The following is a 57671-nucleotide window of genomic DNA, read 5'->3' as shown; positions in this document are numbered from 1 at the left end:
CTGCCGGTTATGTTTGCAGCTTCATCCGCTTTATCCGTAATTTGCAAAAAAGCTTTGCGCGTTGCGTCTGCAGCTTTTTGCACCCGTGCCATATCCCATGCTGGACCGGATACGGTATTTCCGGCACTAAAACTTTTTGCACCGCTTTTTCCCCGTATTTTGCGCGCTGCATATTCCCATTCGGCTTCGCTGGGAAGCCGGTAGCCGTCGGCATTCCAATCGCATTCACACAAATCCACAGCTGCGGCATTTGCCGCGTCGCGCAAAACGTTTCCTTTATACGTATAGCAGGGCTTGCGTCCTTCCAGTTCGCTGAATGCGTTGCACCACACGAGAGCATCGCGCCAACTTATGCCGGTAACGGGTTGGTATGCGCCGTCTTCAGCCGGTTTTTTACCGCGCCGTCCGGCAGCGCCTTCTTGTCCCGGATTTTGGAAAGTATAGTTTAGTTCGGTTTCGGCTCTGGTGCGCACCGAATACCACAGTGCATAAGAAGTTTCGTATGCGTTTAAGTAAAAAGGTAAAACCGTACGTTCGGCTGTTACCGATTGAACATTTTCTCCTATAGTATAGGTGTCGCCGTTTGCGGCAAGTGTAATTAAAAATACGCCGTCCATAGCTTCGCGTACACGGTCGTGTGCGCTGTCCGGTGTTTGAGCCGGCGCATAAAAATTTGTGAGTACAAAAAAAACGGCACTCAATACAAAAAGATTATGTTTTTTCATTGCGGATTCCTTTGCTTTTTTTTACGGGCGTAGCGTTTTAACTGCCCCGATTGTTCATTTCTATCCGAAAGCGCCAGTTTTACAATAAAACCGGTTAACAAACAAAGACCGCTGACAATAATTACACCGAGCCAGCCGGCATGAGCAAAAGGCAGCGGAACGTTCATTCCGAAAAAACTGACAATAAAAGTCGGTACCATTAAAATAAGCGAAAGCACGGTAAGACGTTTCATTACGATATTAAGGTTATTTGAAATAACCGATGCAAACGCATCCATCATACCCGAAAGAATATTGCTGTATGTGTCTGCCATTTCTATAGCTTGGCGGTTGTCTATGGCAACGTCTTCGAGCCAGTCTTTATCTTCTTCGTCCAAATGCATGATGCGGGTTTTGCTTAATTTTTCAAGTAAAATTTGATTACTTTTAAGGGACGTAGTAAAAAAAACGAGGGACTTTTCAAGGTTAAGCAATAAAATCAGTTCATTGTTTTTTATGGAGCGTTCCAGTTCGTTTTGGGCTGCGGTGGAACGGCGGTTTATTTCTTTTAAGTAGCGCAAAAAAGTACTATCGGCGCGGCTTAAAATACGCATTACAAAAGCCGGAAAATCTGCAAGCGTTAAATCGCGTATGCGGTTTTCGGTAATATCTTTTAAAACTTCGCAGTCGGTCCAGCAAATGGTAATGACGGTTCCCGGATACAGCACAATTCCCAAAGGAACGGTAAAGTAGCTGATGTCGTTGTCGGGGCTGAATACCGGAAGACGCAAAATGATAAGCGTGTATTCGTCTTCGCGTTCGATGCGGGAAAGTTCGTCTTGGTCAAGGATGTCGAGGATGTGTTCGCGCTGAACGCCGTAATCTTCTTCGAGTATGCGGATATCTTCGCGTGTTACCGAACGTGCGTCGATCCATTTGTTAGCACCGCTTTGAATTTCGGTTTCACTTCGCTGAACGAGTTTTCCTTTTTCTTGCTGCCAAAACGTTATCATAAGCCTGTTCTCCTTTGTACACAGAAAAATAAATGCGCTTACTGCCAGGGTCGGAATCCATAGCTTGCCTCCATGTACAAGGGTTTCAGGTGACAGCACAACGTGCGGTTTCGGTTGCATTGTAGCGTTGTGCCGAAAAAAAATCAATGTATTTTTAAATCTTTTTTTGCGTTTTTGCCGATTTGTTGCCTGTGCGGGCGCGTGGGAAACGACCGGTTCAAAATAAAAATGCCTACGGTTGTGTGTATTAAAAGAAACGGATTTTTTACGGCAAACGCATATACGGATGGAGACAAATGTATAAAAAATATTGTTTGAAAAACATATTTTTCTTGCGTTTTATCAAAAATATGATATACTATTATTGTCTATGAATTTGTGGGAGTATGCATAATAGGTTTTCATGAGTTATACCGAGATCATTGCACACATTACTGAAGACGGAAAAAGTCAAACGTTATTGGAGCATGCGAAGGCTGTTGCCGAATTGGCGTCAGGTTTTGCAGCGGAATTTAATAATGCTGATTGGGCGGCTGCGGCGGCTATGTGGCATGATTTAGGAAAAGCCGATCCTTCGTGGCAAAACTATATACGCGGAAAGGGATCGAGAACGGTGAACCATGCTGAGGCGGGCGCGCAGTATGCGTATTGTAACATGCAAACGAGAAAACCGCTTGAAAAAACGATTTCATATTTGATTGCCGGCCATCATGCAGGCTTGCCCGATTGGTACGCTGGTTCCGGTAAGAGCCTTAAATCGATTTTCGATCGTAATGATTATGAAGAGATTATAAAAATATCCGAAATAAAAGATATTTGTGATTTTAAGCTCCCTTCATCGGTGCCCTTCGGTCTTAATAAACCGTCTCCGGATTTATTCGAACATCTGCATTTGTGGGTGCGTATGCTCTATTCATGTCTTGTTGATGCGGATTTTCTCGATACTGAACGGTTTATGACGCCGGATACATTTAAACTTCGCGGTAAGTTTGTCGACTTAACTGAATTAAAAAAAAGATTCGACGTTTATATGAACGAAAAAACCGCACACACACAGGCAACAAGACTGAATGAAATTCGCGTAGGAGTTTTAGCCTCATGCAGAAAAAAAGCTCGATGCAAACCCGGCTTTTTTTCGCTGAATGTTCCTACCGGAGGCGGAAAAACGCTTTCTTCTATGGCCTTCGCATTGGAACACGCGCTTGTACACAATAGGCGGAGAATTATCGTTGCGATTCCATATACCAGTATTATTGAACAAACGGCAAAGGTGTATAAGTACGGTACCGATGTTGATGCGCTTATTGAAGAATATAAAAAGCAAGATAAATATCTTTTCGGCGAAGAGAATGTGCTCGAACACCATTCGAATTTCGATTTTGATAAAAAGAATGAAGCTGACATTTTGCAGCGGCAAAAACTTGCAACTGAAAATTGGGATGCTCCGGTTATTGTAACGACGAATGTGCAGTTATTTGAGTCGCTGTTCAACGCGCATAGTGCGCATTGTCGTAAATTGCATAACATAGTCAATTCGATAATTATACTGGACGAAGTTCAAATGCTTCCCCCGGACTATTTAAAATCGATTTTATCCGTTCTGCGAAGATTGGTAGAATATTTCGGTGTAACGATTGTACTTTGTACCGCAACACAACCGGCTTTTGAAGGAACAATAGGTTCCGATGCAGCACGCTTTGACGGAATTCCCCGTGATTTAATAACTTCGATTATCGATAACCCTGCCGAATTAACAAAAGAATTGAAACGCATAAAAATCAACACCGATTACGTACGTGAAAAAATACCCGACTGGAAAAGTCTTGCCGATAAATTGTGTGATTTCGAACAGGTTTTATGTATTGTGTCGACCAGAAAGGACTGTCGGGATTTGCATGCGCTTATGCCGGTAGGAACGATACACCTTTCTGCGCTTATGTGTCCGGAGGAGCGCTCCGAAATTATTTCAGATATAAAAAATAAATTGCGAAATGGTGAACCCGTCCGTGTCATCAGAACACAGCTTGTGGAATGCGGCGTCGATATGGATTTTCCCGTAGTATTTAGAGCTTTGGCGGGGATGGATTCTATCGCTCAAGCTGCCGGAAGGTGCAACCGTGAAGGCAATATAAAAGATTTAGGAGTTGTCTATGTATTTTCTCCACCGTCGCGTATTCCTTTCGGATTGCTTAGGAAGGGGGCTGATGCAACAAAGTCCATTCTTGAAAAGTACGATTATAAAATTGAACTTACACCGGAACTCTATAAAGAATATTTTAAACTTTATTTTGATTCCGTAAATGATTTTGATAAAGCGGATTTTGAGTCTGCCATGAAAAAAGAATCGAAACACGAAAACTTTCAGTTCAGAACTTTGTCGGATACTTACCATCTGATAGACAGTAGTTATCAAAGTTCGGTTATAATACGGTATACATCGCCGAAGACGGGGAAAAGCAATACCGCGCTCATAGACAAGTTGATTGCCGACGGACCGGATAGAACTGTAATGCGTAAATTAGGCAGATATTCGGTAAATTTACCTTTAAAAGAAATAACGCAGCTGTTGCAAAAAGGGCGCTTAATTCAACCTTTCGACGATATAGCCGTTTATGTCCAAAATCAAACCGACCGGAATTTATATCAACCGGGGCTCGGACTTGTTGCCGATTCGCTCGAGTCGTTCGGTACTTATATATTCTAGCAAAAGGAGTAAGAGATGCAGGAATATTTTGACAAAACATTTTGCCTTGAAGTATGGGGTGATTACGCATGCTTTACCCGGCCGGAGATGAAGGTCGAGCGTGTAAGCTACGACGTTATAACTCCTTCCGCTGCACGAGCCGTATTTGAAGCCATTTTTTGGAAACCTGCTTTTTATTGGAAAATAAAAAAGATTGAAGTATTGAATGAAATAAAATGGATAAATCTGCGAAGAAACGAAGTCGGTGCCGTTGCAAGCGATAAAAGCGACGGTATCTATATAGATGAATTGGATAATCAAGGAAAATTAAAATATCGGCAGCAGCGTGCAGGTCTTTTTTTAAAAGATGTAAAATATCGTATATATGCGGATCTGGTTTTTATTCCGCCCAAAAAGAGAAAAGAAACTGCTAATCATTTACCCGAATATCTTATAGACGCTGATGAAAAAGAGCAACTTCTTTCACGTGCGCTGACGGAGGAGCATGTTCACGAAAACCCTGCAAAATACAATGCAATGTTTGAGCGCCGCGCAAAAAAAGGACAATGTTTTTTTCAGCCGTATTTGGGTTGCAGGGAATTTTCCTGCTTTTTCAAATTGATCGACTTTGAGCACGATACGGCAACCCCTATAGATGAAACGAGAGATTTAGGCTTTATGCTGTACGATATGGATTATTCCGATTGCGAAAATATCAAGCCTGCTTTTTTTCGTGCAAAGCTTGAACACGGAACCGTTATCGTTCCCGATTGGAACAGTGAGGAGGTGCATAAATGATTTTGCAGGCATTGTATGAATATGCAAAGCGCAAAGGAGATGCACTTCCCGAAGACGGTTTTGAGTGGATTGAAATAAAATATCTGATTAAAATCCGTGAAGACGGATCCTTTGTAGATTTGGTTTCAACTATAGAAGATAAAAAAGGAAAAAACTATTTGCTCCCCCAACGAGTTGGTCGTTCGGGATCGGATGCGTGCAAAAAATCATGTCTTTTGTGGGATAACATCGGCTTTGTATTACGGGAGCCAAAAGAAATAAAAGATGATGAAAAAAAACAAAAAGAAGCCAATGCATATGCAGAAAATCAAAATAATGCGTTTATAAAAAAAATAGAATCGCTGCCGGAAGATGTAAAGGAAGACAGGGGCGTTGCTGCCGTACTGAAATTCTACACTTCAAATAAAGCGAACGGTTTTGATAAAGTTCGCTCGTCGGAATATTGGGAAGAATGCAAAAAATCTAACGGAAATTTTTCTTTTATTTTGAATGCGGAAACGGACTTAGTAGCGCAGACCCCCGCAGTTAAGGAGTACCAACGAAATCGCATGCTGCAAAACGAAAACACGGAAGACTCGGAAAAAGAGCAAGAAAATATTTCCGGAATATGTTTGCTAACGGGAGAAAAAGGGCTTATTGCGCGGCTTCATACAGCTACTCCTATTTCAGGGGCAAAAAGTAACGCAAAATTTGTAGGTTTCCAAAAAAACTGCGGATACGATTCATTCGGGAAAGAACAAGCTTATAATGCGCCTGTTTCTCAAAAGGCGGAAGCTGCTTATACCAAAGCTTTAAATTATCTTATAAAATCGGATAAAAATCACTTTACTCTTGGTAAGGATACGATTGTGTTTTGGGCGGAAAAAGAAAATAAAGAATACGATTTTGAAGGAGTGTTTTCCGTTTTCTTTTCAAAAGATTTTGATTCGGACGATCCTGATAAATCCGTAAAGGAAGTTAAGAATTTATTTGCGGCGATTTATACCGGAAAAGTCGAACGTATCGATTCGAACTTTTATGTTCTCTGTCTTTCTCCGAACGCGGCTCGTATTTCCGTTCGCTTTTGGGAAACGGGTAAAGTAAAAAATTTTGCCAAGCGTATTCAGCAGCATTTTATCGATTTTGATATCATCCGTGCGCCTGATGCTCCCGAATATTTAAATCTATATCAAATACTTTCTGCAACTGCACTGGAACATAAAATGGATAATGTTGCGCCGAACCTTATCGGTCCGGTTGTACAGTCGATTTTAAAAGGTACACCGTATCCCGTTTCTTTACTGCAGCAATGTATTAGACGGATCAGAGCGGAACAAAAAGTCACTCGTGAACGGACTGCAATATTAAAAGCGTATATCAATCGGTATAATAGATTTCATAGTATGAATGAGGAGGTTACTGTGGCTTTAGACAGAAATTGTAAAAACAAAGGCTATCTTGTCGGGCGGCTTTTTGCCGTCCTTGAAAAGGTTCAGCAGGATACTCATCCGGGGCTGAATGCAACGATTACCGATCGTTATTACGGTGCGGCATCGACAAATCCGGTTACGGTTTTTCCACAATTGCTTAAATTGAATCAACATCATTTAAGTAATTATGCGAATAAAAAAACAAAAAGTGATAGAGAAAACGAACTTAGTGAGATTATAAACGCTCTGGATGCTTTTCCTGCACACCTTACTTTGGAAGAGCAGGCTCGATTTGCAATAGGCTATTATCACGAAAAACAAAGTTTTTTTGAAAAAAATAATAAATCAGAAGGAGAAACTCATGAGTAAGCTTGAAAAACGCTATGATTTTGTATTGTATTTTGATGTAAAAGACGGGAACCCTAACGGTGATCCCGATGCGGGAAATCTTCCTCGTATCGATGCGGAAACAGGGAACGGTATTGTTACGGACGTGTGTTTAAAACGTAAGGTAAGAAATTATGTTCAAACGGTAAAAGACGGCGAGGCAGGCTATGATATTTTTGTAAAAGAAAAAGCCGTTCTTAACGATGCAATCAATAAAACCTATAAAGAACTGGGGATCGATGCAAACGAGAAAAATAAGGCAAAGGGCGATGATATAGAAAAAGGGCGGGCCGGTATGTGCAAAAAGTTTTTCGATATACGAACATTCGGCGCCGTTTTAACTACCGGAGCGAATGCGGGACAAGTGCGAGGGCCGGTACAGTTTACGTTTGCGCGCTCCGTAGAACCGATCGTATCTTTCGAACACAGTATAACGAGAATGGCCGTGACGAAAGAAGAAGACATTGACAAAGAGCGGACCATGGGGCGTAAGTATACCGTTCCGTACGGATTATACCGAGCGTACGGTTTTATCTCCCCTCAGTTTGCTTCAACTACGGGATTTTCACAAGAAGATTTGGAATTTTTGTGGCAGGCGCTTGAAAAAATGTTTGAATATGATCGTTCTGCAGCACGTGGACTTATGACAACAAGGCGGCTTATTATTTTTGAACACGCTTCTGCACTCGGTTCAAAACCTGCCGATGAGTTGTTTAATCGGATAAAAACGGAACATACGGGAAATACTCCCGCGCGCGATTTCAGCGATTATACGATTACGCTCGACGGCAAACCTTTAAGTGAAGTTGTTACCAAAGTAACGCTCTAATGTACCCTGAATCCGACTACCTGCTGCTCAGCGGGCTTCAGCATTTACGCTTTTGTCCGCGGCAGTGCGCGCTTATACACATTGAACAGCAATGGAGCGAAAACTTTTTTACGGCGGCAGGCCGGGTTCAGCACGAAAAAGTTCATGGCGCTACGGCGGAGTCGCGTAAAACTGTAAAGATGGAGCGCAATTTAAAAATCGCGTCAGCTCTTCTCGGCGTTACCGGCTGTACCGATGCTGTGGAATTTTATTCCGACGGAAAAATCATTCCGATAGAATACAAGCACGGGAAACCGAAAGAAAACACAAGCGATGAGGTACAACTGTGTGCTCAAGTTATTTGCCTTGAAGAAATGCTCGACCGCACGATAACGGAAGGCGCACTCTTTTATTTTAAAATCCGCCGGCGCATTCCCGTGCCCATCACCGATGAGCTGAGAAAAGAAACGATCGAACTTGCCGAGTGCTTTCATCGCTTCGTTGCGGACGGAAAAACGCCTGCAGCCGTCTATTCTAAAAAATGCGAAAGCTGTTCGTTTATCGACGAGTGCTTTCCCGAATCCGCCGGCAAAAACAAATCGGCAGTCGATTATATCAGGCGACGCTTGCAGCAGGATGTTGCTACGATTGACGAATAAAATGCGGAGGATGTATGCAGCGCTTTCTTAACACGCTTTATATTACTACACAAAAAACTTATCTTCATAAAAAAGGGGAAGCGGTGGAAGTCGTTGCCGACCACAAAGTGCTTGCGCTCATTCCTTTTATAACGCTCGACAGTATTATTTGTTTCGGAAATGTATTTGTCAGTCCGTTTTTGTTGGGCGCTGCGCCGAAGTATAATATTACGATAAGTTTTTTAACGCAAACGGGAAAATTCCTTGCACGCGTGCAGGGGCCTGTTGCGGGAAATGTTTTGCTTCGAAAAGAGCAGTATCGAATTTCAGATGATAAAGAAAAGTCTGCTGCGCTTGCAAAATATTTTATTATCGGAAAACTGGCAAATCAAAAAACCGTGCTGCAGCGCTCAGTGCGCGATCACGGTGAAAAAATCGATGCCAAGAGAATTCAAGATGCCGTTGCGCTTTTGGGTTCAAATATCGATAAGGCGGAAAAAGAATGCGACTTGGATGTGCTTCGAGGAATTGAAGGCGATGCGTCGAAAGCATATTTTTCCGTCTTTGATGAATTGATTGTTTCTCAAAAAGACGGATTCAAATTTGAAGGACGTAACCGACGGCCTCCGCTCGACGCGGTAAATGCAATGCTTTCGTATGTGTACACGCTTTTGTATCACGATATGATAAGTGCTCTGGAATGCGTCGGCCTCGACCCTGCCGTCGGCTTTATGCACCGCGACAGACCCGGTCGTTTAAGTCTAGCCCTTGATCTTGCTGAAGAGTTCCGTTCTTTTTTTGCCGACCGATTGGTTCTTTCGCTTATCAACCGAAATGAAGTTACCCCAGAACAATTTGAAAAAACCGCAAGCGGCGCCGTCAACATGGATGAAGCGGCTCGCAAAACAGTAATTACCGCGTATCAAAAAAAGAAAGAAACCGTTATACAGCATCCGTATGTGGAAAAAAGAATGCATCTTGCAATTCTGTTCCATACCCAAGCGCGGCTTTTGGCCCGGCATATACGCGGCGATATTGACGGCTACCCGGTATATCTTTGGAAGTAAAAAAGGGGGCGCGCGATGATGATGCTGGTAAGTTATGATGTGGCAAAAGATGAAAAAGGGGAAAAGCGGCTTCGGCATGTGGCAAAGATTCTTGAAAATTACGGACAGCGCGTTCAGTATTCCGTATTTGAATGCTTGGTCGATCCGGCGCAATGGGTTGCACTGAAAAGTAAATTGCTCACTGAAATAAATCCGAATTACGACAGTATTCGTTTTTACGCGCTCGGTGCAAATTGGGAACGTAAAGTCGAACACGTAGGGCAAAAAAAGCCGATCAATCCGCAAGGCGTTTTGATTTTATAATCGGATTTCCTGCCGCGAACGGGAAGTACACATTGATTATTCATTCCGCTTGAATTTTATAACCTGTTATATTATAGTGAATTAGATATTGACATTATAGTGTTCGAACTAAGTTCGCGGAAATTATAGTGTAAATATCAATATTACAAAAAAATAACTGCTATACCGTCGCTCCCTCACGGGAGCGTGAATTGAAACGCTCGACTTAGCTGTCCACGTGTTACCGTCATCAGGTCGCTCCCTCACGGGAGCGTGAATTGAAACTGTTGCAGCTCCTTAGTCCAAGCCATTTGCTCATTAGTCGCTCCCTCACGGGAGCGTGAATTGAAACCTACGCTGATAATAAACTTGTCGTTAAGTCAGGTCGCTCCCTCACGGGAGCGTGAATTGAAACTGAGGGTACCAATATTACCGGTATGTACCGGGAAGTCGCTCCCTCACGGGAGCGTGAATTGAAACTGTTTAACCGTCGCTAGCGGTCAAACAGTTTGTGTCGCTCCCTCACGGGAGCGTGAATTGAAACTGCGAGTGCAGCTGGGAAAGCTATCGGCTTAAGTCGCTCCCTCACGGGAGCGTGGATTGAAACGGATAAACTCTTTTTTGGACATCCGAACCCTTCCGAGTCGCTCCCTCAGGGAGTGTGAATTGAAACATCTGCGGGCGTTGCCGAAACAACGACACCGAATTTCAACCCCTTATCTGCGCTTGAGTCGACAATTCCGCCGATTTTGAGGTAACCTTCCTGCAAAGGTACAGCCTGCGCAGTAAGATTAAGGTCGCCTCGAAAACCGATTGCTAATTTCATGTTTTTATCCATTTGTTACCTTCCTTTTGCCATTTCAAAAAGCGCGCCCAAACTGCCTTCTGTCGGCTTAACCGCCCCGCCGAGCGTTACCGGAATCTTAGGCGCGCCGTCCGTTGTTATTTCGTCTTTATTGTCATTTGCATTATCATCGGAACCCGCTTCTTCTTGTGCCCGTTTTTTTACATATTGGTAAATTTCTTCTAATGTCGGACTTTTTTTAGGTTCTTCATCTTCGACTTTTTTTTCATCATCCGGTGCTTTGGTTTCATCTACGACTTTTTTTGTAGAATCATCATCTGCATCGCTCGTCGAAGTGTCCTTTTTAATCTCGTCTTCACCCGCCGTACTGTCAGCATCCGCTTTAACCTCGGGCGCATCCTGCAATGCTTCGCTATACAGTTTTTCAAACTGTTCGGCAACCGCACCAGCGGCTTCCGCAGCAACAGCAGCATCTTGGCTTTTGACCTCTCGAAAATCTTCAAGATAGCGTAAAAGCTGTGATTTTCCGTCGCTTTCCGGCAGTTCATCTGCAAGCTTTTTCAGCTCATCAACTCGAGTTCCGATATCTTCTGCTGATAAACTATCTTTTTTTTCGATAAGCTCATCAAGCTTTGATTTAAAGGAATCGGAGTTGCTGTCGGTTGTCATAAGCCGCCTTTTTGCAGCCATAAACAAACCCGTTAATAATTTCATAATTACCTCCACCTATATAGTCATTTCTACGGCGCGTACAAATCAAATATCGTGCCTTGTACACGCTCAAAAATTGTCTTGCGTTTTTCCACGGATTGTGTTATAGTATTTGTAGGGCTTCCCGTGACAGTGGCTTGATAGACGACTTTTCCGTCTGTCGTAGGCTGCCACCTTTTGGAAGCCTTATTTATTTCATCAAGCTCCAACGAATATATTCTATGTCCATTTTCATATGATTCTTTTACGGTTATAAGCGCATCAATCGGTTTATCACTTTTAAGTTTATCTTGTGAAATAAAACGTTTTATATTTACATTAGGGTCACCATGTTTCTCATCTGGATGAGCAACAACAAGTCTTGCTTTTTTATATAATTCTACAATTCTTCCGACTGCTTCAAAGTGTTCCGCAGACGAGAAACCGTTATCAAAAGACTTTTGAATTGCTTTTCCACTCATCATCTTATTCAAACCTTCTGATGAAATGCTTGCGGCAATTCCTGTTGCATCGTTAGGCAAGTCTTTTCCCATAGAGCTTTTTAATTTTTCTTTTATCTCTTTCCTGTACTCGTCGTTGCGCTTCTTTTCGCTCTGACCATCTCCTTTTTCGCCGCCCTCTCCCTTGCTTACAAACCGCCCGTTGCTTGGCGAGTGCTCATTTCCGTTTGCATCCTGCTCATCTTTTGTCATGCGTACGATGTCAAATATCGTTTGCCGCTCTGGTTCTTTATCGAGCACTACGGCGTCCTCACCGCCGCGCCCGGACGGAAGTAACGCAAGGTGGTTTACATCGCAGATTTCTTTCATCACAATGTCATAGCTCTCGCCGTGAGGGCTTTTTCCCTGCTGCCATTCAAAGGTTGCAATGTACCCCGGACTTAACTGTTTTTCACCTCGCTCGTATGCGCCCTGTGCCTCATCGTCATACAGCAGCACGTTACTTCGGATACCTATTTCGTCCTTATCATCAAGGTAGTCGATAAACGGGTTTTCTCCCGTGTAGCCAATGGTAAGGTCACGAAAATTACGGCTATCAACCAAAGCTGATGGGTGATGATGCGTCAATGGCAACAACTTAAACTTACTGCACGCAGCCGCTAAAACATTTGCCGGTCGATACACCTTGTATATGTCTTTTTTCTGTGCCCATTCGGGAGCACCGTCTTGATGCGGAAACGGGAGCCGGAAAGTCTGTCGATTTGCCGTACTTGACTTATAAGACAATCTTTTCTATTATAACGATGAGGTATACTTACCATTATGAAGAAAGTTGTTTCCGGCGCATTGTTTTTGTTTTTAACCGCTTCTTTTGCGGTATGTCAGTCGTCTATATTGACGGTAAGCGCTTTTTTTAAAACGGTATCGGAAAAATACGGAACGATACAGGATTACGAAGCAGATATGAGCATAACGGCAAATAAAAACGTTATGCATGCACGGGTGTCGTTTAAACGGCCGAATTTACTGCGCATAGATTTTTCCAATCCGGAAACACAGGTTATCGTTTTTAACGGTGAACAGTTAACCGTGTATTTACCCGGTCCCCGAGCTATATTGAGTCAGTCAATTGAAAGCGGCGGATCCTCTTCGGGTGCTCATTTGGCAACTCCTCAGGGTCTGACTTTGATGAACCGTTACTATTCGGTTGCTTACGAAACAGGGCAAGAAGCTACAGCACTCGATCCCGATACGGCGGGTACTGCCGCAGAAGAAAAAGTGGTAAAATTGCTTTTGTCCCGAAAAAACGCATCCGAGGGCTTCCGTACTATAAAGCTTGCAATTAATCCCAATACCTTACTTATACGGCGGGTGGAAGCTGTTTCCGCATCGACCGGAGAAGTATTTAAATTTGATTTTTCCAATTATGCACTCAATCAAAACATTCCCGATACGCGCTTTTTATATGACGCTCCGTCGTCGGCAAACACATATAACAACTTTCTTTTTATGGAATAAGGTAATAAATTTGTATGGAAAATTTCGGTGCTATTTTACGCAAAAAACGAGAAGAAAAAAATATTACGCTTGAAACCGCATCCCGCGATACGGTTATATCAAAACAGTATTTAACTGCGTTGGAAAACGAAAACATCGATGTGTTTCCCGGTCATACTTACGTTACCGGTTTTTTGCGCAATTATAGTGATTATTTGGGTACGGATACCGAATATTTACTAAAACTGTTTCACGGAAAAGTTATTCAAGAAGCACCGATTCCCGAGGAATTGATTATTAAACGCCATTTGAGCCGCACATGGTGGATAGTTATTATTTCGGCAAGCGCAACAGTTTTTGCGCTCCTTACTTTTTTAATTGTTTACTTTACCGTCATAAAACCCAAATCGCAGCAGCTTTCTTCCGCCGATTTAGGTAAAGAAAAAAAACAATCTTACACCCTTTCTTCCATACCGTTTCAGCGGCGCTTATACAAAGGCGATTTTATTAAAGTTCCGTCTGCCGACGGTCCGGTAACGCTTACGGTTGCGCAAACGGTAAATGCGCTTGCATTTGATACTCCCATCGGTACGCAGTTTGTAGAATTGGGCGAAGAGCTTGAAATGGATGTTGACGGTAAAGGCGGCTCCGATATCGTGGTGTTTTTGTCCGATATTTCAAAAGCGGATGAAAATTTAGGTGCAGAAGTACGGATGTTTGCCAAAGCCGGAAAAGCCGCTTCCGCCGATGAAAACGTAGTTAGTGCCGGTTCGGTTTCTTTGGAATCGGGTGAAGTATTAAAAGAAGGTACAAAACAAGTTGTTATTTTACAAGACAACCGCGCTTATCCTTTTGCGGTAAATGCCAGCTTTAGGGGCGTATGTTTGTACCGTTATAAAAGCGACAGAAACGATGCGGCTGAAAACTTTTTTATTTCAGGCGATACTTTAAAAATGCAAGCGCAAAACACTTTGCGTTTGTGGATTTCGAATGCCAATACCGTAAAAATGCAGTTAATCGCTGACGGTAAATCCTACGATTTGGAAATGGGACATCCCGGACAGGTTTCTGTTCAAGACATACGCTGGATAAAAGAAGCAAACGGTGTGTATAAACTGACGGTAGCGGAAGTTGACTAAAGTTATGCACGGCTGCGCAAAACGGTTTTTTCTTGATGAACACGGCTGTGCTAAAAATCAAGTAGATGCGGAACTGATTATAAACCGCTTGAAAAAAAAAGGCTGGCAGCAAACGGAAAGTCCGGAAAATGCGCAGCTTATTGTCGTTAATTCTTGCGGTTTTATAGAAAGTGCAAAAAAAGAATCACTAGATGCCGTGTTGACGGCGCGCCGAGCTTATCCGGATGCTAAGATACTGTTAGCCGGCTGTCTTTCGCAGCGTTATGCCGGTGTTTTTAAAACGGAACTTCCCGAAGCCGACGGCATATTCGGTAACGGCGATTTAAGTTTATTGGATGATGTTGTTGTCGACATTGAAAACGGAAAGCGTCCGGTTGTTACCGCTGAGCAAAAAGGCGTATGCATCGGAGAACGCAATACGCTTTTGAGTTTTCCCGCATCGGTGTATGTTAAAATAACGGAGGGTTGTAACAACCGTTGTTCATTTTGCGCTATTCCGCTGATACGCGGTGTTTTGCGCAGCCGAAGCGCCGATGATATTGTTTCGGAAATAAAAACGCTTTACGATCGCGGCATATTTGAATTTAATTTAATCGGACAGGATTTGGCAGCTTACGGATGTGACGATGCGCCTGCGGGCAATTCGGCTGCCGCAGAGTATGCAAAAAGCCCCAGTCCTTTAAGTCTTTTGTTAAAGAAGATTTCCGAGTTGGAAGGTGCTTTTTGGCTGCGCCTTTTGTACATTCATCCCGATCATTTTCCGCGTGATATTTTGCCCGTGTTGCAAAACGACAAGCGTATTTTGCCTTATTTTGACATTCCCTTTCAGTCGGGAAGTACAGCTGTACTCAATGCTATGAACCGTTCGGGAAATGCCGAAAAATATGTGCATCTGGTACAAGATATCCGTAAAGCTTTGCCGGATGCAGTGCTCAGAACAACTTTTTTATGCGGCTTTCCCGGAGAAACGGATGAAGATGCGCAGCATACGCTTAACTTTTTAAAAACTGTACAGCCGCACTGGTCGGGCTGTTTTGCATACAGCAGGGAAGAAGATACACCCGCTGCATCGCTGAAAAAAAGCATTCCGGATAAAACGGTACAAGAACGGATACGGAAACTGCAAAAAGCTCAGCAAAAAATAACCGAAGAACTTTTAGAATCTTATATCGGGCGCACATACGAAGTGCTTGTTGAAGAAGTTGTCGGTGTGCAACTTGTTTCGGATAAAAAAAATGATGATAGCAAAAAAAGTGCCGGCATGCTTACCGGTAGCGCCAAAGCGCTTGAAGGCAAAGCATTTGACGGCAAAAAGGCGCCGGATTTTCCGAACGCTACTGAGGATCAAGACAGCGCTTTTGCTTTGGCGCGTTGTCCTTTTCAAGCGCCTGAAGTAGACGGCTCATGCGTTATTCTTTTAGATGCTTCAAACGAACGCGAAACAAATGCCGTTTTTCCCGGAGCGCGGGTAATTGTTACCGTTGTAGGGGTGCGCGGGGTTGATGTGGTGGGGAGATTGTGCTTATGAATGCGGACGAGTATTTAAGTGTTTTAAATCCTGAACAGCGTGAAGCTGTTGTGCACGAAGGTTCGCCGCTTTTAATACTTGCCGGAGCCGGTTCGGGCAAAACGCGGGTGATTACCACTAAAATAGCCTATCTTATCGGCGAAAAGGGTATAGATCCGCGCTCCATTTTAGCGGTAACGTTTACTAAAAAAGCTGCCAATGAAATGGCAGAGCGTGCCCGTCTTTTGCATGAGCAAGCAGTGCATACCCCCATCCGCACTTTTCACTCATTCGGTGCGTGGTTTTTGCGTATGTTTGCAGAACAAGCCGGCATAGCCCCGAACTTTACCGTATATGACGACAACGACACGGTAACGCTTTTGACAAAGGCGGTACCGTCTTTGTCCGGCAGGCAAGCATCTCACTTGGCACATAAAATCGCTTTGGCAAAGGATTATTGCCTTTTACCCGATTCACCCGATTTAGTGCACATAGAAAGCGATCCGGATTTTCCCGAAATATACGATACGTATCAAAAACGCTTAAGAGAAACGGGAAATACCGATTTCGGCGACCTTATTATGCTTCCCGTGCTTACGCTCAGTACAGACGAAAACATCCGTTCCCGTATGCACTACCGCTTTAAAGTCGTTATGGTTGACGAATATCAAGATTCGAATACCGCACAGTTTTTGCTGCTTCAACAGCTTGCAGGACCTTCCACCTATGTATGCGTAGTAGGCGATGACGACCAATCGATTTATAAATTCCGCGGTGCGGAAGTAAAAAATATTTTAACTTTTCAAGAACGCTTTCCCGGCACATCGGTTATCCGCTTGGAGCGTAACTACCGCTCCGTTGAACCGATTTTGCACACGGCAGATGCCGTAGTACGCAATAACAGCGAACGTTTGGGAAAAACATTGTATTCGCAGCGGGGAAAAGGTAAGCGCCCCGTTTTAACTTTTTTGCCCGCACAGGATGCGGAAACCGCTTTTTGCGCCGAACTGATTCAAAAAGCCCGCGATGCCGGCTGCCCGTATGCCGATTGGGCAGTGCTTTACCGTACCAACGCTCAGTCTTTAGGATTTGAAACCGAATTTTTACACCGTAAAATTCCGTATACGGTAGTAGGCTCGCTTAAATTTTACGAGCGTGAGGAAATAAAGGATATTTTGTCGTTTTTGGCTTTTATTGCAAACCCCAAAGACGAAGTCGCTTTTAGGCGCATTGTTAACAAACCTGCGCGCGGGGTAGGATCCGTTACCCAAGATAAAATAGTTGATGTTTCACGCTCTTCTTCGCTTAATTTTTTGGAAGGCTGCCGTTTGGCTGTAGAATCTCTTTCGAAAAAAGCTGCAGCTTCGGTACACAATTTTATTGCGCTTATGGAAAGTTTTGAAAACGAAATCGGGTACGGACAAAACTCCGCTCAAAATGCCGGTACTGAGCCGCCGGACAATGTCCAGCCGGACAATGCGCCGTTAAACGGCAATGAACTCGGTATAAATACCGCACAAAGCGGCTCGGCAGCATTTGCAGCTTATACAGGCGAGCGCTTATCTTCTTTTATTGAACGGGTAGTTGAAAAATCTTTGCTCGGCGAACACTACAGCGCTCAAGATGAAATTGCCGGAACACAGCGTACGGCGAACATGCAGGAATTGGCAAACAGTGCCGTTTTATACCCTAAAACCCGCGCGGGACTTTTGGATTTTTTAGACCACATAGAACTCGACCGCACCCTTGAAAATTCAGATGAAAACGATGCACAGCGCGATGCGGTTACCCTTATTACTTTGCACAATACAAAGGGGTTGGAATTTCCGCGCGTTATTATTACCGGTCTTGAAAAGGGGATATTCCCCCGTGAAGGCAAAGACAGTGAAGAAACGGAAGAAGAGCGCCGCCTGTTTTACGTGGGAATTACCCGCGCAAAAGATGAACTGTATATGACTTGCTGTGCGATGCGCCGTTTGTACGGGCGCACCGAATACATGGAGCCCAGTCCTTTTTTATATGAATTGGATGAACAAAATATTGAAGTTTTAGGAAAAACTCCTTACGGCTTTTTTTTGCATAATGCAGGGACAAACGGAACCGGCAGACGTACTACGGCTGAAAAAAACGGCGCGCACGGAAAAGACGGCGCAAAAGGAAACACAAGTGCGCAAAGTCCTTTGGAGCGGCGCTGGGCAAAAGGGGTGCGGTTGTTTCACGACGAATGGGGCTACGGTTCCATCACATCCGTTGCAGGCGGCGCCTCTGAAGGCGGAACCGACGACGAATACGTTATTACCGTCCGCTTTGAAACCGGTGCGGAAAAACGTTTTATGCCGAAATTTCAAGCACACAGTTTGTTGATTGTAAAAGATTAAACGCTCAATTAATCCGCCGTGCGGCGTTTTAATCTTTTAATCTATGCGTTTAATCTATACCGAATATGGAAGCAAAAACTTTAAGAGCTCCGTCCGATTGACTTGCAAGCACTTTTTTAGTCAGCAATTTTCCTAATTGAACGCCTTCTTGGTCAAAACTATTTATATTCCATAAAAAACCTTGGAACATAACTTTATTTTCGTAATGAGCTAAAAGTGCTCCCAAAGAAGCCGGGTTAAGCGTTTTGCCGTATATAAGACTGGACGGGCGCTCTCCGGTAAATACTTTTGCCGGGTTTTCATCGTCTTTGCCGAATGCAAAAGCCGCTATTTGTGCTGCAAGATTTGCACACAATTTTTTTTGACCGCTAGAGCCTTCCACTTGTATGTCCTTTTTGCTTTGACTTTCCGTAAAGCCGATAAACTGCAGGGGAACGATGTCCGTTCCCTGATGGAGTAATTGATAAAACGAATGTTGACCGTTTGTGCCCGGCTCTCCGAAAATTACCGGACCTGTTGCGTAATTAAGCGGCTGTCCGTTTCGGTTTACCCGTTTACCGTTTGATTCCATATCCAATTGCTGTAAGTGGGCGGGAAAGCGGCTTAACGCTTGGCTGTACGGAAGAATCGCCGTAACCGGATAGCCTTGTACATTGCGTTCGTACACACCGATTAACGCATCGAGTAAAGCGGCGTTTTTTGTGATTTTTTTTTCGCACGCTTTTTTGTCTTGCTCGTGCGCACCGTTTAAAAATTCTTCAAAGGTTTGCGCGCCGAATGCAAGCGAAAGTACTGCGCCGCCGACGGCAGATGATACCGAATAACGGCCGCCGATAAAATCATCGATATAAAACGAAGCAAGGTAGTTCGGGTTGTTTGCAAGGGGGCTGGTTTCCGACGTAACGGCAATCATGTGCTTGGCACAGTTTAAACCGGCTTGTTCAAGAAAGCTTTTAACAAACAATTCGTTTGCAAGCGTTTCTTGCGTAACTCCCGATTTGGATACCAAAATAAAAAGCGTGTGAGCCAAATCAACCGAAGTACACACACGGCTTGCGTCATCAGGGTCTACATTTGAAATAAAATGGGCGTTCATTTTTAGTGTGCCGTGCGCTTTTGCCCATTCTTCCAAAGCAAGGTATACGGCGCGCGGTCCTAAATCGGAACCGCCTATGCCGATTTGTACTACTGTTGTAAAGCGCTCACCTTTTTCGTTGCATACGGCTGCGCTGTGCACTTTTTGTGTAAAATCGGTAATTGCGCGCTGTTGGCTTAGGTAAAATTCGCGTGCGTTTTTTGTGCTTTTCGTATCGTAATAAACGTCGCTTCCTAATTGACCGCGCAGCAAATGATGCAGTACTTTACGGTGCTCTCCGGTATTGATAACTTCTCCTTCGTATAAAGCTTTGAACTTTTGTACCAGCTGCGCTTCATCGGCAAGTTCTTGCATAACGGATAAGATTTGCTCATTTACTTGTTTTGCCGCATAGTTATAAGTTAAACCGCCTGCTTGTGCTATCGAATAGCGCTCAGCTCTGCTTTCATCCAGCTCTTTTTTTAAGGATACCGCTCCTTTTAGCGATAACAGTTTTTTAAACGATAGCAATGTATCAAGATTTTGCCAATGTAATTCCATAATGAGCCTCTTTTAGTGTTTTACGATTGTGTTTTATTTTACTATAGTTCACCTATCTAATCAACAATCCGCTTTAGTAAATTTTTTTCAGTGTTTTGCCCAAAAGAGTAACCATTTTAAACTTGTGTTTTTTATTAATTAGCGAAATTATTTATCAGGGAGTTTGTTGATGAAAAACAAAAAATTAAATGTACGTTTTACCATGTGGTTGGCATTTTGTACGTTATTTTTTACGGTGAGCTGTTCTTTATTTTCTTTCGGTGCAAAAGAAAACAAAATGTACGATGAAATGAAAATGGTAACCGTAAGCGGTGAAAAAGTTGCAGTGCAAGATCGGCACGACGTATACACCGATCGCAGCTTGGGCTACGGGTTTATAATACCGGAAAAAGTAAATCCTTTGGTTGAACAAGGTATTATGGAAATTTATTCCTATGCGGATTGTGTAACGTTTTTGGATTTTTATTCGGCAAAACGCCAAAAGCTGTTGGAAAAGCTCAATCCGGAAACGGTAACCGACGAGCAATGGGCAGCTTTTACTGCCGAAGCGATAAAATATTCGTTTCCTCTCGCGTGTGTAATCCGCGTTCCCGCAAATGCGGATGCTATGTCGGAAAGCGCTCAAATATACGAACATGTAAAAAACATGTATAAAAACGTCGAAAAAATTGCAGAAACGAAAGAGAATACCTATTATGTTGCATACAATACCGATTATTCGAAAATCGATCTTTCCGACGAAGAAAAAGCAAAAGCCGATGAGATTTTAGCCGGTATAGCGGACTTTAAAAAGAATGTTTTTGTGTTTCCCCCCGTTTCACAAATGGCTGCAAGCGGCGCTATGGGTATGGCAGACGGACAAATGAGCGGTCTTTTCGGTTCTTTTTCCGCACAAACGCTCGATGGTCGTACGGTAACGCAGGATATTTTTAAAGATTACAAAGTAACGATGATAAACCTGTGGGCTACGTGGTGCGGTCCGTGCGTGCGCGAAATGCCTGAATTGGCAAAGCTGCATAAAGAAATGCTGCCGGAAGGGACTAATATGATATCGGTGTGTTTAAACGCTTCGGACGACACTGCTGCGGCAAAAGAAATAGTTGATACCGTGTCGGCTTCGTTTACAACGATTATTCCGAATGCAACTTTATTGAAAACTTTAAACCGTATTTCGGCAATTCCGACAACGCTGTTTGTTGATTCTGAAGGTAAAGAAATCGGAAAGCGTATAACCGGTGTTCCCGGACGGGACGCTGCAAGCGCGTATGCAAAAGCTTTGCAGGAAATTGCAGCTCAGCAAAGTATGTAATCGGGACGGATGCGATTATGTTCGTGTATAAATATAAACGGCGTTTGGGCTTTACACTGCTTGCAATCGGATTGGCTTTTGCCGCTTTCGGTTTTGCTCGCGGCGAAAACGATACGGTTTTAAAAAAAGCGGTTAATATTTGTCTTGAATGTATCGGTATCGGATAACGAATGATGTTTAAAAAGAAAATACAAAAAGGCGCCGTAAAGCGGCGCCTTATACAGATTTCATCTTTTGCGGCAACGGACGGCTACGTTGCGGGTTTTATCCGCGGCGATATTTTTAAAGGCGCTTCAAAACAAATGTGCGTGCCCGGCTTAAATTGTTATTCGTGTCCGGGTGCCGTCGGAGCTTGTCCGATCGGGGCGCTGCAAGCGGTTGCCGGCAGCAAAAAACACGGTTTTAGCTTTTATGTTACCGGTTTGCTTATGGTGTTTGCCGCCGTTTTCGGCCGCTTTGTGTGCGGTTTTTTATGCCCGTTCGGCTTTTTTCAGGATTTATTGCATAAAATTCCGCTTCCCGGTTTAAAACATCCGTTAACGAAAAAAAACCGCATTAAAGTACCGACTCGTTTGGATAAAATTCTGCGCTACGGAAAGTACATTGCTTTGTTTATTCCCGTGTTTGTGCTGCCGGCATTGTTAAAAAACCGCTTCGGCATAGGCGATCCGTATTTTTGTAAATGGGTGTGTCCTGCCGGTATTTTGGAAGGTGCTTTTCCGCTGATGATAAAAAACGAAAGCATACGCCAAGCGGCGGGCTTTTTGTTCGGATGGAAAACTTTGCTGCTTACGGTAGCGGTAACGCTTTCGCTGCTTATTTATCGTCCCTTTTGCAAATACCTGTGTCCGCTGGGCGCTTTTTATGCGCTGTTTAATAAAATCAGTTTGTACCACATGGATGTGGACACGGCAAAGTGTACAAGGTGCGGAGCATGCGAAAAAGTGTGCCGGATGGACGTAAAAGTAATAGAGGCATTAAGAAAAGGTACTTTTTCGGGACCGTTTTTGGCAATCGATTCTGCCGAGTGTATTCGCTGTCACGATTGTAAAAATGCATGTCCGCACGGTGCGATCAGTTCCGGATGGAAAAAATTAAAACCGATGTCCGCTCCTGCATGCTCCGCGTGTCACGGCTGCAGTTCAAACGGATAAAGCTTCGCAAGCGCTAAGCTGGGGATGCCGCTTCGGCAAGGTTCGTTCGGTTCGCTAAGATTCGGCAAAGGCACAAAGCTTACCGGCGCTACCGTAACTGAATGTTTTCGATAGTGTATGTGCCGTTATCTACGTGCAACACGTGGCACATACCGAACTGCCCGAGCGCTTTAACGACGTGTTCTTGGAAAGGACCGTAATCGTAAAAAGCGCCCGCGTGGTAGTGTCCGGAACAGTACAGCTTAACGTTTGTGCGCGCAAAAAGCGAAATCAATTCTGCCCGTTCGCGCGGATTGGAAAGGCAAAAGTAAAAGATTCCGCCGCCGTACAGCGGGTAGTGGGTAAATACCAATTTCGGTTTTGACGATTGGGCTAACTTGTCTTTTAAGTCGTAAAATTGCGGGCGCCCCAGTGTTCCGCTTGCCGTATCCAAAAAATACCAAATAAAGTCTTCGGTTTCAAAATAGTACGTACTCGTATGCGGCGGGCATGTTTTTTTCCATAAATCCCAACCGGAATTGTACACGTCGTGGTTGCCGACTACATTGTATACGGGAATACCTGTCATTTTCAATTTTATTCTTTGTTGAAAAGCGGCAAATTGATCGTATTCGTTTGCCGTTGCGTGGTCTACTACATCGCCGAGCATAATGCACAGTTTGGGAAGTCCCTTTGTGTTTATGTAATTATCTAACCATGCAAAAAAAGCCTCTTCGGGTACGCTGTAATTGTCGTTTCCGAAGTGGGTGTCGGCAATAAGCAAGCAGTCGTACTTTTTGGGTTTTGGCGTGGGCGGCACAGGATTGAGCGTGTCCGGAGGAGCAATTTGTTGAAACGACGTACTGCGCTGGTCTACCGGATTATTGCGCCACAAGATTTCCTGAAAGCCGAATTTGCATGCGCTTGCGGTGAGTGGGATTAATATAGCGAGTGCGGCAAATAAGAGTGATGTAAAGCTTTTGCGGCGCGCTGCACTGCCGCACGGTACGGTACTGCATTTTATATTATTCATAGTAACTTTTTACCTCTTTAGAATTCTATGCCCCAAACGGAACGCACGACAAAATTTTCAGGGTAGCCTGAAATCGTAAACATATCCGAATATCTGAGCGAACATGCAAGTCCTGCAAACATTCCTTTCGGCAGCAGCTTCCCGTTTGATTTATACGTGATGCCTGCGTTTATCGAAGGGTTTGCAAATATCGGGTAACGGAATGTTTCGTACGAACTCATTCCAAAATCGATGAACCACTGTTTTGCCGCTATGAGCGTAAATTGGAATGCCATAGTTATCGTGGAATGATCCGTTACAATAGGCTTAATGCCGCTTACGGGAATAACGAGCTTTTTAAACAAATACCCGCTTTGCAAATACAGCATAAAAATATCCGGTAAGCGGAACGTGTATTCAACTGCGGCGTTTAAATCGTGCTCGGTTCCCACGTTGTACATATTGCTTATGTGGTAGCTTAAAGCCGGCCCTGCGCGGTGATGGGTAAAGTTAAGCGGCGTATACAGCGCTTTAAATGCCAAGTCGGTATTCGCCGACGTACACTGCAAGCCCGTGTCGATTTGTACGTAGGGGGTTTTAAACTGATAAAATCCGTCAAAATACAAAACGTTCGGTTCAATTCCTTTGCGGATATTCGACGAAAGTGATGCACTTATCGTGTGCGTATGCTTTTTGTCTTCGCCGTACAGTTGCAGCGTAAAAAAAGAAAACACATAAACGGTTAAAAACGAAAGTACAAAAAGCGCAGGACGTATACATTTATAATTCATAATACGCGCGTATTATAACGGCAACGAAAAAAAAGGTCAAACGCTCGCGGCGTCTTGTGTAACAGCTCTGTGTGCGCCGTGCACCAGCCATTTATTGCTGCGGTAGTAAATCGTAAACATAAGTGATGTGATAATCCATGTAATCGGATAGCTTGCCGCTACGGTTAAAAGCCCGGGTTTTATCGGAACGGCAATTGCAATCCACACAACACGCAGTAAACAAATACCGCTTGCCGAAATAAGGGTAGGGATGAGCGATTTTCCCGCGCCCCGTATAGTACCTGCATATATTTCAATAGGAACAAAGCTGATAAACGTCGGCGCTAAAAATCTTAAAACAGCTAAGCCCTGCGCAATTACCGCAGTGTCCGAAGTAAAAAGAAGGTATAAGTGTTTGCCGCATACACGGAAAAAAACGGCTAACAATACGCTTGCTGCGCCAGCCATTGCCATGCACTGCCGGCTTCCTGTTTTTATGCGCTCGTAGTTTCCCGCCCCGTAATTTTGCCCTGCAAAAGTGGTCATGGCAATGCCGAATGCGCTTACGGTCATCCAATATAAACTGTCTATTTTTCCGTATGCAGCCCATGCGGCTGCCGTGTTTGTGCCTAAAGCATTTATGCTGGTTTGAATGAGTATGTTGGATACGGTATACAAAATGGATTGAATGCCGGTGGGAAAACCGATACGGAGCATGGCTTTAAGTATGGAAAAAGTAAAGCGAATATGCGTAATATACAGCCGATAACTTTTGCGCGTTTTACTCAGCGAAAATGTTACCATTAACATGCTTGCACACTGCGACAGTACGGTAGCCCATGCCGCTCCTGCAATGCCCCAGCCGAAAACACCGATAAACAGCAAGTCGAACACAATGTTTGCCGCCGTCGAAACGATTAAAAAGTACATCGGGCGCCGCGAATCGCCTATAGCACGGAAAATGCCCGCCCCCATATTGTACGCCGTTAAAGGAATTGAACCGATAAAATAAATGCGGATATACACGAGTGCGTGGGGGAAAATCTCTTGGGGCGTGTTCATAAACGCAAGTGCAGCAGGCGAAAACACATAGCCCACTACGGTAATGATAATGCCGCTGCATACGGCAACTGCAAAAGCCGTGTGTACGGCACTGCGCGTTTCTCTGTGTTTGCCTGCACCGTAAAATTGCGAAATAATAACCGCGGCGCCCGATGAAACGCCTACAAAAAAACCTACCAGCAAGTTGATCAGCGTACCTGTTCCGCCTCCAACGGCGGCAAGCGCTTCTTTACCTAAAAAACGTCCGACAATAATTGCGTCTGCAGTGTTATACAGCTGTTGAAAAAAAGTGCCCAGCAAAATGGGAAAAAACAAAGATAAAAGCTGTTTCCAAATTACTCCGCCGGTAATATCGGTTTTCATAATTCATCAATATTTCATTAAATAATGGTCGGTTTCCCATTGGCTGACGCGCATTTTATATTCAGCCCACTCTAATTTTTTTGCTTCTATGTATTTTTCGCTTACGTGTGAGCCGAGTACGTCCAAAATAAAGCGGTCTTTTTCCAATTCCGCAATAGCTTCTTCCAAAGAAGAAGGCAGACTTTCTACTTTGCGCCGTTTTCTTTCCCGTTCGGACATTTCGTATATATTACCGTTTACCGGTTCGCTCGGCACAAGTCCTTTTTTTATTCCCTCAAGTCCTGCGGCAAGGATAACGGCAAGAGCTAAGTACGGGTTTGCCGAAGGGTCGGGGGAACGTAATTCTATGCGTGTGGATTTTCCTCGCGCAGTGGGAATGCGGATAAGCGGGCTGCGGTTTTTTGCCGACCATGCGATATGCACGGGAGCTTCTTGACCGGGTACCAAACGTTTGTACGAATTGACCAAGGGGTTGAGCACCGCAGTCATTCCCTTTATGTGTGCCGTAATTCCTGCAATAAAAGCATAAGCTTGTTTGCTCAAACCGTTGACGTCTTTTTCGTCGCAAAAAATATTGGAACCGTTTTGTGTTATCGAAAGGTTTACGTGCATGCCGCTTCCCGCTATGCCGAAAACGGGTTTGGGCATAAAGGTTGCATGCAGTCCGTGTTTGTGGGCAATCGTTTTTACGGCAAGTTTAAATGTCATAACTCTATCCGCCGTTTCCAAAGCGCCGCCGTATTTAAAATCGATTTCGTGCTGACCGGGGGCGCATTCGTGGTGTGCCGCTTCGATTTCAAAGCCCATTTGTTCAAGGTTTAATACAATATCGCGGCGCACGTCCTCGCCCGGATCTACCGGTCCCATATCGAAATATCCGGCATCGTCGAACGTGGTAAGTGTGGGTTTGCCTTTGTCGTCGGTGCAAAATAAAAAGAATTCGCATTCCGGTCCGACATTAAACGTGTAGCCCATCTGCTGCGCTTCGTCCAACACACGGCGCAATACGCGGCGAGGACATCCTTCAAACGGCTTCCCGTCGACATTGTATACATCGCATACCATGCGGGCAACGCCTTCGGGAGCAGCTCTCCAGGGGAAGGGTACATAGCTTGTTATATCGGGGCGCAAATACATGTCGGACTCTTCAATGCGGACAAAGCCCTCTATCGAAGAACCGTCAAACATACATTGATTGTTCAGCGCTTTTTCAAGTTGACTGACGGTAATCGCCACATTTTTAAGCGAGCCGAGAATGTCGGTAAATTGGAGCCGGATAAAACGGATATTTTGCTCTTTTGCAAGCTGAATGATTTTTTGCGGGGTAAAAGACATTGCGCTACGTTCCTCGTATTGCGCGATTATATCAAAAGAAAACCCGAGTGTCTATAAAACGCTTGTCTTTTGCTTTGCATTGTGCTGGCAGCATACACTTGTCGGGCGTGCAGCAGGAAAATGCAGAGAGAATAGTCCGTTGAAAAGAGCTCATCTTCTTTGTATAATAAAAAAATGGATGAAAAAACGGATGAGTATATACTGCCGAGAGTATTTTTAAACAAAGGAGAAGAAACGGAAATCCGGCAAGGTTTTCCGTGGGTGTTCGACAATGAAATCGCCTTTATAAAAGAAAACGGTAAAAATGTGGAAAAAACGCCGCTTTCAAAGACGACGCTTACGGACGGGTGTGCGGTAAATGTATTTTCCTTTTCGGGCTGCTACGAAGGAACAGGTATTTTTAATAAAACATCGAAGATTACCGTGCGCTTTTTGGTAAAAGACAGCGCGTTTGAACATCATTGCAGTACCGAGCCGTTCGGTTATGAATTTTTTTTACAAAAAGTACGTGATGCTTTGGCGCTGCGTGAACCTTTTTACGCTCCGGACGACTCGTACCGTTTAGTGTTCGGCGAAGCCGATTTTTTGCCGGGTTTTATTGCCGAGCGCTATGCCGATGTTAACGGCTCGGTGTATTTGGTTGTGCAGTTTTTGGCATTGTGTACCGACGTGTACCGCGATTATATTGTACGCGCATTAAGCGAATGCTGTGCTCCCTGCTTTATTTACGAGCGGAGTGACGCTCCCATCCGTCAAAAAGAAGGATTGCCTCTTCGTTCCGGTTGGATAGGAAAAGCCGCTGACGAATCGGTTACAATAAAAGAAAACGGCGTTTTATTAAAAGTAAATATCGCTTCGGGGCAAAAAACCGGATATTTTTTAGATCAAAAAGAAAATCGCAAGCGGGTTGCCTTATTGGCAAAAGATAAAGAAGTGCTCGACGCTTTTACTCATACCGGAGCTTTCGGGTTAAATGCTGTTTTAGGTGGAGCAAAGCAAGTAACGGCGGTCGATATATCCGAAGACGCTGTCCGGCAAACCGAAAAAAATATAGAGTTAAACGGCGCGCAAAAGCGCATGATGGTTGTGCAAGCCGATGTATTTGATCTTTTAAAACGCTGTGAAAACGAAGAGCGGCGCTTTGATATGATTATTTTGGATCCGCCGGCGTTTGCAAAAAATGCTCAAGCTTTGGATAAAGCATACGGCGGTTATAAAGAAATAAATTTGCGCGCTCTTAAACTGCTGCGCCGAGGCGGAATACTGGTCAGTTGTTCCTGCTCTCAGTTTATGGAACCTCCCGTTTTTTATTTTATGCTTTCTCATGCCGCCCGCGACGCCAAAAAACAAATACAGATTATGGAAAAGCGCGGTGCCGGTCCGGACCATCCGGTACCTTTAGGTTATGCAAAAGCCGAATATCTTAAATGCGCCGTGTGCCGGGTGCTGTAGCGGTGAATACTTTAAAAAAAACTGCACTTGGTTTGCCTGAAAATGTAAATTGCCTTGTCGTATTGGGACCGACTGCTGTAGGCAAAACAGCCCTTGCAGTCCGCCTTGCCGAACATTTTGGCGGTGAAATTTTATCTTGCGATTCGCGCCAAGTATACCGCGGTTTGGATATAGGTTCGGGAAAGGATTTATGCGAATATACCGTTCCCTATCATTTAATAGATATAACCGACCTTTCAAAAGAGTATTCCGTTTTTGATTATCAAAAAGATTTTTACCGCGCTTTTACCGATGTAATTTCACGGGGGAAATTGCCCATTATAGCAGGCGGCACGGGGTTGTACATCGATTCGGTTGTACGATCGTACCATATGCAGTGCGTACCTGAAAATACCGAATTAAGAAAACGTTTGGCATACCTTTCCGATGAAAAATTGATTGTACTTTTGCGCGATTTAAAGCGTTTTGCCGGAAGCGATTTACACAACAGCACTGATATTACTCAAAGAAAACGTTTGATACGGGCTATAGAAATAGAAACCTATAACGCCGAATCCGGCGAAGCAAAAACGCAGACAAACTGTGTCGGCAACACGGAAGCTAAAAAGCAATCTAACATCACGAGATCGTCAAATAAAAGCGGCATTCCCGAAGTGCGCCCCTTTATTTTAGGAACTTCGTTTCCGCGCGATATACTGCGCCATTTTATCCGCCGCCGTTTAAAAGAGCGCATGCAAAACGGTTTGATAGAAGAAGTTGAAAACTTGCACCGAAGCGCACCGGGGATGGCAGACGGCGTGAGTTGGGAACGCTTTGACCGTTTGGGACTTGAATACCGTTTTGTGTCGCAATTCCTTCAAAAGGGAGACTTTTCAAAACAAGCAAAAGAGGAATTGGAAACACGTTTAGGTATTGCGATCGGACAATTTGCCAAACGGCAGGAAACATGGTTTAGAGGGATGGAAAAAAAAGGCGTTGTAATACATCATTTGGCGCACGACGGAAGCGAAAAAGATTGTTCGGTTGAACGGCGTTTTGCATATGCTCTTGTTTTATTAGAAAAAGCTGCGCAAGAGCATTCCAGGCGTTTGCAATAAATGCGTAATAAAACGGTAAAACATGAAAGATGTTGTTTTTTTGTACAATAAAAAACGCTCTTTATTTTGCGGCGCAAAAAAATCCGATACGGTACCGGATTCGATATCCGAGCCGTTTGTAATACCGCAAACAGCCGAAGCGCAGTTTCCTTTAGCGCCTGTTGCCGTCGTAATTCCCGCTTGCAGCGAATATCCCGGAATCTTAAAAACCTTTGAAAGTATAAAAGAGTCTGCCGTCTATGCTTATAATAAGATCGGGCGGAGCAAAAGCTTTAGTTCAAAAAAAAATGCCGACAGCGAAAACGGAAGCGATGCTGGCGGCGGAAACGGCAACGGCGCTATGCATCAAACTTTGTGTACCCTTGTGTGCGTGGTAAACAATCGCTGCGATTCTCCTGACAAAATAAAAGAAAACAACCGGCTTTTGCTGAACTGGGCTGAAAACAACGCCGTATCTTTTTGTTCCGCTTCAAGTGCAGGTTTTGCACTCGGCGCTATAGGCACTGCCGAAAAACAGAAAACGCTTTCTTTAGTATTTTTAGACTGCGCAAGTAAAGGACACGAAATGCCCTGCGGGAACGGGGTAGGCTGGGCGCGCCGTTACGGTATGGATTGGGCTGTGCTGAACGGCGCCCGTGTGATTGCTTGTATGGACGCGGACACAACGGTAAGCCGCTCGTATGTGCGTGCGTTGCAGGACTTTTTGCTGCAAGTTACCGGCGCCGAACAAAATGCTCATGCGCCGCCTGCAGGTGCAATCACTGAATTTTTTCATCGAAAAACAAAAGAGCCTGTGCTGCAAAAAGCAATAAACGCGTACGAGTTTTTTATAAAAGAGCACAGCCGGCGTTTATACAAAGCCGGTACACCCTTTTATCCGTATGCGCTCGGACCGTCGATTGTGTGTTCCGCATGGGGCTATGCTTCGTGCGGCGGTATGAACATGCGTTTATCGGGTGAAGATTTTTATTTTTTGCAATCGCTTATTAAACTGCACATTCAGCAAAGTGCGCGCTTACATGCGTGCGAATACTCTTCGGCTTCAGCAGCGCTCTCTTTTTGCGATTTCCCGCTTCTTAACTGCGCCGTATATCCTGCAGCCCGTCTTTCGCAAAGAACGCTGTTCGGCACCGGGCAAAAACTCTATGAGCTTACGCAAAACAAAAACGCTGAAATTCCGTCTTTGCTGTATCCGGATGAAGTGTATAAAAAAATAAAAAAATTGATGAATTTTGTACATGTATATATGCGCAATAACGATAGCCGTGTTTTTTATCTAAAAGTGAAAAAAGAACTTCCCGATGTTTATAAGTTTTTTGAAAAAGAAAAATTCTTTGAAGTGTGGGAAAAAATACAAAAACAAAACCGCAAAAATACAAGCAAACGGGAAGCTGCTTTTTATATTTGGTTTGATGCTTTAAAAATTTTGCGGCTTATCCATTATCTTATGCGCTGACGGCTGCAGCCATCGGTGCTTCTATTTTAGTTAAATAACCCGTTCTGATACAACTGTCGAACAATACTTTACTTATAAAATCCGTAGTTACTTCTTCATAACCGTCTTTGTCACGGACAATCCTAATTACAAATCCGTCCTCAAGTTCTTTTTCAATACTCATGTAGTCATTGCAATTGTGGCTTTTCAGCGCATAGTAATTTGTCATACTTCCTCCCGATTGTGTATAATCGATTAATTCGACATTATTATTTTCGGGTTTTTAGAGCAAGGATATTAGCTTTTTTTATTTGATTGTGTTACAGTGCAGTATGCTGTTTGCCGATGCGCATATACACATTACCGATCTTAAGCGCTGGCAGCCGTTCACGTACGGCGCCGATATGTCTCCCGTGTGCTCGTGTGCGCATTCAAAAAACGAATGGAATGAGCTTTTGCGTGTATCTCGTTTATATCCGGATTTTGTTGTATGTGCTGCAGGTATTCATCCGCAAAATCCGGATGAAAAGCTTATCGATTTTTTAACCGAAGCGCTGGAAAGAGGAGAGGCTGCTGCAATAGGGGAGGCGGGATTCGATTTTTTTACGCCGGAGTATAAAGCGCGCGAAACGGAACAAGAGCTTATATGGGAAGTGCAGCTTGAATTGGCGCAGCGCTTTCAAAAACCGCTTGTTATACATTGCCGCCGCGCGCTCGACCGCTTGTTCCGCGACAGCAAAAAACTTTCGCGGCTTTGCTCGGTTATATTCCATTCGTTTCCCGGTTCTCCTATGGAAGCATTGTCGTTTATTAAGCGCGGCGTAAACGCCCGTTTTTCTTTCGGCAAACCGCTTCTAAATGGAAATAAACGCGCTTTATTATGTGCGGCACAGCTGCCTTTGGATATGCTGCTTGGGGAGACCGATGCGCCGTGGCAGCGTTTAAAAAACGAAAGCGCGACACTGCCGTCCGATATACAAAAAGTATACGAAAAAGTAGCTGAGCTTCGCGGTTTGCCGATTGAAAACTTGTGTGCTCATCTGTACGCCAATTTTAAAGATTCGTTCGGATTGCATTAAGCGCAGCGTTTGTTTTGCGGTATAACATATCCATTTGTTCGCACGCTTTTGCAATATCGCCTTGTGTTTTTTCTTTTAAAATATTTTCCAATTCTTGAGCTGCTTTAAATAAAGCTTGTGCCCCTAAAGCACCTGCAGCCCCTTTCATACGGTGTACGTAAGAAGCTGCGCTTATTTTACCGTCTTTGGCTATCAGTTTTTCCAAAACGGTTTTATCGAACTGTTTTTCTTCAAACCAGCAATCGAGCAGGGTTTTGTATAAATCTTTATCGCCGTCCAAGCCGGCAAGCGCTTGAGAAAACTCAATCGATATATTTTCTTCCATATCTCTTCCTTTGGCGGTTATTGTAGTATATATTTTTTTTTTTTGCTATACTGAACGCATGAACAAGAAATTGATTACTTTAAATTATGCGGAATTGGCATTATGTGCCGTTTTTACCTGTTTTCATATTTCCGTGCAAGCCGATATTTCGCTTGCAGCTTTTTTTGTGTGTGCTCTTTTTACATTTTTTTTAGCGCGGGAAAGCAGCCTTGCTTTAGCTTTGTTTCACCGTAAATTACAAGTAAAACATATTCCCGTTTTGTATAAACTCTATCAATACGTTCCCTTTGTTTTGCTTGCCGGCTTTATTTTGCGCCGGTCAGGTTCATACACGGTTCCCCATTGGTATAATATTGTGTGCGTGTTGTTGTGGCTTGCAGCAACGGTTGTTTCTTTATGCGCTGCATATTATTTGAATCCGAAACGCGCTGCAAATAAAAATCCGGTTTTACTGGATTTGCAAAAGCAGGATGTAAAACATGAAGGCGGAGCGCCGGTTAAACGCTGCGGTTTGTGTAAAATACTGTTTGAAATGCTCGATTGGGCGGATGCCATTGTGCAAGCGGTGTGTACGGTTGTTTTAATAAATATTTTTATTTTTCAGCTTTATATTATTCCGTCGGAATCGATGGTGAGCGAATTTTTAATCGGAGACCGCGTTATCGGTTTTAAAACGCTTTCGGCTCCGCGCTTTCCTATTTCGGATGCCGGTTTACCGCCCTTGAGGTCTTATAAACGCGGCGATATCGTTATTTTCCGAAATCCGCACTACGAACAAAACAATAAAGCCGAAGTAAAATCTTTTATATCGCAATTGATATTGATGTTTACGCTGACAAAGGTGAATTTGAATGTTGATGAAACCGGAGCAGTAAAAGCCGACCCTTTGGTAAAACGTGTTACCGGCATGCCCGGAGAACAACTCGTTATGCAAGACGGTGTGCTGTACAGCCGCACAAAAGAGCAAACCGAATTCCAAGTTGTTACGGACGATCAGCTATGGGCGGAATGGAACGTCGCAGGGCTTCCGGAAAAAATAAAACAAAAAATTATAACTGTTCCGTTAAGCCAAGAAGAATATAATTTTATGCTCGAAACGGAGCAAAACAGACGCAATATAAATTATGCGGATGCTTTGGAAGAAGCGCGCTCGTTGTCCCGCCGGTTTGCGGTGCAAAAAAAACGTTTTACCGCAAAAATGTCGTCGCAAGCTTCCGCTGCTGCAGCGCTTGCAGCAAAAAATACCGCTTCGGATGTGCTTTCATCACTTGTTCCGCAAACTATGCTGCATGTGTACACGTTTTTTTCGCAAAGCGATACCATTATTCGGAAACTGCTCGTTACAAACGGCGGGGAAGTATGGTTTGAGCATTTTGTAACCGATTGGGCACAAGCTGTTGAGGATGCTGCCGAAAAAAAAGGCTCCGCCGATATTTCCGTCTCTTTTTTGGTCGGCGGCGATATCTATGCCGATGCTATGTTCCGTCAAAACCTTGCATTAAAGTTGGCTTTTGCACGCCTTGCCGTGCGCACGACAGAGCTTTTAAATGAAGGCGTTTCCGCGACGGAACAAAACCGCGACAGTGAACGTTTACGTTATGTTCTTGAAGTGCAAGGTTTAATTTTTTATCTTCTTTCCATTAATGATATGCGCAATATGCCGGTTTTTCCTGCAAACGCCGCCGACGGAACTGCAGAATATATTCCTGCCGGCAATTATTTTATGATGGGAGATAACCGTTTTAATTCGCTGGATATGCGCCATTCGTACCAAAAAAAGCGTGTACCGGTTACCGCCTTTGACACATGGACTTTATATTACGATTCGAATATGGAACCGCAGTATGTTCCGCAAAAAAATATTTTGGGAACTCCGGTATTGCGTTTTTTTCCGCCGAACCGTTTCGGTGTTCCCGGGTTAACCGCACAAAAGTCGTCGATGTGAACTTGATGTAAAATCATATAATTGCTGTTATAACGCCGGCGAAAAAAAGGGTATTGAAAACTCCTTTGTTTTCAATACCCTTTAGTAATGGAAAACTTCCGACAAACTTCAGTTTTTAGAAGACTCCGGCTGGATACAGCCGTTTATTCTTCGTCTATTTTACCTTCCTGTACGCCGGATGTTTTAAGTTTTTCTTTTAAACCGCTTCCTGATTTTACTTTGAACCGAGCGGTACAGTTTTGGAACGCTCGGGCGCCGATTGTGGAAAGAACGGTACAATTGCGAAGATCGATTTCCGTTATGCTTTTACAATTGTCAAAGGCAAATGCACCGATTTCCGTAAGGCTTGCCGGAAAAACCAATGTTCCCGTTATGTTTTCACATTGATTAAAAGCGTAGTCTACAATTTTTTCCAGATTTGTACTTTCGGAAAAGTCTACCGTTTGCAGCTTTTTACACGTATCAAAAGCGGATTCTCCGATTTCGATAAGCTTTTTTGAGAATTTTACTTCGGTTAACGCTTGGTTGTTGATAAAAGCGTTCATTTCGATGTGAGTAAGGTTTTCGGGCATTGCAACGGCTTTCGTAACGGCTGGTGCGCCGAAAAGCAGCTTTGTTTTTTCTTTATTGTAGACGATATCGTTTTCGGCACATAACGCGGAGTTTGCCGGATCTATGGAAAGATGCGCAAGTTTTGTACAGCCGGTAAAAATATTTCCGACACTGGTAAGGCTTGCAGGCAGTTTTGCATGCGTTAAAGCGGTACATTGATTAAATGCCTTTTGGTCTATTTTGGTGAGCTTTGTGCAGGCAGTAAAATCGATTTCTGTTATATTTTTGCATTTTAAAAATGCGCTTTTTCCGATTTTCGTAAGATTTGCAGGAAAACTCACTTTTCCCGTTATATTTTCGCAACCGTCAAAAGCGCTGTCTCCGATTCTTGTAACACTTGCGGGTAAGTTCAATTGTCCTTCTATATTTGCGCAGCCGCGGAACGCGTTGTCTTCAATCAAGTCAAGCTTTGTGCTTTTGGAAAAATCCAGCGTTTTTAAACCCGTGCAGCCGTTAAAGGCTCTGTCTTCAAGCCTTTTAAGGCTTTGGGGAAAGTGCAGTTCCCGTATACCTGTACAAGCGTTAAAAGCTTCCGCGTCTATTCTTTCAAGGGTTGAAGAAAAGCGTACTTCCGATATGCCGGCACAACCAGAAAAAGCTTCCGGACCGATTACGGTAATACCTTCGGGTACGGTTAAAACGCCCGAGGGCTGAGCGCCTTTATAGCCTTTAAGCGTGCTGCCTTTAATTTTTAAACCGGGGTCTCCGCCTTTTTTTTCACAATTGATTTGTGTTCCGCCCATACCGTAAATAGTAATGAGAGCGGTAAAGGGGTCTTCGTTTGTATCGATGAGTACATCGACATCCGCTTTGCCCGGAGCGGGCGTTACATCATCTTTGTAACAGGTAATGAGCCATTTTTCGTCCGCTTTTTTTTCAAAGGTGATATTGGTATACTTTTTCGGCATTACCGAATTTTGAAAATCGGCAAGCGTTGCGCTCAATACCAACGCTACCGGCTGTCCGTTAAATTTTCCTTCATATTTACCGTATATGAGTGCTTTCGGATCGGGTGTTGACGGCGGTGTCGGCGTTGATGGTACCGCCGGTGTTTCAGGGGATTGCGCAATATTGTTACACGCACTAAAAGTAAGTGCTCCGACAAACAGTACCGTACACATACATACATACATACATACGTGCAAAATCTTTTTGTTCATAAAACCTCCGTTATAGTTAACTATAACTAATAAAATTAGTAGATACTAACTTTAAACTCAGGTTTTGTCAATAAGCTTCGTTTTTTTGTATTTTTTCGGCAGCGTTTTTAAGCGCTTCTTTTGAAGGAAGCCACATGTATTTGTTGCGCAATGTTTCAATCCCGGCGGGAATGCCGTATGTTTCAAAAGCTTGTAAAACATCTTTTTTTAAAAAAGCGCTGTCTACAGCTATATCGGTACTTTCGCCGTTAATCGCTGTTATCAGCCAGCGGTTTTTAAAAAAGGTAAGCGTAAGAGTGTCCGTATATGCTGTGACTTGATACTGTTCGGGTGCACTGTTCGTTACAATAAAAAACTGCGCTTTTATGTGTGCTTCGGTTGGCGAAACGTCCAGTTCTTCTATAAAAAGCTGCGTTAAACCGAACACCCAAAAACGGAACGGATTGGAAACATTCAGCCACTGTTCCGGTGTTAAAAAAGACGGTATGTTTTCGTATGCTTGGCGCATTTTTCCTGTAACGAAAAGAGCTGCGGCCATATTCGAATACGCTTTAGTTGCGCCGCGTTTACCGCAACTGTCCAGCGTAAGCGTGTCTAAAGTATGCAGCGCCGTATAAAAGGTGTGCACCACTTCTGCCGGGTTCATACCTTTGGTGGTCGGTCGCTCTTTGTGTGCTTTAACGATACCGGCTGCGCTAAACGCGGCAATCAGAATTACTAGCGCTGCAACTGTAAGTATACCGCTTTTTTTGCGCAAAAATCGGCTGTGTTTTACACTTTTTTGCTGTTTTGTATAAAAAACGGCGCGTTCCGTTTGCAGTTTTTCTTTGTGCTCATAAAAGGCTTGGGGAAAGTCATTTTTATATGCATGCACTGCGTCAAACGTGCACTGTAATTCATCTGCGCTTAAAAAAGAACTGTGAAGTGTATCGGCTGTTTTTGCGTAAGCGCCGCCTTTTTTGCCTTTGAGTGTGTGAACGCTTGCGGCAAGGTTGTCGTCGACGGCACGGATAGTACGGCGGACGGCATTCAGCGTAATTTCGTTTTGAGTACCGTTTGTGCCGTCTTCCGGTACGGGGACAAAAAACCGAAGCGGTACAAAAGCAAGGTCGCGGCAATCTTCGTTTCGCGTTTCATCGTTTGTGTTTGCAAAGGGAATTGTTCCGGCTAAAAGCGTATATGCGTATGAGGCTAAGCTGAAATTCCATCCGTCTGTTTTGCCGAGTGCTTTGTTTATCCAACAACCGTATAAAAATGCACGCTCGCGTTCGTTTTTTGAAAGCATGCTGCGTTCACACAGAGACGGCGGTAAAAATAATACGGAACCGTCCGCGCCGTATACAATGCCTGCAGGTCCGCAGTTGACTATATCGGTATTGATAGCCGCTTCTGCTGTATGTCCGGCACAATTGCTTGCTCCGGTTAAACAATACTGCAGCGCATCACACACGGCACACAACGCACGGCACAGTTTTTTTTGCGCCTTTATATCCTCTATATCCGGCTCTTCGGCGTTTGTATCGGTTTTACTGTATTTTGCTTCCGGCATTGTATGCTCGTTAAAGTTCAGCGCAGTTTCGAGTAAGCTTATAAAAGACGTTCCGTTAAAAGCCGGAGCGCATATATGCACCGTTTTACTTTTGCCGTCCAAACGTGTTCCTGTAAAGCGGAATTCTTGCGTGCGCCAACAACGCGTGCCGTTTTCGGTTTCCGGAATGCACAGCACACCCGCTTCGCTCATATATTGGGCTAAACGCGCGTGGGCAAATTCCCGTTCGGTTAAGCCGCTGTCCAATTCCATGCAGTCTTTTTGTATGTATAAAACTTCCGGCATTTTCATACGATATCAGCGTCCTGAAGGTGCATACAAGTATTTAAAATAGTTCATATTTGTGCTAAACGCGGCGTCAAATCCGGGCAGCGTGTTTTTATACGATTCCATACTTTTCCAAAATGCATAGAATTCCGGATCTTTTGCATAAGAGCGTGCATAAATTTGGGCGGCTTGGGCATCGGCTTGTCCCATAATTTCTTCTGCTCTGCGGTATGCTTCGGATTCTATGCTTTTTTTGTCTTTTTCCAAACGTCCCAGCCAATCAGCTTTTTCGCCTTCGCCCCACGAGCGGTATGCTTGGGCAACTTGTTTGCGGTCGGTTACCATGCGGTTGTATACGCTTTCGGTCATTTCATCCGAATATTTTATTTGCCGCGGTACAATGTCTATCAATTCAATGCCGTATTCGCCTACCAATTTGCGCGCTTCTTTTGCCATTTCTATGCTTAACTGCCGGCGCCCTTTGGTTACTTGTTCTACCAATTTATTCGCATTTACCAGTGCGTCGATTTTTGCAATGGAATTGTCCGTTTCTCCGTTTGCGGCTATTCTTCCGGCGTTTATTTTGTCATTTATTTGATTTGACGTGCGCACCACTTCACTGAGGGGATTTTGGGTAATAATCGTGCGGGTTGCCGAATCAATTACATCGCTTAATTTGGTGTATGCGGCGTTTAATGTTTTAAACGATTGATAAAACCGCTTGGGGTCCACTATGCGCCAGCGGCTGGTAGTATCTACGATAATAAATTGATTTTCTTTTGTAGGAATGCGCTGCGCATCTCCATCTAAAGATAAAATCAATTTGGGGTATACGGTTACCGCGTCTATAAACGGCATTTTTACGTATAAGCCGGCATTTGTTTTAGTGTCGATTATTTTTCCGAAACGGGTAATCACAACTTGCGTCCCTTCGTTTACGATGTACAGCGGACCGAGCATTAAAAAGACGGCTATAACGACTGCAGCCGCAATAAAAATCGAGTATAGATTTTTTTGTTTCATTGTTCCGCTCCTTTTTTTTCGGTTAAGTTTTTTATAGGCAGCATATTGGTGATTTTATCGTCGATAAGGACGGCGTTATCGCTTGACCCGAACACTTGTTCCATCGTTTCCAAATATAAGCGCTGTTTGGTTACACCGGGTGCTTTGCGGTATTCTTCGTATACGGCATTAAAGCGTGCAACATCGCCTTTTGCTTGGTTAATGCGTTCAATCGCATAACCTTCGGCAACTTTCAGTTTTTGGTCGGCTTTTCCTTGTGCAAGCGGGATTTCTTTATTATAAGCTTCTTTTCCTTCATTTATGTAGCGTTCGGCATCTTGGTTTGCACGGTTTACATCTTCAAATGCATCTTGAACGCCTACCGGCGGTACAATATTTTGCAAGCGCACGGTTATAATTTTTATACCCAAGCCCAGCTGTTCAAAGTTTTCGTTCATAACGTCTTTTGCCGTTTCTTCGATAGGAGAGCGTTCGGCACTCATAACATCTAAAATGGCGCGGTCTCCTACCAGCGTGTTCACCACGGACTGTGAAATATCACGAATCGTTTGCACGCGCTCTTGCACGTTAAACAACCATGCGGCAGGGTCTACAATGCGGTATTGAATAATCCATTCAACGTCTACAATGTTTAAGTCTCCGGTAAGCATTGTGGATTCGGCAGTTATGCCGTTTTTATATTTGCTTGATTGTCCGGATTTTAAAGTGGTAAAGCCGAACTGTTCGGTTTGTACGACTTCAACCGGCACATTGTAGTTTTTATCTATGCCGAACGGAATTTTAAATTGTAATCCCGGTTCAAAGGTTTTATAGTATTTACCGAAGCGCGTAACAACTGCCCGTTCGGTTCCGTCTACGACATAAAATCCGGTTGCCGCAACAATAAGCACTAAAACGATACATAAAATCGTTAAAATGCTTGCAGAATTCAGTTTTAATTTGCGATTCTTAAACGGTGTTCCCTTGGTATCCATAGCCGCTCCTGTTTGCGCGTATTATATCATTGTTTGTATAAAACGGCTATCAGTTTTGTTTGTGTTTTTCAATCCAATCTTTTATTTGAGGTTTAAGGATTTTTCCTGCGGCAATCCCTAAGCCTAAGTCAATCAATTCAGTTTGAGTATATGTAATGATTTTATTATTCAATTCAAGAAAAATAAGCATTAAATGAATTCCTATTCTTTTATTTCCGTCAACAAAAGGGTGGTTTTCAATTATCGAATAACAAAGTTGAGCTGCTTTATCGGTTATGTCCGAATATAAGTCCTTGTTATCAAAAGTTTGAAAGGGAGATTGCAGTGCCGAATCTAAAAGTTTTTCATCCCTGACGCCGTCGATTCCACCGGTTTTATTAATAAGCGTTTTGTGTATTGCCTTTACTTGCTCCTTTGTAAAGACAATCATTTTGCAAGTTCCTTATACGCTTTTTTGTTTTTACTTATAAGCGTATTTGAAAGTTTAAAGAGTTTTTCGTCTGAAACGTTTTGACTGCTTAAATCAATATTCTCATCAAGCACGGTAATAATTACTTTTCTGCCGTTATATTGTTTAAGTGTATAATCACTTGTTTTGACGGTGTTTTCTTCTATGTACCCGCTTGTTGAAAACATCTAAAGCCTCCGAATATAAAACTTACATACTGCATTATATCATTGTTTGTATAAAACGGCTATCGGCTGTTTTATAAGTTTTTTGCGTTTTCTTGCACAGCGTATTTTTTTTTGTTATACTTATATTATGCCGCATATATACAACAATATTATAGATTTAACCGGACATACGCCGCTTGCAGCTCTCAAACGGATAGGTTTATGCCGCCGTTTTTCGGCGCATGTGTACGCAAAGCTGGAATATGCCAATCCCAGCGGCAGCGTAAAAGACAGAGCCGCTCTTTTTATGCTAAACGAAGCCGAAAAAAGCGGTGCAATCCGCGAAGGAAGCGTTTTAATAGAACCTACCAGCGGCAACACGGGAATAGGGCTTGCCGCTTTTGCAGCCTATAAGGGCTATTCATTGATCTTAACGATGCCTGAAAATATGAGTGTCGAGCGGCAAAAACTTTTAAAAGCCTACGGGGCGCGCATTGTGCTGACGGACGCTGCTTTGGGTATGAACGGCGCAATTCAAAAAGCAAAAGAGCTTGCTTTACAAACGCCGCATTCGTTTATGCCCTCGCAATTTACCAACCCGGCAAATGCGCTTGCTCATTTTGAAACAACCGGTCCCGAGTTGTGGGAAGACAGCGGCGGAAAAATAGATATCTTTGTAGCCGGAGTAGGGACGGGCGGAACGCTCAGCGGAACGGGACGGTATCTAAAGTCAAAGAAAAGTTCACTGCGCGTGTGTGCTGTAGAGCCTGCCTCTTCTCCCGTACTGTCGCAAGGCAAAGCGGGAAAGCACGGTATACAGGGAATAGGAGCGGGCTTTGTGCCGGATACGCTCGATACGGCAGTATACGATGAAGTAATTGCAGTAACCGATGAGCAAGCGGTAAGTGCGGTAAAAGAGCTTGCGCGTACCGAAGGAATTTTTGCGGGTATTTCATCGGGAGCGGCTCTGTATGCAGCTTTTGAGCTTGCACAAAAAGCGGAAAACAAGGACAAATTTATTGTCGTACTGCTTCCCGACGGAGGCGAGCGCTACCTTTCTTGCGAACTTTTTAAGGAGCTGTTTGATGAATAGCACACAAAGCGTTTTCCCCGACAGAAAGGCGGCAGTGCGCACGGTAAAAGCTTTAAAAGCGCTGCTTTTTCCTTTACACTTCGGTCAAGAGCGTGTGCCGATAAGCCGGGTAAAACGCGATTTAACAAAGCAGCTGCAAATTGCGCTTGCCGAAAGCGGACGAGATGCCGAAGCGCAAACGATATGTGCCGATTTTTTTTCTTCGCTTGACAAACTGCGCGATACTTTACTTTTAGACGCAAAAGCCGCGTTTGACGGAGACCCTGCTGCATACAGTATTGATGAAGTGATTTTAACTTATCCGGGTTTTTTTGCCATATACATATACCGGATTGCTCATGAATTGTATAAAAAAAAGGTGCCTTTTATTCCGCGTTTTATGAGCGAATATGCACACGGCAAAACCGGTATCGATATAAACCCCGGAGCCGAAATAGGCGAATATTTTTGTATAGACCACGGAACGGGAATCGTTATCGGAGAAACGGCGGTTATCGGGCGTGCCGTAAAAATGTACCAAGGGGTAACACTCGGTGCGTTGTCTACCGGCGGCGGTCAGCGCCTTAAAAATATCCGCCGTCATCCCTGCGTGGAAGACAACGTAACCATTTATGCCGGCGCAACTATTTTAGGCGGCGATACCAAAATCGGTACAAATTCGGTTATCGGCGGAAACGCTTTTGTAACCGAATCGGTTCCCGCAAACTCAAAAGTGTATATAAATAAATGCGTTAAACCTTTGGCAAAAAATCCGCACGTGCGTGAAGAATTTTGCGAAGAATTTAAAGAGTAAAGTTTTGTTTTGGCACGATCACGGCTTATTTTGCATGGAGTGGGTACACCGGGCGCCGATTCGGTATGCGACGGCGTACAACAAAAGCGCTGCTTACACAAAACTACACAAAACGCTGCGACGGACTTACTACCCACAAAGCACGCAAAACGCCGTTTCCTATGTTTGAAAGCGTATGCGGCGAAGCTGCTGAAAAAGATATACTGTCGCCTTCTTCGAGTGTAAAGATTTCCGATTCGTACTTTAAACAGGCTTTTCCTTCCATAATAAAACCCAATTCCTGCCCCAAATGCCCGTATGAGCCGCGGTGTGTGCGCTCGCCTTGGGGCATGGTAATAATGTAAGATTCTATGGAATGACTGCCGCCGTTTTCCGTATGTTTTGCAAGCTCTTCGTATTTTACGTTTTCTTCTTCTATTTTGCGCCGCTCTCCCGAGCGAACGATTTTTACCGGGCGCTTTCGTCTAAACTCATCAAATAAAAATTCAAGGTTTATTTCCAGCACATCCGCTAATGTAAGCAGCGTATCGATTGCAGGAGAAACTTTATTCCGTTCTATTTGCGACACCAAGCTTTCGCTAACCCCCGCTTTGCTTGCCACAACTTTTAAAGTATACCCTTTGCGCTCCCGAACCGCACGCAGTTTTTCGCCGAAACGGTAAACGTTTTTTTTGGGGTGTTCACATTCCTTCAAACTGTTTCTCCTTATTTGTTTCCAAAATAAAACGCATATAATGGTCTTCAAGTGTATAATGCGGACCTGCAAGGTTTAAGCGCTGGCGTGCCCGGGCGTTGTCTCGTCGTACCGAATAACCTAAATAAAAATTACGCGGATCGAATTCTTCCGTTTCCGGCTTAAAAGCATCGGCAGGGCGTCCTAAAATATGAGCGGCTTCGTCGCTGTTTATTGCGCTGACTTTTTTATCGCTGATATTCTTTTTTACTTTTTGAATTTCTTCATACGAAATACCGAATAAAAATTCTTCCATAGCCAACGCCGCATCTTCATTTCCCATGCGGGAGGAAATAAAATGACACCATTGATCGTCCATAGCCATAGATAAAAGCAGTAATTCGCTTGTGCCGACCATTGTGCCGAATGCCGGGGCAAGGTTTCGCCGTGCATTCCATACCGTGCTTAACACCGGCGCCATTTCAATTACTGTTTCGTCGCTGCGGTGTTCCCACAGCATAATCAATTCCGAAGCTATTTTTTGGCGAATGTCTATGGCGATTGTATCGTTGTCCAAAAGGTTTAGGTATACGTCTTCCGCCATAATCGTAAACAAAACATTTAAACAAGCGCGGCGCAGTTTGCTTACCAGTTTTTCGGGGAATTCGGACGAAGCGGCAATTTTTTCCATAGCCGAAAAGGTGTGAAATTTGGCAACCGAAAACCCTCGTCCCAAAATAGCTTTTGACGGTAAATGAAGCATGCGGTCACCGTTTCTGCGGATAAGTAAAGATTCTACCAAGGTGTGCATATCGCGCACGCTGCTTCCGTGTTCTTGCGTTTGTTTAAGAGAAGGAAAGTGAGCGATATTTGCGGTCAGTTTTTCCAAATCGGCTAAGCGGTCTTCCAGCACAACCAGCGTTTCAGGAGAAACCGCTTTAAGACGTACAAAAACCGAATTTACCAATTCCTGTTCTTTTGCCGTAAGAACGACAAGGTTGGTTTCCTGTTCGCGCGAATTTTTATTGTTATCGTCAAACTCCTCAACGGATACTTTCGTAAAACCTGATGATGCGGAGATTTTTTCATTTGCAGTCACAATTATATATAGTATACCACACTTTTTAAAAAAAGTCTTATGTAAATGTACAAAGTGTGCAAACAGGTGCCGAAAAAAGAGTTTTTTTTACCGATTTTTACCGATACTTATAGTATGACTACTCGTATTACAAACCGACATTTTGTGCACACCGGGCAAAACAGGATAAAAGCGCTTTGTTTTTTTTCTTTGCTGTGCGCTTTTTTAACTGTGCCTGCAGCAATTTTAAGTGCACAAACGGGAAGTGCAGTTGATTTTTTAACCGTTACTGCCGCCGATATCCGTCTTGAATTGGCGGAAGGCGGCGGTTGGCATTTATATATTCGGCAAAAAAAGGGGATGGCTTCGGTTTTATTGACAGAAACCACAAAAGACCCGAAAGGAAAAGCTGCAAGTTATGCATACCGTACCGCGGTATACAACAGAATTAACGGTGATGAAAAACGTATTTTAAACGGAAAGTTTTTGAAAGCGGAAAATAAATATTACAGCATTGTCGATTCGACCGCACAATCGGACGAACAACTGGGAATGGCGTTCCATTTGTATATACCGGAAAAATTGTTGTACGGATATCCGTGGACGCGAAACGGAACGGTTTCGGTTACAACAGGAACCTTTGTTAATATCAGGGCGTTTCAAAAACCGTATGCGGATTATAGCGGCTTTTATGAAGATAATCCGTTTATGTTTGATTTTATTCCGATTGCCGAAAAACCTGCCGCTGCAAGTGTTGACGGCGCTGCAGAGCCGGTAAAAGAGAGCGCACAACCGGTAAAAACGGACGAAAAAAAAGAAGTGCTTTTAACCGATTCTTACAGTCCTGCTGCAGCCCAAGCGTTTACCGATATTTCCAGCGGTATGATGATTTATTCTCAGGGACCGCAAACCCTTGTGCAGGACGTTATGCAGTCTTTTTGCAAATTGCCGAAAGATAAAAGCGCCGATGTTGTTTTTGCTATAGATGCAACCGGCAGTATGTGGGACGATATAGAGTACTTACAAAAAGAATTGGTTCCCGCATTGGCAGAAGAATTGAGCACAAGAATGCCCGTGCGGCTCGGTTTGCTTTTTTACCGCGATTACACCGACAACTTTAAATACCGCGGACTTCCCGTTCAATTTAACGATTTTACAGCGGACAGTACCGTATTTTTTGAGCGACTTAATACAATGCATATACCGCAGGGCTCTCTTATCGGCGGCGATACGCCCGAAGCGGTATACGAAGCTTTGTATGCGTCTTTGGAATTTTATAATTGGAAAAATGATGCGGTGCGTAAAATTATTTTAATCGGAGATGCCGAGCCGCATCCAAGTCCGCGAGGAGCAAAGGGGATTTCAAAATCGCTCGTTGAAAAAAAAGCCCGCAAAAAAAATATAACCATAGATTGCATTATTACGCCTGCCGGACGGTAAAATAAACTCACGGTTTTAACTCCGGCTAAACTGCGGCACGGATGTGTTAAAACGGAACCGGATAAACATGCGCAAAATGCAGGCGGAACGGCGGAAAACCGCCTATATTGAAATACTTGAGTATACTAAGTATAATAAAATGACGGAGTATAGGAAGTGAAGCAAAGACATATTTTAGTATTTGGCATGCTCATGACGGTATTGAGCGCAGCATTTTTTTTCAGCTGTGAACACCCCGTCGATCAAGTTCAAACGCAAAACAAGGCTGTGCCGCCTCAGGATGTAACACCTCCTGCACCGGTAACAAATTTAACGGCAAGCTATTCTTCCGACAATCAAACAATCACCGTAATATGGCAAAATCCGACTGATGAGGACTTTAAGGAACTGCAGCTTATCTGTAAAAAAGATAACACCGTAGTAAAGCAGGAAACACTGGGAAAAGATAAAGCCGGCTTTACGGTTACGGGTATTCCCGAAGACGGAAGTACGTACACAATTACCGTAAAAGCAAAAGACAATGCCGGAAATGAAAGCAGCCCGGCAGAAGTAACCGTAACAGCACTCGTAACGCCTGAAATAACGGAAGTAAAGCTCGACCGTACCCGCCTTGATACGGCAGTAGCCGACAGAAATATTACGGTAACGATAAAAGGGCAACATTTCCGCAAGCTGACAAAGCTTGTAGTACGGGTTACGGAGAGCAGTCAAACGCAGCAAGAGCAAGAGGCTGCCATCGATGTAACGAATAATACGGCAACAGCAACGCTGCAAGCGCCGATACCTTCCACTCCTCCCCTTACAAAGCATGGAATATACTATAAAGTCAATATTTTTATCGATGGAACCACGCTTGCCGGTAAATGGACGTCGTTTACCGTTACCCCTCCTGCAAAGGTCGACTCTATATACGTTTATCCAAGCAGCATTCCATTCAACTTTACAGAACCGGTAACCGTAACGGTTAAGGGAAGCAACCTTGATCTTCGCGGCGAAACGGAAATTAAACTGTTTGATTCACACGGAAATGAAGTACCCTCGAGTACTGTAACAGTTGAAGCAAACGTAGGAAAGAATATAGAAAAATTTGAAAAAAAAATTACGCCGCCTTTTGCAAGCGGTACATACACGGTAAAAGTATTCTTTAAAGGAATAGCGCAAAGCAAAACTGCGAAACTGAAGCGGTATGAAGCGCCTGAAATTACGAGTGTAACAATACCTAAAGCGGGAACAAGCTACAGCGGGAAAATGCTGCCGGTAACGGTTAGGGGGAAAAATTTTAGCGGACTCAATACGGCTTTTAGCGTAAGCGGCGCCCGTTTTACGGATTTTAAGGTTTGGAGCAATACGGAGGCAACGACGGAAATAGAATGTCCCTCTGTTGCCGGAAATACTGTGATTACGGTACACTGCGGTACTGCAAGCAAAACGGGAATGTTAAGCGTTATAGACTCCAGTGCATATGCGGCAGGAATGATTGTGCTTGCGGATAAAACCCTTACAGCTAAAGAGGCTTACACCGCGATAAATCCGAGCAATCCGCCGGTCGGCATTGTGTTCGATATCTACGGAGTGCCGAAAATACTCGCACTGCATGTAAGCGGGCAAAAGCTCACTTGGGCAAAGAATTTTACCAGCGGCTACACTACATTATTTGAGAAAATTATTTGTACACCCGATAAAACCGGAGATGGAGCTGCCGGAACGGCAACATTTAGAGGAGACACGGACGGCAGCGATAACTGGGACTACGTCAAGTCGATAGATCCTGCCGGAACAGCCGTTGCAGCAAACTATCCTGCGTTTAACTGGGTAAATACATATAACACAACGTATGCTGCTCAGCTTGGCAGTTCAAATCTTATGTGGTATATGCCGAGCATTGCGGAGCTGTGCGAGATATACAAAAACAAAGAAAAAATCGATGCAAGCCTTAAAGCAATACACGATTTGCCGGACGGCAGCATCTATGCGGATACATCCTTCAAATCGGAGTCGTATTGGTCATCGTCACAAGTGCAAAACTACAACAGCGGTAAGGAAGCGTGGAGTGTTTTTTCCCAGACAGGCAGCGTGTCTAAGACTGCAAAGTTCATCGATCTTCTAACGTGTGCTATTGCAGACTTTTAACTTTACTAAACACGCAGTATATAATGCTATGCGTTTTTGATATAACACCGTGCTTTTTTTTCAAACGTTACGAATTGGAATGGTTGGGCAAATTCTCCTATTACAAATAAAAATATTTTAAGGGAACTCTAATGAAAGATATTTTAGTTGTAATCGATATGCAAAATGATTTTATAACCGGAAGTTTGGGAACGAAAGAAGCGCAATTGATTGTACAAAAAATCGTAAAAAAAATTAAAAATTTTAAAGGTGACGTTTTTTATACGCAGGATACTCATCAACATTCATATTTAAATTCCCAGGAAGGAAAATTTTTACCGGTAATTCATTGTATAAAAAATACGGAAGGCTGGGAACTTGCCGAACCGATTAAAGAGCTTGTGAACGGCAACGTATACGAAAAAAATACATTCGGTTCAGCAGCTCTTGCGGAAAACTTAAAAAAAATGAATAAAAAAGAGCCGATACGCTCTGTAACAATAATCGGTGTATGCACAGATATTTGCGTTATTTCAAATGCTTTGCTTTTTAAAGCCTTTTTACCGGAAACCGGCATTTATGTGGATGCTTCTTGCTGTGCAGGTACGACGCCGGAAAATCATACGAACGCTTTGAATGTTATGAAAACATGTCAGATTATTGTCCAAAACTGAAATTAACAAAAAAAAGGACAGCGCTTTTTGCCGCTGCGGGGTGAACCTTTATTGCCGGTTTTATCCGCGCTGTTTGGAAAAAGACGATCCTGCCGGATTGGAAAACTCGCTTTACTTTTAATCCGTGAAACATATTCAGTGCAATCGATCATCGATAATTTGTTGCATATTGTATGCTTTGAAAACAAATCCCTTGTATCTTATTGACAGCAATGTTAAGATTTTATACTATAACAGTGTTATGTTTGTTATAACTAATTTATAAAAGGAGAAAATCCGTATGAGTGATACACAAAACGCGACGCGGCAAAAGCAAAAGAACAGGCGCAACCCCGCAAAACAGCAAACAGAACGAAACCCTGCAAAACAGCAGGCAGCGCCGCGTGAGGAGCGCAATCCTGCCAAGCAGCAGACTATCAAGCGGCTTTTAAGCTACGCAGGAAAAAGCAGAGGACTGCTGCCTCTATCGCTTATGCTTTCCGGCTTGAGCGCCCTCGTCAGCTTTGTGCCGTACATCATGGTGTTTTTTGTTATGCGCGATGTTATTTCCGCAGTTGCTGCAAAAGAAGCGGTGAATGCTGCTGCCCTTGCGCGTTACGGACTGTGGGCAGTCGGTTCGGCTGCAGCAGGCTTTGTCCTGTATTACGCGGCGCTCATGCTTTCGCACGCGACCGCGTTTACGATTCAGGAAAACCTTTCGATTCGGATGACCGAAACACTTGCCGAACTTCCCATCGGCTGGCATATCACGCATGTGAGCGGCAAGGTGCGCAAGGTGTTTGAAAAAAATGTCAACCAGCTTGAAACGCTGATAGCCCATAACCTGCCGGATACCGCACAGAACATGGTCTCTCCTTTTGCGATACTCGCGCTCATGTTGATATTCGATTGGCGGCTCGGTCTTATTTCTCTGTTACCGCTCGTGCTTGCATTCGTGCTGCAAACGGTTTTGATGCGGATCAGCTCGAACTCGGGCTTTATGCAAAAGTATGAAGATGCGCTTGAGCAAATGAATAATGCCGGTACCGAATATGTACGCGGTATTTCGGTTATAAAAACCTTTAATCAATCCGTTTATTACTTTAAAAACTTCTACACCTCGATTATGAACTATAAAGAGTTTGTACACAAATATTCAAAGTCGTGGGAAAACGGTTATTCGATTTTTCTTGCGCTCATTAAAGCGGGTTTTCTATTCTTGCTGCCTGCTGCGTTGTTGATAGCGGGCAGTGCGACGCTCGATCCTCGCTTTTTTTACAGCTTTGTGTTTTACCTCGCCTTTGCGCCGGTTACCTACACCATGCTGGTAAAAATTATGTACGCAAATTCATTCAATCAGCGCTCAAACGATGCGCTCAACCGTATTGAAGATATTTTGCAAGCGCCGCTGACCAAAGAACCGGAAAAGTCCGTGCTGCCCGAAAAGTACAATATAACGTTTAAGGACGTGGTATTCTCGTATAAAACTGAAACGGCGGGATCTGCGGAAACGGACACAGGGAACAAGGGACGCACCGCAGTGAACGGCATCAGCTTGCACATCCCCGAACATTCGCTTACCGCACTGGTCGGTCCCTCAGGCGGAGGAAAAACCACCCTTGTCAATTTGCTCGGCCGCTTTTGGGAAGTTGATTCAGGAAGCATCAGTATCGGCGGTGTAGATATCCGCGACATTAAAACAAGCGACCTTTTGCACACCGTCGGCTTTGTATTCCAAGAAAATAAGCTCTTTAAAGAAAGCATTTTTGAAAACATTCGCTACGGCAAAAAAGATGCAAGCCGCGAAGAAGTGATGGAAGCGCTCCGCAAAGCCGAGTGCATGGACATTATCGAAAAACTGCCGGCCGGTATCGACACCGTGTACGGCACCAAGGGCACATACGTATCAGGCGGAGAAGCGCAGCGGCTTGCCATTGCCCGCGCCCTGTTGCAAGACGCACCGATTATCGTGCTCGATGAAGCGACCGCCTTTGCCGACGCCGAAAACGAATACAAAATCAAAAAGACATTCGACGTGCTGCTCAAAGACAAAACCGTCATTATGATTGCCCATCGCCTTTCCTCTGTCGTGAACGCCGATAAAATCTGCGTCATCAACGAAGGCAAAATAGCCGAAGAAGGAACGCACAACGAACTGCTCGTGCGGAAGGGCTTGTACGCAAGTATGTGGGACAATTTCCAAAAAGGCATCGAGTGGAAAGTGTGAATCAAGGGAGAAGAAAATGAGTTTAGGAGATAATTTTAGAAAACCTGCGGGCTTTATCGGTAAGCTGATTGTCGCGGGAATGAATTCAGGACATACGCGCATGGCGGAATGGGGCTTTTCGCATTTGGATGGAAAAATTTTAGGCAACGGTCTTGATATCGGATGCGGCGGAGGCGCAAATGTCAAACGATTGCTTGAGCGCGGCTGCGAAAAGGTAACCGGCATTGATTATTCCGATGTCTGTGTTGCGCAATCGACGAAATGCAATAAGGCGTATATCGAACGGGGAACCTGCCGTATACTGCAAGCAAGCGTTTCTTCCATGCCGTTTGAAAACGATTCATTCGATATTGCGACGGCATTCGAAACGGTTTATTTTTGGCCGGAAATAGAAACAGCGTTTAAAGAAGTGTTCCGCGTGCTCAAAAAAGGAGCGCACTTTTTTATCTGCAACGAGGTGGACGGGCTTCATAAAGGCGATGAAAAATGGACGAAAAGAATCAGCGGTATGAAAATCTACACAGGAGAACAGCTGAGTGCACTGCTGACTTCGGCAGGGTTTACCGGTATACAAACCGACTCGCTTTTTGCAAAAAAGTATCTGTGTGTAACGGCACGGGAAGGGTAAATAATTGATAATGGGTAATTGATGAGCGAAAGGGAATCAAAATGGCAAAGAACAGAAAGATAAACGTACAGGGAAATGAAATTACGATTATCGGCGATAAGGGGCACGAATATATCTCTCTGACCGATATGCTGAAAGCAAAAGACGGCGACTTTTTTATATCCGACTGGTTGCGTAATAGAAACACCGTCGAATATCTCGGTATCTGGGAAAGCGTCTATAATCCAGCTTTTAATTATGGCGAATTCGACGTAATTAAAAGTCAAGCAGGTTTGAACAGTTATAGATTGAGTATAAAAGAGTGGGTCGAAAAAACTAATGCAATAGGTTTGAAAGCTGCGGCGGGCAGATATGGCGGCACCTATACAGGAGGTTAAAAATGAATAAAGAGCAGCAAAAAGAGTTTATTTTGAACGGGAACTTGTGGAAGGTTCTCTTTGATTTGTCGTGGCCTGCAGTCATTGCGATGGTTTTAATCGGCATGAACAATATGGTCGATGCGATTTTTATCGGGCGGTTTGTAGAAAACGCTAAGGCGGCGGTTGCGGGCATTTCGCTTGCATACCCGTTAACGATGATTGCGCTGGGCTTAGGCTCTCTCATCGGCGTGGGGGCGGGTTCTCTTTTAAGTATCGTACTCGGTGCAAAGGACGAGGAAACGCAAAAAAAGCTCATCGGCAACGTGCATTATTTGACCGTCGTCATCAGCATAGCCGTAACGGTGCTCGGCGTACTGTTTACCGATAAGCTATTGTACATTATGGGCGGAAGGGGCGATGCCCTTATTCAAGGAACCGCCTATTTGAAAACAACCTTTTACGGCTCATTTTTTTGGATTTACGGCTTGGGTGCAAATATGATTGTGCGTGCCGAAGGTAAGATGAAAACCGCTGCCGTGATTATGGCAATCGGTCTTGTAGTCAATGCGGCGGCAAACTATGTGCTCATCGTGCTTTTGGGTATGGGAGTTACGGGGGCGGCAATCGGCACAAACATCGGTATGGCGGTGTACTCCCTTGCGGGTATTATCTATTTTGCAAGCGGAAAAACCTCGTTTCACTGTAAAGCCTTTTCGATTAACCGCGACGGAAAAATCGTCAAGCAAATTGTTTCGATGGGAATGCCGAGCCTTATTATGAATGTGATGTTCATTATATCGGGTGCCTTTGTATTCAACGCCCTTGAAGCAACCGGCGGAGAAGAGGCGGTGGCTCTTTACGGGGTAGCGTTCCGTTACTTTAACTTTTTGCTCACGCCCATTTACGGTCTTATGCGCGCCTTGCAGCCGGTTACCGGTATCAATTTCGGCGCAGGGCGCAATGATCGGGTGATACAAAGCTTTAAGCGGTTTTGGCTTATCGCAACGGCTCTGATTGTTCCGTTTTGGCTTTTTTTGATGGGTATCCCTGAAGGTGCAATTCATCTTATGCTCAAAGAGATTACCGTTACGCCGGAACATATCCGGTTCTTTAGGGTCTTTGTACTGGTGCTGCCCCTTATGCCTGCGGTCTTTATGGGTATGACCTTTTTTCCGTCCATCAACAAAGGCTCGGTTGCCTCTGTTATTGCAATTTTGCGGCAAGTGCTTTTGTATATTCCGGCAATGCTGATTGTTCCGCGCTTTTTCGGTCTTGCAGGTATTTACTATGCCATCTTTTGTATCGAAATCCTTTGTATTGCGGGAATGCTCGTTATGGTAAAGCGGGAATTCCGTTTGCTGCGTACCGGCGTTACCAAATGGACAGCAAATACAAACGGATAACTACCCGTTCCGGATTACCGGTTACATATCGGCAAACGTCGCATTATTGTATGTACTTTCTCACTAACGTTGCGAACGTGCGTAAAAATTGTTCCTCGGCTTTTGATAAAGCCTGCGAAACAATTTTTTGGAGGTTTTTATGGAACAAACACAATTACAGTCAGGCGGGAAGAACCGCCTTGTGTTAAAGGATTTGGTTAATATCGGTATTTTCTCCGTTATTTATTTTGCAGTGATGTTCATCGTCGGCATGCCGCTCGGCTTTTTGGTGGTAACCTACTTGGCATTTCCCTTTGCGGCAAGCCTGGTTTTAGGTATCGTTGCCTTGTTCTTTTTGGCAAAAACGCCGAAGCCCTTTGCGCTGTTTATTTTTGCAGCCATTCCGGGCTGCCTTATGGCATTGATGGGGAATACGCCGGTAGCGGCAATCCATTCGTTTATTATCGGTGCGCTTGCAGAGCTCGTACGAAAAGCACTCGGCTATAAAACCGTAAAGGGCAGCATTGCAGGTTATGCTGTTATGTCTCTGTGGTTTTGCGGGCCGTTTTGGCAGATTTATATCTTAAAAGAACAATACTATGTCATGGCCGAAAAGATGATGGGAGCCGAAAATGCAACGCAGCTTGTCAGCCTTCCGATATGGATTATGGCGGTACTGTACATAAGTTCTTTTATAGGCGGCCTTTTAGGCGGACTTTTGGGTGCCAAGGTGTTAAAAAAGCATTTTATAAAAGCGGGGCTGGTGTAATTGGAACAACAGGCAAGGCTCGTTCTTGATCCGCGCACCAAGATTTTTTTGGTGCTGTGCATGGGGCTTTCGATTGCGCTTCTCGTTCCGATGTATGTTGAAGCGGTCAATATAGCGCTGTTTGCCTGTTTGTTTCTTTTAAACGGACAGGCAAAAACGGCGGTAAAGCTGCTTCTCTTTTTCGGCGTACTTGCCGCGCTTTCGTATGTTCCGCAGAACACGGGGGCTTTTGCCGGCGTCGTATTGCCGGTGTCGTTTATCGTACGGCGTTTTATGATGCCGATTGTCGCGGGCAAATACCTAATCGATTCCACACCGGTCGGTCTTTTAATGAACGCACTGGAAAAACTAAAACTGCCGCAAAGTTTGGTTATCACGCTTTCGGTGATGTTCCGTTTTTTTCCGACGCTCGGTGAAGAATACCGCTGTATAAAAAATGCGATGAAAATGCGCGGTATCGGTTTGAATGCGATGAACGTTATGAGGCACCCGCTTATGACACTCGAATACGTTATGGTGCCGCTGTTATCGTCGGCCTCGCGTATCGGCGATGAACTTGCGGCGGCAGGACACACCAAGGGTGTAGACGCTTCGGGTAAAAAAGTCCGCTATAAGACAGCCCGCTTCGGTCTTGCCGACATCTTTGTATCGCTGTACATTGCCGCCGGCTTTTGCGCAGTCATCGGCGCGCGGCTGTATGCATGGTAGAGGAGAATAGCCGATATGTTTATGCACGAATACGGAAACACCGGTTTGGAAAAAATACTGGTTTTGCATCCGATGCTGCTGACAGGTGCCTTTTCAGCAAAGTTTTTAGCACCGTTGAGCGAGCGGTACTGCATTATTGCGCCGGACTTATCGGCTCACGGGCAATCGGCTTCGAGCGAGTTTATGTCCGCAAAAGACGAAGCGGCAAAAATTCTTTGCAGCCTAAAAGAAAAAGGATATACGGATATTGCATTGCTTTTCGGCATTTCCTTAGGGGCACGGGTTGCGCTGGAGCTGTTAAAGGATGACGGCATACAGTGGAAATGCATTGTTTTAGACGGTGCGCCGGTATACAAAAATGCCCGCTTTTTGCGCTTCATATATAACGTCGTCTTTTTAAGTAAATGGAAAAAGGCGCGAAAATGCAAGGGGATTGCCCAAAAGAAAATGACCGCATTGTTCGGGGAAGCGGGCGAGGTAATGGGGCATACGTTTGAAAATATGAGTGAAAAAAGCCTGCGGAATATCATATCGGCATGCAGCCGTTTCGATTTTTATCCGTATTCAAAAGATATGCAGCAGCGTATGTATTTTGAGTTCGGCAGTAAAGAAATAGACGCGCGGCAGACAAAAACTATTTTGCGCCGCTATCCTTTTGTACATATCGCGTTGCATAAAGGGTATGGGCATTGTCAGTATATGGCGGCCGAAAAAAAGGCATATCGTGCAATGCTTGAAAAGCGCATAAAGGAAAGTGTATAAGGAATTTTTATGACAACCGACATAAGGCCGGATAATGATATGCCGGCAGATAACCCGCTTACAAGCGACGCTTCGCCTGCGGCGGAAATAAAAAATATCGTTTTTACCTATACGGCGCAAAGCGATGCTGCGGCAATAAACGATGTGTCTTTTCAAGTGCGCAAGGGTGAGTGCCTTTTACTCACCGGCATATCCGGCTGCGGAAAAACCAGCATAGTGCGGACGATAAACGGTTTAATTCCGAACTACTATGAAGGCGTTCTTACCGGCACCGTGGAGATTTGGGGCGAACCGGCTGCGGGAAAACCCATCTACGATATTTCAAAAAAAGTTTCGACGGTGTTTCAAAATCCCAAATCGCAGTTTTTTAACCTCGACACTACATCGGAGATTTTGTTTTTTCTTGAAAACACGGGAACCCCGTTTGAGAAAATGCACGAACGGCTGCGGTTTGTATCGCAGTTTTTGCACATTGAGCACTTGCTTGACCGGAATATTTTTAACCTTTCAGGCGGCGAAAAGCAAATGGTCGCCATTGCCTCCGCCCTCGCGTCCGACACGGATATTATCGTATTTGACGAGCCGACGTCCAACCTCGACATCGGCTATATCGAAAAAATTACCGAAGCCCTGCATCTTTTAAAGAAAGCGGGAAAAACGCTCATCATCAGCGAACATCGCCTGCACTTTTTGCGGGAGCTTGTTGATCGCGTTCTTTTGATAAAGGACGGAAAAATCGAACGGGAATTCAGTCAAAAAGAGTTCACCGCTCTTTCCGAACAAAGCAGAAAAGAGCTTTTGCTCCGCCCCATAACAATGGACTCCCGCGTTTTTGAAAAACCGGACGCTTCCGGCTCCGCGTCAATGCAAACTTTCGGTTTCAATCACACCCCGGAGCCGGCAAAAAGCGAAAGCGGTACGGACTTTGCACATAAGACCGCAGCGGACACGCAAACTGCACAGCTGACAATAGAACGGCTGACATACCGCTTTCCGAAAGGCCGCAGCGACTTTCTCAGCGTGCAAAACGTAACGATGGACTTCGGCAAGGTGATCGCGCTTACCGGAAAAAACGGACAGGGGAAAAGCACCTTTGCGCAATGTCTTACCGGTTTATTGAAAACAAAAAAAGATTCGGTTTTTTTGAACGGAAAAAAAACTAATGCAAAAAAACGGCTTGAACTTTCGTACATGGTTTTGCAGGATGTCGGCTATCAACTTTTTACCGAAAGCGTCGAAGATGAAATCGCCCTCGGCAAAAACAAAAAAATAAGCGCCGAACAAAAAGCGCAGCGTGCGGACACGGCGGGCGGCACTCCTACCGCCGAAGCGGTTTTAAAAGCAATGCATTTAACGGAACTCAAAGACAAGCACCCGCTCAGCTTGTCCGGCGGACAAAAACAGCGCGTGTCGATCGGAGCCGCCGTCAGCTCAGGCGCCCGCATTATTATTATGGACGAACCGACTTCGGGCATGGATTATTTCCACATGAAAGAGACCGCTGCGCTCATTAACGCGTACCGCGCTTCCGACCGGTTAATCCTCATCATCAGCCACGACTTTGAATTTCTAACGCTGGTTGCCGACGAATTGCTTTTAATGGAAAAAGGAACGATCGCTTCGCAATCCGCCTTTACCGCAGCGCAGGCGGAAAAGGTGTTTGAACAACTGCGAGTGGATGAAGGGAGGGGGTATAGGGGGGATGGATGCCTCTTCCTCCGAGCGAGGCAATCGGAGCGTCCTTGCGGATTGGGACAATTCAATCCGAAACAAAATAATCTCTAAAAGGAGTATATTTTATGGAACAAACACAATTACAGTCAGGCGGGAAGAACCGCCTTGGTGTTAAAGGATTTGGTTAATATCGGTATTTTTGCCGTTATTTATTTTGTCGGTATGTTCATCGTCGGTATGCCGCTCGGCTTTATGATGATTACTTATATGATGTTTCCGTTTTTAACGGCTTTGGTTTTAGGAATTGTCGTACAATTTTTTTTAGCGAAAACACAAAAGCCATTTGCTCTTTTTATCTTTACTGTACTTCCGGGAATTGCAATGACTCTTATAGAAACTCCCGTAACCGTCATCCATGCACTTATTATCGGACTTATTGCTGAATATATACGAAAAATAATAGGATACAATACTGCTAAAGGAAATATTGTAAGTTATGCAGCTATGTCCTTGTGGCTAGTCGGCCCCTTTTGGCAGCTTTTTATTCTAAAAGAACAATACTATGCTTTGACCTTGGAAACACAAGGTGCAGAATATGCTGAAAAACTTTTCAGTATACCCATCTGGATTATGCCCATTCTCTATGTTACAGCGTTTGCAGGCGGCATACTTGGCGGTCTTTTGGGCGCAAAGGTGTTAAAAAAGCATTTTGCAAAAGCAGGGCTGGTGTAATGGGTTTGAAAACTGTACATCCGTGTACGGCGAAAGCGTAAAGATACCGCTTCCTTCGAGTGAGGGAACTTACTTCCTTCGAGCGGAGGGAAATACCTCAAAGCGGTATATCGGAATGTCTTACGGATTGAGACAAGTCAATCCGAAACAAAATAATCTCTAAAAGGAGTAT

At 44.2% G+C, this 57671-nt stretch carries 53 protein-coding genes and 1 CRISPR repeat array (1 of these 54 running past the window's edge); of the genes, 33 read left to right on the top strand and 20 right to left on the bottom strand.

Translation table 11 applies throughout. The features are described from left to right. On the bottom strand, positions 1-725 hold the 5' portion of the coding sequence (locus HMPREF9193_RS06830) for a formylglycine-generating enzyme family protein (RefSeq protein ID WP_021687364.1). The gene continues 409 nt to the left of window position 1, outside the view; the window shows 725 of its 1134 coding nt (coding positions 1-725); it begins with the start codon at positions 723-725; its stop codon lies off the left edge, out of view. Further along, complete coding sequence (locus tag HMPREF9193_RS06825; RefSeq protein WP_040847839.1) at positions 722-1717, bottom strand: magnesium transporter CorA family protein; 996 nt, start codon at positions 1715-1717, stop codon at positions 722-724. Before HMPREF9193_RS06825 ends, HMPREF9193_RS06830 begins: the two co-directional genes overlap by 4 nt. Positions 1718-2120: 403 nt before the next feature. Between HMPREF9193_RS06825 and HMPREF9193_RS06815 the strand changes: the two genes are divergently transcribed. From HMPREF9193_RS06815 to cas2, 7 genes are read left to right on the top strand one after another with little or no spacing between them, the layout of a single operon-like run. After that, positions 2121-4421, top strand: coding sequence for a CRISPR-associated helicase/endonuclease Cas3 (locus HMPREF9193_RS06815; protein WP_021687361.1), 2301 nt, complete (start codon positions 2121-2123; stop codon positions 4419-4421). Positions 4422-4436: 15 nt separating this feature from the next. Beyond that, complete coding sequence (gene cas5c / locus HMPREF9193_RS06810) at positions 4437-5198, top strand: type I-C CRISPR-associated protein Cas5c (protein ID WP_021687360.1); 762 nt, start codon at positions 4437-4439, stop codon at positions 5196-5198. Next, positions 5195-6976 carry a type I-C CRISPR-associated protein Cas8c/Csd1 gene (gene cas8c / locus HMPREF9193_RS06805; protein ID WP_021687359.1) on the top strand — a complete coding sequence of 594 codons (1782 nt, stop codon included), beginning with the start codon at positions 5195-5197 and terminating at the stop codon, positions 6974-6976. The genes cas5c and cas8c overlap by 4 nt, the downstream gene beginning before the upstream one ends. After that, positions 6969-7823: a type I-C CRISPR-associated protein Cas7/Csd2 gene (gene cas7c, locus HMPREF9193_RS06800; protein ID WP_040847837.1), complete on the top strand. Its 855-nt coding sequence runs from the start codon at positions 6969-6971 to the stop codon at positions 7821-7823. Before cas8c ends, cas7c begins: the two co-directional genes overlap by 8 nt. Next, on the top strand, positions 7823-8461 hold the full coding sequence (gene cas4 / locus HMPREF9193_RS06795) for a CRISPR-associated protein Cas4 (RefSeq protein WP_021687357.1): 639 nt from the start codon (positions 7823-7825) through the stop codon (positions 8459-8461). Before cas7c ends, cas4 begins: the two co-directional genes overlap by 1 nt. Positions 8462-8475: 14 nt before the next feature. Further along, on the top strand, positions 8476-9507 hold the full coding sequence (gene cas1c / locus HMPREF9193_RS06790; protein ID WP_021687356.1) for a type I-C CRISPR-associated endonuclease Cas1c: 1032 nt from the start codon (positions 8476-8478) through the stop codon (positions 9505-9507). Positions 9508-9522: 15 nt separating this feature from the next. Then, positions 9523-9810, top strand: coding sequence for a CRISPR-associated endonuclease Cas2 (cas2, locus tag HMPREF9193_RS06785; protein ID WP_021687355.1), 288 nt, complete (start codon positions 9523-9525; stop codon positions 9808-9810). Positions 9811-9977: 167 nt separating this feature from the next. Next, a CRISPR array of direct repeats spans positions 9978-10396; the repeat unit is 31 nt; unit sequence GTCGCTCCCTCACGGGAGCGTGAATTGAAAC. Positions 10397-10441: 45 nt separating this feature from the next. On the opposite strand, the gene HMPREF9193_RS11545 is transcribed toward cas2, so the two are convergent. Genes HMPREF9193_RS11545 through HMPREF9193_RS06775 form a run of 3 tightly spaced genes read right to left on the bottom strand, consistent with a single transcriptional unit; the run spans position 10442 to position 12531 of the window. Then, positions 10442-10627 carry a hypothetical protein gene (locus HMPREF9193_RS11545; RefSeq protein WP_021687354.1) on the bottom strand — a complete coding sequence of 62 codons (186 nt, stop codon included), beginning with the start codon at positions 10625-10627 and terminating at the stop codon, positions 10442-10444. A 3-nt stretch (positions 10628-10630) separates the two neighbouring features. Further along, a complete protein-coding gene (locus HMPREF9193_RS06780; protein WP_021687353.1) occupies positions 10631-11308 on the bottom strand; it encodes a hypothetical protein in 678 nt (225 codons plus the stop codon). A 26-nt stretch (positions 11309-11334) separates the two neighbouring features. Continuing rightward, complete coding sequence (locus tag HMPREF9193_RS06775) at positions 11335-12531, bottom strand: DUF2213 domain-containing protein (protein ID WP_021687352.1); 1197 nt, start codon at positions 12529-12531, stop codon at positions 11335-11337. Positions 12532-12567: 36 nt separating this feature from the next. Between HMPREF9193_RS06775 and HMPREF9193_RS06770 the strand changes: the two genes are divergently transcribed. The 4 genes from HMPREF9193_RS06770 to HMPREF9193_RS06755 are packed head-to-tail and all read left to right on the top strand — an operon-like array spanning position 12568 to position 18266. Then, on the top strand, positions 12568-13263 hold the full coding sequence (locus HMPREF9193_RS06770) for a LolA family protein (RefSeq protein ID WP_021687351.1): 696 nt from the start codon (positions 12568-12570) through the stop codon (positions 13261-13263). A gap of 14 nt (positions 13264-13277) precedes the next feature. Further along, a complete protein-coding gene (locus HMPREF9193_RS06765) occupies positions 13278-14381 on the top strand; it encodes a helix-turn-helix domain-containing protein (protein WP_021687350.1) in 1104 nt (367 codons plus the stop codon). A 4-nt stretch (positions 14382-14385) separates the two neighbouring features. Then, entirely contained in the window at positions 14386-15909 is a 1524-nt protein-coding gene (locus HMPREF9193_RS06760) for a MiaB/RimO family radical SAM methylthiotransferase (protein ID WP_021687349.1), read from the top strand. Continuing rightward, a complete protein-coding gene (locus tag HMPREF9193_RS06755) occupies positions 15906-18266 on the top strand; it encodes an ATP-dependent helicase (RefSeq protein ID WP_021687348.1) in 2361 nt (786 codons plus the stop codon). Before HMPREF9193_RS06760 ends, HMPREF9193_RS06755 begins: the two co-directional genes overlap by 4 nt. 49 nt (positions 18267-18315) lie before the next feature. On the opposite strand, the gene HMPREF9193_RS06750 is transcribed toward HMPREF9193_RS06755, so the two are convergent. Then, positions 18316-19902 (bottom strand): glucose-6-phosphate isomerase, encoded by a 1587-nt coding sequence (locus HMPREF9193_RS06750; protein WP_021687347.1) that lies wholly within the window; start codon positions 19900-19902, stop codon positions 18316-18318. A 169-nt stretch (positions 19903-20071) separates the two neighbouring features. Between HMPREF9193_RS06750 and HMPREF9193_RS10840 the strand changes: the two genes are divergently transcribed. Genes HMPREF9193_RS10840 through HMPREF9193_RS06740 form a run of 3 tightly spaced genes read left to right on the top strand, consistent with a single transcriptional unit; the run spans position 20072 to position 22365 of the window. Then, on the top strand, positions 20072-21211 hold the full coding sequence (locus HMPREF9193_RS10840) for a TlpA disulfide reductase family protein (protein ID WP_021687346.1): 1140 nt from the start codon (positions 20072-20074) through the stop codon (positions 21209-21211). A gap of 17 nt (positions 21212-21228) precedes the next feature. Continuing rightward, entirely contained in the window at positions 21229-21378 is a 150-nt protein-coding gene (locus HMPREF9193_RS11310) for a CD1871A family CXXC motif-containing protein (protein ID WP_021687345.1), read from the top strand. Positions 21379-21381: 3 nt separating this feature from the next. Further along, the gene (locus HMPREF9193_RS06740; protein ID WP_021687344.1) at positions 21382-22365 is read left to right on the top strand and encodes a 4Fe-4S binding protein; all 984 of its coding nucleotides are present in this window, start codon (positions 21382-21384) and stop codon (positions 22363-22365) included. An 88-nt stretch (positions 22366-22453) separates the two neighbouring features. Here the strand turns inward: HMPREF9193_RS06740 and HMPREF9193_RS06735 are convergent, their stop codons facing one another. Genes HMPREF9193_RS06735 through glnA form a run of 4 tightly spaced genes read right to left on the bottom strand, consistent with a single transcriptional unit; the run spans position 22454 to position 26886 of the window. Beyond that, positions 22454-23377, bottom strand: a complete 924-nt coding sequence (locus HMPREF9193_RS06735; RefSeq protein ID WP_021687343.1) for a metallophosphoesterase family protein — start codon at positions 23375-23377, stop codon at positions 22454-22456. 17 nt (positions 23378-23394) lie between these two features. Next, a complete protein-coding gene (locus tag HMPREF9193_RS06730; RefSeq protein WP_021687342.1) occupies positions 23395-24147 on the bottom strand; it encodes a hypothetical protein in 753 nt (250 codons plus the stop codon). 36 nt (positions 24148-24183) lie between these two features. Continuing rightward, a complete protein-coding gene (locus tag HMPREF9193_RS06725) occupies positions 24184-25551 on the bottom strand; it encodes an MATE family efflux transporter (protein WP_021687341.1) in 1368 nt (455 codons plus the stop codon). Between the two features lie 6 nt (positions 25552-25557). Then, complete coding sequence (glnA, locus tag HMPREF9193_RS06720; RefSeq protein ID WP_021687340.1) at positions 25558-26886, bottom strand: type I glutamate--ammonia ligase; 1329 nt, start codon at positions 26884-26886, stop codon at positions 25558-25560. A 174-nt stretch (positions 26887-27060) separates the two neighbouring features. On the opposite strand from glnA, the gene HMPREF9193_RS06715 reads away from it, so the two are divergent. From HMPREF9193_RS06715 to HMPREF9193_RS06705, 3 genes are read left to right on the top strand one after another with little or no spacing between them, the layout of a single operon-like run. Further along, complete coding sequence (locus tag HMPREF9193_RS06715) at positions 27061-28338, top strand: class I SAM-dependent rRNA methyltransferase (protein ID WP_021687338.1); 1278 nt, start codon at positions 27061-27063, stop codon at positions 28336-28338. Positions 28339-28340: 2 nt separating this feature from the next. After that, positions 28341-29435 (top strand): tRNA (adenosine(37)-N6)-dimethylallyltransferase, encoded by a 1095-nt coding sequence (locus HMPREF9193_RS06710; RefSeq protein ID WP_245565497.1) that lies wholly within the window; start codon positions 28341-28343, stop codon positions 29433-29435. A gap of 22 nt (positions 29436-29457) precedes the next feature. Further along, positions 29458-30891: a hypothetical protein gene (locus tag HMPREF9193_RS06705; protein WP_021687336.1), complete on the top strand. Its 1434-nt coding sequence runs from the start codon at positions 29458-29460 to the stop codon at positions 30889-30891. On the opposite strand, the gene HMPREF9193_RS06700 is transcribed toward HMPREF9193_RS06705, so the two are convergent. After that, on the bottom strand, positions 30881-31126 hold the full coding sequence (locus tag HMPREF9193_RS06700) for a hypothetical protein (protein ID WP_503465790.1): 246 nt from the start codon (positions 31124-31126) through the stop codon (positions 30881-30883). The genes HMPREF9193_RS06705 and HMPREF9193_RS06700 overlap by 11 nt on opposite strands. 76 nt (positions 31127-31202) lie before the next feature. Between HMPREF9193_RS06700 and HMPREF9193_RS06695 the strand changes: the two genes are divergently transcribed. Then, positions 31203-31949, top strand: a complete 747-nt coding sequence (locus HMPREF9193_RS06695; RefSeq protein ID WP_021687334.1) for a TatD family hydrolase — start codon at positions 31203-31205, stop codon at positions 31947-31949. On the opposite strand, the gene HMPREF9193_RS06690 is transcribed toward HMPREF9193_RS06695, so the two are convergent. Continuing rightward, on the bottom strand, positions 31924-32274 hold the full coding sequence (locus HMPREF9193_RS06690) for an Hpt domain-containing protein (RefSeq protein WP_021687333.1): 351 nt from the start codon (positions 32272-32274) through the stop codon (positions 31924-31926). The genes HMPREF9193_RS06695 and HMPREF9193_RS06690 overlap by 26 nt on opposite strands. Before the next feature lie 58 nt (positions 32275-32332). On the opposite strand from HMPREF9193_RS06690, the gene lepB reads away from it, so the two are divergent. Next, positions 32333-34219, top strand: a complete 1887-nt coding sequence (gene lepB / locus HMPREF9193_RS06685) for a signal peptidase I (RefSeq protein WP_021687332.1) — start codon at positions 32333-32335, stop codon at positions 34217-34219. Between the two features lie 143 nt (positions 34220-34362). On the opposite strand, the gene HMPREF9193_RS06680 is transcribed toward lepB, so the two are convergent. From HMPREF9193_RS06680 to HMPREF9193_RS06655, 6 genes are all read right to left on the bottom strand, one after another. After that, on the bottom strand, positions 34363-35991 hold the full coding sequence (locus HMPREF9193_RS06680; RefSeq protein WP_040847834.1) for a leucine-rich repeat domain-containing protein: 1629 nt from the start codon (positions 35989-35991) through the stop codon (positions 34363-34365). 67 nt (positions 35992-36058) lie between these two features. After that, positions 36059-37831, bottom strand: a complete 1773-nt coding sequence (locus HMPREF9193_RS06675) for a hypothetical protein (protein ID WP_021687330.1) — start codon at positions 37829-37831, stop codon at positions 36059-36061. 6 nt (positions 37832-37837) lie between these two features. Further along, positions 37838-38830, bottom strand: a complete 993-nt coding sequence (gene hflC / locus HMPREF9193_RS06670) for a protease modulator HflC (RefSeq protein WP_021687329.1) — start codon at positions 38828-38830, stop codon at positions 37838-37840. Beyond that, positions 38827-39804: an FtsH protease activity modulator HflK gene (gene hflK / locus HMPREF9193_RS06665; protein WP_021687328.1), complete on the bottom strand. Its 978-nt coding sequence runs from the start codon at positions 39802-39804 to the stop codon at positions 38827-38829. Before hflK ends, hflC begins: the two co-directional genes overlap by 4 nt. 49 nt (positions 39805-39853) lie before the next feature. Then, positions 39854-40234: a type II toxin-antitoxin system death-on-curing family toxin gene (locus HMPREF9193_RS06660; RefSeq protein WP_021687327.1), complete on the bottom strand. Its 381-nt coding sequence runs from the start codon at positions 40232-40234 to the stop codon at positions 39854-39856. Beyond that, entirely contained in the window at positions 40231-40440 is a 210-nt protein-coding gene (locus tag HMPREF9193_RS06655) for a hypothetical protein (protein ID WP_021687326.1), read from the bottom strand. The genes HMPREF9193_RS06660 and HMPREF9193_RS06655 overlap by 4 nt, the downstream gene beginning before the upstream one ends. A 127-nt stretch (positions 40441-40567) precedes the next feature. Between HMPREF9193_RS06655 and cysK the strand changes: the two genes are divergently transcribed. Both cysK and epsC read left to right on the top strand, forming a co-directional pair. After that, positions 40568-41512: a cysteine synthase A gene (gene cysK, locus HMPREF9193_RS06650; RefSeq protein WP_021687325.1), complete on the top strand. Its 945-nt coding sequence runs from the start codon at positions 40568-40570 to the stop codon at positions 41510-41512. Continuing rightward, positions 41505-42305, top strand: coding sequence for a serine O-acetyltransferase EpsC (gene epsC, locus HMPREF9193_RS06645; protein ID WP_021687324.1), 801 nt, complete (start codon positions 41505-41507; stop codon positions 42303-42305). The genes cysK and epsC overlap by 8 nt, the downstream gene beginning before the upstream one ends. A 103-nt stretch (positions 42306-42408) precedes the next feature. On the opposite strand, the gene HMPREF9193_RS06640 is transcribed toward epsC, so the two are convergent. Next, complete coding sequence (locus tag HMPREF9193_RS06640) at positions 42409-42999, bottom strand: helix-turn-helix domain-containing protein (protein WP_021687323.1); 591 nt, start codon at positions 42997-42999, stop codon at positions 42409-42411. Continuing rightward, positions 42986-44077 (bottom strand): hypothetical protein, encoded by a 1092-nt coding sequence (locus HMPREF9193_RS06635; protein WP_021687322.1) that lies wholly within the window; start codon positions 44075-44077, stop codon positions 42986-42988. Before HMPREF9193_RS06635 ends, HMPREF9193_RS06640 begins: the two co-directional genes overlap by 14 nt. A 114-nt stretch (positions 44078-44191) precedes the next feature. Here HMPREF9193_RS06635 and HMPREF9193_RS06630 point away from each other — a divergent pair, with 114 nt between their 5' ends. From HMPREF9193_RS06630 to HMPREF9193_RS06575, 12 genes are all read left to right on the top strand, one after another. Further along, a complete protein-coding gene (locus tag HMPREF9193_RS06630; RefSeq protein ID WP_156882473.1) occupies positions 44192-45496 on the top strand; it encodes a vWA domain-containing protein in 1305 nt (434 codons plus the stop codon). A 156-nt stretch (positions 45497-45652) separates the two neighbouring features. Continuing rightward, on the top strand, positions 45653-47626 hold the full coding sequence (locus tag HMPREF9193_RS06625) for a fibronectin type III domain-containing protein (RefSeq protein ID WP_156882472.1): 1974 nt from the start codon (positions 45653-45655) through the stop codon (positions 47624-47626). A gap of 131 nt (positions 47627-47757) precedes the next feature. Next, positions 47758-48279: a cysteine hydrolase family protein gene (locus HMPREF9193_RS06620; protein ID WP_021687319.1), complete on the top strand. Its 522-nt coding sequence runs from the start codon at positions 47758-47760 to the stop codon at positions 48277-48279. Between the two features lie 280 nt (positions 48280-48559). Beyond that, positions 48560-50485, top strand: a complete 1926-nt coding sequence (locus HMPREF9193_RS06615; protein WP_021687317.1) for an ABC transporter ATP-binding protein — start codon at positions 48560-48562, stop codon at positions 50483-50485. Between the two features lie 16 nt (positions 50486-50501). After that, the gene (locus tag HMPREF9193_RS06610) at positions 50502-51113 is read left to right on the top strand and encodes a class I SAM-dependent methyltransferase (protein WP_021687316.1); all 612 of its coding nucleotides are present in this window, start codon (positions 50502-50504) and stop codon (positions 51111-51113) included. A 41-nt stretch (positions 51114-51154) separates the two neighbouring features. Beyond that, positions 51155-51490 (top strand): KilA-N domain-containing protein, encoded by a 336-nt coding sequence (locus HMPREF9193_RS06605; protein WP_021687315.1) that lies wholly within the window; start codon positions 51155-51157, stop codon positions 51488-51490. 2 nt (positions 51491-51492) lie between these two features. Continuing rightward, positions 51493-52875: an MATE family efflux transporter gene (locus HMPREF9193_RS06600; protein WP_021687314.1), complete on the top strand. Its 1383-nt coding sequence runs from the start codon at positions 51493-51495 to the stop codon at positions 52873-52875. Positions 52876-53014: 139 nt separating this feature from the next. Continuing rightward, positions 53015-53623, top strand: a complete 609-nt coding sequence (locus HMPREF9193_RS06595; protein ID WP_021687313.1) for an MptD family putative ECF transporter S component — start codon at positions 53015-53017, stop codon at positions 53621-53623. Then, entirely contained in the window at positions 53624-54331 is a 708-nt protein-coding gene (locus tag HMPREF9193_RS06590) for an energy-coupling factor transporter transmembrane component T (protein ID WP_021687312.1), read from the top strand. Between the two features lie 15 nt (positions 54332-54346). After that, positions 54347-55093: an alpha/beta fold hydrolase gene (locus tag HMPREF9193_RS06585; protein ID WP_021687311.1), complete on the top strand. Its 747-nt coding sequence runs from the start codon at positions 54347-54349 to the stop codon at positions 55091-55093. 9 nt (positions 55094-55102) lie between these two features. Continuing rightward, a complete protein-coding gene (locus HMPREF9193_RS06580) occupies positions 55103-56878 on the top strand; it encodes an ABC transporter ATP-binding protein (protein ID WP_021687310.1) in 1776 nt (591 codons plus the stop codon). Between the two features lie 57 nt (positions 56879-56935). Continuing rightward, on the top strand, positions 56936-57499 hold the full coding sequence (locus HMPREF9193_RS06575; protein WP_021687309.1) for an MptD family putative ECF transporter S component: 564 nt from the start codon (positions 56936-56938) through the stop codon (positions 57497-57499). Positions 57500-57671 lie beyond the last annotated feature (172 nt).

This window comes from Treponema lecithinolyticum ATCC 700332 (assembly GCA_000468055.1).
In the GTDB taxonomy this organism is placed as follows: Bacteria; Spirochaetota; Spirochaetia; order Treponematales; family Treponemataceae; genus Treponema_C; species Treponema_C lecithinolyticum.
The sequence above is the reverse complement of the archived record's forward strand: the minus strand, read 5'-3'. Positions and strand labels throughout refer to the sequence as shown.

Excerpts from the sequence above, each read along its gene's own strand:
- HMPREF9193_RS06585 (WP_021687311.1), top strand. The coding sequence starts at position 54,347 with ATGTTTATGCACGAATACGGAAACACCGGTTTGGAAAAAATACTGGTT.
- HMPREF9193_RS06600 (WP_021687314.1), top strand. The coding sequence starts at position 51,493 with ATGAATAAAGAGCAGCAAAAAGAGTTTATTTTGAACGGGAACTTGTGG.
- hflK (WP_021687328.1), bottom strand. The coding sequence starts at position 39,804 with ATGGATACCAAGGGAACACCGTTTAAGAATCGCAAATTAAAACTGAAT.
- cas7c (WP_040847837.1), top strand. The coding sequence starts at position 6,969 with ATGAGTAAGCTTGAAAAACGCTATGATTTTGTATTGTATTTTGATGTA.
- HMPREF9193_RS06695 (WP_021687334.1), top strand. The coding sequence starts at position 31,203 with ATGCTGTTTGCCGATGCGCATATACACATTACCGATCTTAAGCGCTGG.
- cas5c (WP_021687360.1), top strand. The coding sequence starts at position 4,437 with ATGCAGGAATATTTTGACAAAACATTTTGCCTTGAAGTATGGGGTGAT.
- HMPREF9193_RS06725 (WP_021687341.1), bottom strand. The coding sequence starts at position 25,551 with ATGAAAACCGATATTACCGGCGGAGTAATTTGGAAACAGCTTTTATCT.
- cas1c (WP_021687356.1), top strand. The coding sequence starts at position 8,476 with ATGCAGCGCTTTCTTAACACGCTTTATATTACTACACAAAAAACTTAT.
- HMPREF9193_RS06675 (WP_021687330.1), bottom strand. The coding sequence starts at position 37,831 with ATGAAAATGCCGGAAGTTTTATACATACAAAAAGACTGCATGGAATTG.
- HMPREF9193_RS06705 (WP_021687336.1), top strand. The coding sequence starts at position 29,458 with ATGAAAGATGTTGTTTTTTTGTACAATAAAAAACGCTCTTTATTTTGC.
- glnA (WP_021687340.1), bottom strand. The coding sequence starts at position 26,886 with ATGTCTTTTACCCCGCAAAAAATCATTCAGCTTGCAAAAGAGCAAAAT.
- HMPREF9193_RS06765 (WP_021687350.1), top strand. The coding sequence starts at position 13,278 with ATGGAAAATTTCGGTGCTATTTTACGCAAAAAACGAGAAGAAAAAAAT.
- HMPREF9193_RS06610 (WP_021687316.1), top strand. The coding sequence starts at position 50,502 with ATGAGTTTAGGAGATAATTTTAGAAAACCTGCGGGCTTTATCGGTAAG.
- cas4 (WP_021687357.1), top strand. The coding sequence starts at position 7,823 with ATGTACCCTGAATCCGACTACCTGCTGCTCAGCGGGCTTCAGCATTTA.
- HMPREF9193_RS06620 (WP_021687319.1), top strand. The coding sequence starts at position 47,758 with ATGAAAGATATTTTAGTTGTAATCGATATGCAAAATGATTTTATAACC.
- HMPREF9193_RS06825 (WP_040847839.1), bottom strand. The coding sequence starts at position 1,717 with ATGATAACGTTTTGGCAGCAAGAAAAAGGAAAACTCGTTCAGCGAAGT.
- HMPREF9193_RS10840 (WP_021687346.1), top strand. The coding sequence starts at position 20,072 with ATGAAAAACAAAAAATTAAATGTACGTTTTACCATGTGGTTGGCATTT.
- HMPREF9193_RS06615 (WP_021687317.1), top strand. The coding sequence starts at position 48,560 with ATGAGTGATACACAAAACGCGACGCGGCAAAAGCAAAAGAACAGGCGC.
- HMPREF9193_RS06750 (WP_021687347.1), bottom strand. The coding sequence starts at position 19,902 with ATGGAATTACATTGGCAAAATCTTGATACATTGCTATCGTTTAAAAAA.
- HMPREF9193_RS06605 (WP_021687315.1), top strand. The coding sequence starts at position 51,155 with ATGGCAAAGAACAGAAAGATAAACGTACAGGGAAATGAAATTACGATT.
- HMPREF9193_RS06715 (WP_021687338.1), top strand. The coding sequence starts at position 27,061 with ATGGATGAAAAAACGGATGAGTATATACTGCCGAGAGTATTTTTAAAC.
- cas2 (WP_021687355.1), top strand. The coding sequence starts at position 9,523 with ATGATGATGCTGGTAAGTTATGATGTGGCAAAAGATGAAAAAGGGGAA.
- HMPREF9193_RS06680 (WP_040847834.1), bottom strand. The coding sequence starts at position 35,991 with ATGAACAAAAAGATTTTGCACGTATGTATGTATGTATGTATGTGTACG.
- HMPREF9193_RS06660 (WP_021687327.1), bottom strand. The coding sequence starts at position 40,234 with ATGATTGTCTTTACAAAGGAGCAAGTAAAGGCAATACACAAAACGCTT.
- HMPREF9193_RS11310 (WP_021687345.1), top strand. The coding sequence starts at position 21,229 with ATGTTCGTGTATAAATATAAACGGCGTTTGGGCTTTACACTGCTTGCA.
- HMPREF9193_RS06690 (WP_021687333.1), bottom strand. The coding sequence starts at position 32,274 with ATGGAAGAAAATATATCGATTGAGTTTTCTCAAGCGCTTGCCGGCTTG.
- HMPREF9193_RS06655 (WP_021687326.1), bottom strand. The coding sequence starts at position 40,440 with ATGTTTTCAACAAGCGGGTACATAGAAGAAAACACCGTCAAAACAAGT.
- HMPREF9193_RS06780 (WP_021687353.1), bottom strand. The coding sequence starts at position 11,308 with ATGAAATTATTAACGGGTTTGTTTATGGCTGCAAAAAGGCGGCTTATG.
- hflC (WP_021687329.1), bottom strand. The coding sequence starts at position 38,830 with ATGAAACAAAAAAATCTATACTCGATTTTTATTGCGGCTGCAGTCGTT.
- cas8c (WP_021687359.1), top strand. The coding sequence starts at position 5,195 with ATGATTTTGCAGGCATTGTATGAATATGCAAAGCGCAAAGGAGATGCA.
- HMPREF9193_RS06630 (WP_156882473.1), top strand. The coding sequence starts at position 44,192 with ATGACTACTCGTATTACAAACCGACATTTTGTGCACACCGGGCAAAAC.
- HMPREF9193_RS06815 (WP_021687361.1), top strand. The coding sequence starts at position 2,121 with ATGAGTTATACCGAGATCATTGCACACATTACTGAAGACGGAAAAAGT.
- HMPREF9193_RS06770 (WP_021687351.1), top strand. The coding sequence starts at position 12,568 with ATGAAGAAAGTTGTTTCCGGCGCATTGTTTTTGTTTTTAACCGCTTCT.
- HMPREF9193_RS06755 (WP_021687348.1), top strand. The coding sequence starts at position 15,906 with ATGAATGCGGACGAGTATTTAAGTGTTTTAAATCCTGAACAGCGTGAA.
- HMPREF9193_RS06730 (WP_021687342.1), bottom strand. The coding sequence starts at position 24,147 with ATGAATTATAAATGTATACGTCCTGCGCTTTTTGTACTTTCGTTTTTA.
- HMPREF9193_RS06735 (WP_021687343.1), bottom strand. The coding sequence starts at position 23,377 with ATGAATAATATAAAATGCAGTACCGTACCGTGCGGCAGTGCAGCGCGC.
- epsC (WP_021687324.1), top strand. The coding sequence starts at position 41,505 with ATGAATAGCACACAAAGCGTTTTCCCCGACAGAAAGGCGGCAGTGCGC.
- HMPREF9193_RS06740 (WP_021687344.1), top strand. The coding sequence starts at position 21,382 with ATGATGTTTAAAAAGAAAATACAAAAAGGCGCCGTAAAGCGGCGCCTT.
- cysK (WP_021687325.1), top strand. The coding sequence starts at position 40,568 with ATGCCGCATATATACAACAATATTATAGATTTAACCGGACATACGCCG.
- HMPREF9193_RS11545 (WP_021687354.1), bottom strand. The coding sequence starts at position 10,627 with ATGGATAAAAACATGAAATTAGCAATCGGTTTTCGAGGCGACCTTAAT.
- HMPREF9193_RS06580 (WP_021687310.1), top strand. The coding sequence starts at position 55,103 with ATGACAACCGACATAAGGCCGGATAATGATATGCCGGCAGATAACCCG.
- HMPREF9193_RS06760 (WP_021687349.1), top strand. The coding sequence starts at position 14,386 with ATGCACGGCTGCGCAAAACGGTTTTTTCTTGATGAACACGGCTGTGCT.
- lepB (WP_021687332.1), top strand. The coding sequence starts at position 32,333 with ATGAACAAGAAATTGATTACTTTAAATTATGCGGAATTGGCATTATGT.
- HMPREF9193_RS06595 (WP_021687313.1), top strand. The coding sequence starts at position 53,015 with ATGGAACAAACACAATTACAGTCAGGCGGGAAGAACCGCCTTGTGTTA.